Annotated in this window: 49 protein-coding genes and 5 pseudogenes (2 of these 54 cut by a window edge); 31 read left to right on the forward strand and 23 right to left on the reverse strand. The window is 57.9% G+C overall.

Going from position 1 to position 57,671, the window contains the following annotated elements; all coding sequences use genetic code 11:
- On the reverse strand, nt 1-292 hold the beginning of the coding sequence (locus tag PQR02_RS02485; RefSeq protein ID WP_408224925.1) for an alpha amylase C-terminal domain-containing protein. 1,679 nt of this gene lie to the left of the window's left edge; the window shows 292 of its 1,971 coding nt (coding positions 1-292); it begins with the start codon at nt 290-292; its stop codon lies beyond the left edge, outside the window.
- 226 nt (nt 293-518) lie between these two features.
- On the opposite strand from PQR02_RS02485, the gene PQR02_RS02490 reads away from it, so the two are divergent.
- A complete protein-coding gene (locus PQR02_RS02490; protein WP_408224928.1) occupies nt 519-2,135 on the forward strand; it encodes an extracellular catalytic domain type 2 short-chain-length polyhydroxyalkanoate depolymerase in 1,617 nt (538 codons plus the stop codon).
- Between the two features lie 28 nt (nt 2,136-2,163).
- On the opposite strand, the gene PQR02_RS02495 is transcribed toward PQR02_RS02490, so the two are convergent.
- From PQR02_RS02495 to PQR02_RS02510, 4 genes are all read right to left on the reverse strand, one after another.
- Nucleotides 2,164-3,345 carry a glycosyltransferase family 4 protein gene (locus PQR02_RS02495; protein ID WP_408224931.1) on the reverse strand — a complete coding sequence of 394 codons (1,182 nt, stop codon included), beginning with the start codon at nt 3,343-3,345 and terminating at the stop codon, nt 2,164-2,166.
- A gap of 187 nt (nt 3,346-3,532) precedes the next feature.
- The gene (locus tag PQR02_RS02500; RefSeq protein ID WP_408224934.1) at nt 3,533-4,783 is read right to left on the reverse strand and encodes a glycosyltransferase WbuB; all 1,251 of its coding nucleotides are present in this window, start codon (nt 4,781-4,783) and stop codon (nt 3,533-3,535) included.
- A gap of 10 nt (nt 4,784-4,793) precedes the next feature.
- Nucleotides 4,794-5,333 carry a putative colanic acid biosynthesis acetyltransferase gene (locus PQR02_RS02505; RefSeq protein WP_408224937.1) on the reverse strand — a complete coding sequence of 180 codons (540 nt, stop codon included), beginning with the start codon at nt 5,331-5,333 and terminating at the stop codon, nt 4,794-4,796.
- Nucleotides 5,330-6,445, reverse strand: coding sequence for a glycosyltransferase family 4 protein (locus tag PQR02_RS02510; RefSeq protein ID WP_408224940.1), 1,116 nt, complete (start codon nt 6,443-6,445; stop codon nt 5,330-5,332). Before PQR02_RS02510 ends, PQR02_RS02505 begins: the two co-directional genes overlap by 4 nt.
- 203 nt (nt 6,446-6,648) lie before the next feature.
- Here PQR02_RS02510 and PQR02_RS02515 point away from each other — a divergent pair, with 203 nt between their 5' ends.
- On the forward strand, nt 6,649-7,968 hold the full coding sequence (locus PQR02_RS02515) for an oligosaccharide flippase family protein (protein WP_408224943.1): 1,320 nt from the start codon (nt 6,649-6,651) through the stop codon (nt 7,966-7,968).
- A gap of 5 nt (nt 7,969-7,973) precedes the next feature.
- Here PQR02_RS02515 and PQR02_RS02520 read toward each other — a convergent pair whose 3' ends face one another.
- The gene (locus tag PQR02_RS02520; protein WP_408224946.1) at nt 7,974-8,996 is read right to left on the reverse strand and encodes a GNAT family N-acetyltransferase; all 1,023 of its coding nucleotides are present in this window, start codon (nt 8,994-8,996) and stop codon (nt 7,974-7,976) included.
- A gap of 906 nt (nt 8,997-9,902) precedes the next feature.
- Between PQR02_RS02520 and PQR02_RS02525 the strand changes: the two genes are divergently transcribed.
- Genes PQR02_RS02525 through PQR02_RS02540 form a run of 4 tightly spaced genes read left to right on the forward strand, consistent with a single transcriptional unit; the run spans nt 9,903 to nt 16,394 of the window.
- Complete coding sequence (locus tag PQR02_RS02525; RefSeq protein ID WP_408224950.1) at nt 9,903-12,230, forward strand: GNVR domain-containing protein; 2,328 nt, start codon at nt 9,903-9,905, stop codon at nt 12,228-12,230.
- Nucleotides 12,231-12,271: 41 nt separating this feature from the next.
- Complete coding sequence (locus PQR02_RS02530) at nt 12,272-13,822, forward strand: endo-1,3-alpha-glucanase family glycosylhydrolase (RefSeq protein ID WP_408224953.1); 1,551 nt, start codon at nt 12,272-12,274, stop codon at nt 13,820-13,822.
- A gap of 40 nt (nt 13,823-13,862) precedes the next feature.
- Nucleotides 13,863-15,263, forward strand: coding sequence for a hypothetical protein (locus tag PQR02_RS02535; protein ID WP_408224956.1), 1,401 nt, complete (start codon nt 13,863-13,865; stop codon nt 15,261-15,263).
- 12 nt (nt 15,264-15,275) lie between these two features.
- A complete protein-coding gene (locus PQR02_RS02540) occupies nt 15,276-16,394 on the forward strand; it encodes a GNAT family N-acetyltransferase (RefSeq protein ID WP_408224959.1) in 1,119 nt (372 codons plus the stop codon).
- A gap of 260 nt (nt 16,395-16,654) precedes the next feature.
- Here PQR02_RS02540 and PQR02_RS02545 read toward each other — a convergent pair whose 3' ends face one another.
- The 4 genes from PQR02_RS02545 to gmd all read right to left on the reverse strand — a co-directional run bounded on the left by PQR02_RS02545 (nt 16,655) and on the right by gmd (nt 20,881).
- Complete coding sequence (locus PQR02_RS02545) at nt 16,655-17,500, reverse strand: hypothetical protein (protein WP_408224962.1); 846 nt, start codon at nt 17,498-17,500, stop codon at nt 16,655-16,657.
- A gap of 309 nt (nt 17,501-17,809) precedes the next feature.
- Nucleotides 17,810-18,565 carry a class I SAM-dependent methyltransferase gene (locus tag PQR02_RS02550; protein WP_408224965.1) on the reverse strand — a complete coding sequence of 252 codons (756 nt, stop codon included), beginning with the start codon at nt 18,563-18,565 and terminating at the stop codon, nt 17,810-17,812.
- A 229-nt stretch (nt 18,566-18,794) separates the two neighbouring features.
- A complete protein-coding gene (locus PQR02_RS02555; RefSeq protein ID WP_408224968.1) occupies nt 18,795-19,757 on the reverse strand; it encodes a GDP-L-fucose synthase family protein in 963 nt (320 codons plus the stop codon).
- A gap of 5 nt (nt 19,758-19,762) precedes the next feature.
- Complete coding sequence (gmd, locus tag PQR02_RS02560; protein WP_408224971.1) at nt 19,763-20,881, reverse strand: GDP-mannose 4,6-dehydratase; 1,119 nt, start codon at nt 20,879-20,881, stop codon at nt 19,763-19,765.
- A 2,003-nt stretch (nt 20,882-22,884) separates the two neighbouring features.
- On the opposite strand from gmd, the gene PQR02_RS02565 reads away from it, so the two are divergent.
- From PQR02_RS02565 to PQR02_RS02610, 10 genes and pseudogenes are all read left to right on the forward strand, one after another.
- Complete coding sequence (locus PQR02_RS02565; RefSeq protein ID WP_408224974.1) at nt 22,885-23,334, forward strand: hypothetical protein; 450 nt, start codon at nt 22,885-22,887, stop codon at nt 23,332-23,334.
- 550 nt (nt 23,335-23,884) lie between these two features.
- Nucleotides 23,885-24,814 carry a hypothetical protein gene (locus PQR02_RS02570; protein WP_408224977.1) on the forward strand — a complete coding sequence of 310 codons (930 nt, stop codon included), beginning with the start codon at nt 23,885-23,887 and terminating at the stop codon, nt 24,812-24,814.
- A gap of 515 nt (nt 24,815-25,329) precedes the next feature.
- Nucleotides 25,330-26,376, forward strand: coding sequence for a hypothetical protein (locus tag PQR02_RS02575; protein ID WP_408224980.1), 1,047 nt, complete (start codon nt 25,330-25,332; stop codon nt 26,374-26,376).
- A 373-nt stretch (nt 26,377-26,749) separates the two neighbouring features.
- Nucleotides 26,750-27,069 (forward strand): annotated as a pseudogene (locus PQR02_RS02580) (ISKra4 family transposase); the annotation flags it as partial.
- A 181-nt stretch (nt 27,070-27,250) separates the two neighbouring features.
- Entirely contained in the window at nt 27,251-27,406 is a 156-nt protein-coding gene (locus PQR02_RS02585) for a hypothetical protein (RefSeq protein ID WP_408224983.1), read from the forward strand.
- Nucleotides 27,407-27,426: 20 nt separating this feature from the next.
- A complete protein-coding gene (locus PQR02_RS02590) occupies nt 27,427-27,963 on the forward strand; it encodes a hypothetical protein (RefSeq protein ID WP_408224986.1) in 537 nt (178 codons plus the stop codon).
- 8 nt (nt 27,964-27,971) lie between these two features.
- On the forward strand, nt 27,972-28,577 hold the full coding sequence (locus PQR02_RS02595) for a SagB/ThcOx family dehydrogenase (RefSeq protein WP_408224989.1): 606 nt from the start codon (nt 27,972-27,974) through the stop codon (nt 28,575-28,577).
- A complete protein-coding gene (locus PQR02_RS02600; protein WP_408224992.1) occupies nt 28,574-28,771 on the forward strand; it encodes a hypothetical protein in 198 nt (65 codons plus the stop codon). Before PQR02_RS02595 ends, PQR02_RS02600 begins: the two co-directional genes overlap by 4 nt.
- 251 nt (nt 28,772-29,022) lie before the next feature.
- Entirely contained in the window at nt 29,023-30,144 is a 1,122-nt protein-coding gene (locus PQR02_RS02605; protein WP_408224995.1) for a carbamoyltransferase C-terminal domain-containing protein, read from the forward strand.
- On the forward strand, nt 30,128-31,366 hold the full coding sequence (locus PQR02_RS02610; protein ID WP_408224998.1) for an MFS transporter: 1,239 nt from the start codon (nt 30,128-30,130) through the stop codon (nt 31,364-31,366). The genes PQR02_RS02605 and PQR02_RS02610 overlap by 17 nt, the downstream gene beginning before the upstream one ends.
- A 149-nt stretch (nt 31,367-31,515) precedes the next feature.
- On the opposite strand, the gene tnpC is transcribed toward PQR02_RS02610, so the two are convergent.
- From tnpC to PQR02_RS02630, 4 genes are all read right to left on the reverse strand, one after another.
- Nucleotides 31,516-33,087 (reverse strand): IS66 family transposase, encoded by a 1,572-nt coding sequence (gene tnpC / locus PQR02_RS02615; RefSeq protein ID WP_408225001.1) that lies wholly within the window; start codon nt 33,085-33,087, stop codon nt 31,516-31,518.
- Nucleotides 33,088-33,116: 29 nt separating this feature from the next.
- On the reverse strand, nt 33,117-33,488 hold the full coding sequence (gene tnpB / locus PQR02_RS02620; RefSeq protein WP_408225004.1) for an IS66 family insertion sequence element accessory protein TnpB: 372 nt from the start codon (nt 33,486-33,488) through the stop codon (nt 33,117-33,119).
- The gene (gene tnpA / locus PQR02_RS02625; protein ID WP_408225007.1) at nt 33,485-33,886 is read right to left on the reverse strand and encodes an IS66-like element accessory protein TnpA; all 402 of its coding nucleotides are present in this window, start codon (nt 33,884-33,886) and stop codon (nt 33,485-33,487) included. Before tnpA ends, tnpB begins: the two co-directional genes overlap by 4 nt.
- Before the next feature lie 113 nt (nt 33,887-33,999).
- Nucleotides 34,000-34,401, reverse strand: coding sequence for a hypothetical protein (locus tag PQR02_RS02630; RefSeq protein ID WP_408225010.1), 402 nt, complete (start codon nt 34,399-34,401; stop codon nt 34,000-34,002).
- Between the two features lie 365 nt (nt 34,402-34,766).
- Between PQR02_RS02630 and PQR02_RS02635 the strand changes: the two genes are divergently transcribed.
- A complete protein-coding gene (locus PQR02_RS02635; protein WP_408225013.1) occupies nt 34,767-35,042 on the forward strand; it encodes a DUF1488 family protein in 276 nt (91 codons plus the stop codon).
- 96 nt (nt 35,043-35,138) lie between these two features.
- Entirely contained in the window at nt 35,139-36,125 is a 987-nt protein-coding gene (locus tag PQR02_RS02640; RefSeq protein ID WP_408225016.1) for a zinc-dependent alcohol dehydrogenase family protein, read from the forward strand.
- Nucleotides 36,126-36,218: 93 nt separating this feature from the next.
- Here the strand turns inward: PQR02_RS02640 and PQR02_RS02645 are convergent, their stop codons facing one another.
- Genes PQR02_RS02645 through PQR02_RS02655 form a run of 3 tightly spaced genes read right to left on the reverse strand, consistent with a single transcriptional unit; the run spans nt 36,219 to nt 38,965 of the window.
- On the reverse strand, nt 36,219-36,353 hold the full coding sequence (locus tag PQR02_RS02645; protein ID WP_408225019.1) for a helix-turn-helix domain-containing protein: 135 nt from the start codon (nt 36,351-36,353) through the stop codon (nt 36,219-36,221).
- A complete protein-coding gene (gene chrA / locus PQR02_RS02650) occupies nt 36,346-37,563 on the reverse strand; it encodes a chromate efflux transporter (RefSeq protein ID WP_408225022.1) in 1,218 nt (405 codons plus the stop codon). Before chrA ends, PQR02_RS02645 begins: the two co-directional genes overlap by 8 nt.
- Before the next feature lie 16 nt (nt 37,564-37,579).
- The gene (locus PQR02_RS02655; RefSeq protein ID WP_408225219.1) at nt 37,580-38,965 is read right to left on the reverse strand and encodes a PQQ-dependent sugar dehydrogenase; all 1,386 of its coding nucleotides are present in this window, start codon (nt 38,963-38,965) and stop codon (nt 37,580-37,582) included.
- On the opposite strand from PQR02_RS02655, the gene PQR02_RS02660 reads away from it, so the two are divergent.
- Together PQR02_RS02660 and PQR02_RS02665 are read left to right on the forward strand one after the other, a co-directional pair.
- Nucleotides 38,853-39,137, forward strand: a complete 285-nt coding sequence (locus PQR02_RS02660) for a hypothetical protein (RefSeq protein ID WP_408225234.1) — start codon at nt 38,853-38,855, stop codon at nt 39,135-39,137. The genes PQR02_RS02655 and PQR02_RS02660 overlap by 113 nt on opposite strands.
- A 442-nt stretch (nt 39,138-39,579) precedes the next feature.
- Nucleotides 39,580-40,083, forward strand: coding sequence for an alkaline phosphatase family protein (locus PQR02_RS02665; RefSeq protein WP_408225025.1), 504 nt, complete (start codon nt 39,580-39,582; stop codon nt 40,081-40,083).
- A 41-nt stretch (nt 40,084-40,124) separates the two neighbouring features.
- On the opposite strand, the gene PQR02_RS02670 is transcribed toward PQR02_RS02665, so the two are convergent.
- The 5 genes from PQR02_RS02670 to PQR02_RS02690 form a co-directional block, all read right to left on the reverse strand.
- Nucleotides 40,125-40,556: a PAS domain-containing protein gene (locus PQR02_RS02670; protein WP_408225028.1), complete on the reverse strand. Its 432-nt coding sequence runs from the start codon at nt 40,554-40,556 to the stop codon at nt 40,125-40,127.
- A gap of 105 nt (nt 40,557-40,661) precedes the next feature.
- Nucleotides 40,662-41,912 (reverse strand): formyl-CoA transferase, encoded by a 1,251-nt coding sequence (frc, locus tag PQR02_RS02675; RefSeq protein WP_408225031.1) that lies wholly within the window; start codon nt 41,910-41,912, stop codon nt 40,662-40,664.
- A gap of 25 nt (nt 41,913-41,937) precedes the next feature.
- A complete protein-coding gene (gene oxc, locus PQR02_RS02680) occupies nt 41,938-43,680 on the reverse strand; it encodes an oxalyl-CoA decarboxylase (RefSeq protein ID WP_408225034.1) in 1,743 nt (580 codons plus the stop codon).
- 63 nt (nt 43,681-43,743) lie between these two features.
- Nucleotides 43,744-45,075: an oxalate/formate MFS antiporter gene (oxlT, locus tag PQR02_RS02685; RefSeq protein ID WP_408225037.1), complete on the reverse strand. Its 1,332-nt coding sequence runs from the start codon at nt 45,073-45,075 to the stop codon at nt 43,744-43,746.
- A gap of 455 nt (nt 45,076-45,530) precedes the next feature.
- Entirely contained in the window at nt 45,531-45,860 is a 330-nt protein-coding gene (locus tag PQR02_RS02690; RefSeq protein WP_408225040.1) for a ferritin family protein, read from the reverse strand.
- A gap of 107 nt (nt 45,861-45,967) precedes the next feature.
- Between PQR02_RS02690 and PQR02_RS02695 the strand changes: the two genes are divergently transcribed.
- The 10 genes and pseudogenes from PQR02_RS02695 (at nt 45,968) to PQR02_RS02740 (ending at nt 54,842) form a co-directional block, all read left to right on the forward strand.
- Nucleotides 45,968-46,657 carry a hydrolase gene (locus tag PQR02_RS02695; protein ID WP_408225043.1) on the forward strand — a complete coding sequence of 230 codons (690 nt, stop codon included), beginning with the start codon at nt 45,968-45,970 and terminating at the stop codon, nt 46,655-46,657.
- Nucleotides 46,658-46,913: 256 nt separating this feature from the next.
- Nucleotides 46,914-48,782, forward strand: coding sequence for an amidohydrolase (locus tag PQR02_RS02700; protein ID WP_408225046.1), 1,869 nt, complete (start codon nt 46,914-46,916; stop codon nt 48,780-48,782).
- Nucleotides 48,783-48,862: 80 nt separating this feature from the next.
- Nucleotides 48,863-49,502 (forward strand): annotated as a pseudogene (locus PQR02_RS02705) (HD domain-containing protein).
- 74 nt (nt 49,503-49,576) lie between these two features.
- Nucleotides 49,577-49,825 (forward strand): DUF1427 family protein, encoded by a 249-nt coding sequence (locus tag PQR02_RS02710; RefSeq protein WP_408225049.1) that lies wholly within the window; start codon nt 49,577-49,579, stop codon nt 49,823-49,825.
- 42 nt (nt 49,826-49,867) lie between these two features.
- Nucleotides 49,868-50,077: pseudogene (locus PQR02_RS02715) on the forward strand (DUF1275 family protein); the annotation flags it as partial.
- 16 nt (nt 50,078-50,093) lie between these two features.
- Nucleotides 50,094-50,393 carry a DUF1275 family protein gene (locus PQR02_RS02720; protein ID WP_408225052.1) on the forward strand — a complete coding sequence of 100 codons (300 nt, stop codon included), beginning with the start codon at nt 50,094-50,096 and terminating at the stop codon, nt 50,391-50,393.
- A 39-nt stretch (nt 50,394-50,432) separates the two neighbouring features.
- Nucleotides 50,433-51,383, forward strand: a complete 951-nt coding sequence (locus PQR02_RS02725) for a VOC family protein (protein ID WP_408225055.1) — start codon at nt 50,433-50,435, stop codon at nt 51,381-51,383.
- Entirely contained in the window at nt 51,373-52,893 is a 1,521-nt protein-coding gene (locus tag PQR02_RS02730) for an alginate export family protein (protein WP_408225222.1), read from the forward strand. The genes PQR02_RS02725 and PQR02_RS02730 overlap by 11 nt, the downstream gene beginning before the upstream one ends.
- A 53-nt stretch (nt 52,894-52,946) precedes the next feature.
- Nucleotides 52,947-53,779, forward strand: a pseudogene (locus PQR02_RS02735) (Crp/Fnr family transcriptional regulator); the annotation flags it as partial.
- A gap of 262 nt (nt 53,780-54,041) precedes the next feature.
- Nucleotides 54,042-54,842, forward strand: a complete 801-nt coding sequence (locus PQR02_RS02740) for a DUF2306 domain-containing protein (RefSeq protein WP_408225058.1) — start codon at nt 54,042-54,044, stop codon at nt 54,840-54,842.
- Between the two features lie 66 nt (nt 54,843-54,908).
- Here the strand turns inward: PQR02_RS02740 and PQR02_RS02745 are convergent.
- Nucleotides 54,909-55,076, reverse strand: a pseudogene (locus PQR02_RS02745) (TetR/AcrR family transcriptional regulator); the annotation flags it as partial.
- Between the two features lie 382 nt (nt 55,077-55,458).
- Between PQR02_RS02745 and PQR02_RS02750 the strand changes: the two are divergent.
- Nucleotides 55,459-57,671: the 5' portion of an ATP-binding protein gene (locus PQR02_RS02750; RefSeq protein ID WP_408225061.1), read on the forward strand. 769 nt of this gene lie beyond the right edge of the window; only the first 2,213 of its 2,982 coding nucleotides appear in the window; the start codon lies at nt 55,459-55,461; its stop codon lies beyond the right edge, outside the window.

Raw genomic sequence — 57,671 nt, forward strand, 5'->3', positions numbered from 1 at the left:
CGAAGGGATCGCGTTTCCATCCGCTGCCGCCCGCGCCGTCGACGTAGAAGAGGTAAGGGTCGCCTTCCTTGATCGAACGGAGAAAGCCGCCCCAGGTTCCATCGCCGAGCGATTCCATTGCTTCATCCGACGCCGGCCGCCAGTCTTGCGCCTGAGACGGTTCGAGCGCCGCACCCGCCACGACGAACACGGCCGTTGCGTTGGGCGCCCAGGTACGAAAGCCGGTGCCGTCCGTCGTCAGCGATGCGCCCATCGGACTCGTGCGGCCGACACGCCCTTTCACCACGCTCATAATTGCTCCGGGGAAGCGGGCTAATCGATGCAGTATAGGAAATCGGCTGGCGCACGCGCGGATGGATCAGCGTTCTTTTCGGTGAGAAGCGAGTGGACTGTCGACATAATTGCCGGCCGCTCTTGCCCTTGCCGATGCCCATGCCCTTTCAAGGTGCGCGATCGCTCGCCTTGCACTTATCGAACGCGTCATTTCTCGCCACCGTCCCGGCGGCTTGACTTGTGCGATGCAGTGCATCGGCTATGCTGACCTGCAAGGCTTCCATGAAACGGAAGCCCAGGGCTCGGAAGCGAGGAGGGCCGTGATGAAAAACAAAAAAGCACGGGCTGGGGTGGCTCGGCAGGCTATCGCCGCGGGCTGCGTTCTGGCGTCGTTGATCGTGTGTGCGCCGAACGCCGCGCAGGCCGCCCAGTCGCTCAAAGCGTATGACGTCAAGCTGGATGAGACAACTGTCTCCGGTGTCTCGTCCGGCGCCTACATGGCCGTGCAATTTGCCGTTGCGTATTCGTCAATTGTGAAAGGCGTGGGTGCCACGGCGGGCGGCCCGTACTTTTGTGCGGGAACATTCTTGAACCGCGACCTCACCACCAGAAGAGTGATAGCTCATTGCATGCAGGGCGATCCGGGTTATCCGGCTGTTCCGATTACGTCCGCTGATGCAGCCGGCTTCATCCGTCATGTGCAAACTCTCTCCACAAGGGGCGAGATCGATCCCGTCGAGAATCTCGCGCGTCAGAGAGTCTGGATTTTCCATGGCTACAACGACGGCCTTGTGAATAAACCCGTGACCGACGCACTCTATGCTTTTTACGCGCACTATGCTGGAACGCAGGTGTTCTACAAAGACAACCTGCGTTCGGGGCACGCTCAGATCATCGATTACTGTCCCAGCGGAACGGGTGGCTCGCCACCGCTGCAAAACTGCGATTGCAGCGTAACCGGGAATGAGTACATCAAGAATTGCGGTTACGATGCGGCCGGCGTGCTGTTGCAGCATCTTCTTGGTGACCTGCATGACAAGGTCGCGCCGCCGCACGGAGACCTTGCGACTTTCTCACAGGATGAGTTCGCGCTCGACAGTCTCGGGCGGAAGAATGCCGCCGCGATTTCTATGGGTGCGACCGGCTATGTGTATGTGCCGGCTAGCTGCGCGGCGATGCAGCCTTGCAGCGTTCACGTCGCGCTGCACGGATGCAGCCAGAACGCCGACACGATCGGCGACCGCTTTGCAGAATACGCGGGATATAACGAGTGGGCGGATGCAAACCACCTGATCGTGCTCTATCCGCAGACCGCGTCAAGTCCGTCGTTTGACGATCCCTTCGTCAACAATCCACAGGGTTGCTGGGACTGGTGGGGATATAACCAGCAGACCGATACACATGGCACGTACGCGACCAAAGCCGGCTTGCAGATCGCGGCGATCAAGCGAATGCTCGATCGGCTGGCGGGCGGATATAGCGGCTGGCAGACACGACCGACAGCGGGCGCGCTCGGGCTAACTGATTTCACTGATCGGCAGGTTGCCCTTAGATGGGGAAGCGTGGCGAATGCCGTCTCCACCGATGTCTACCGGGGCAGTTCAGCGGGCGGTCCGTTCATGAAGCTCAATAGCGCGGGCCCTGTCGCGGGCGGCGTATTTGTCGACATCACCACCGCCCCCGAAACTACCTACTTCTATGTGATCAAGAGTGTCGACAGCGCGGGCGGCAAGTTGCAGGAGTCAGCGCCCGTGAAAGTCACGACCGCGCCGGCGCCCCCGAAGTGTGATCCGTACTTCAGCATTCTCGCGGAACATGCGGTCACGAAGGCCGGCCTTCCCACGGATCAGACTTGCCCATAGAGTGACAGGGAAGAGTCCCTCAGGCCACTCACGGCGAAGGGGCTTTAACGGCTGACGATCCCGGAGACAGCAATATTTCCGTCAACTCCAGGGCACTCTTGGCGAATAGCTCGGGCGTCCACTGATCAATGATTTCCCTTGACCGAATTCCGAATTGTTGCCGCATTTGACGGTCACTCCCGAGCATCCTCATTCTCTCGCTTAACTCATCCTCCGATCCCTCTGAAACTACGAAGCCATTTTCAAAATCGATCACTATCTCGCCAGCACAGCCGCAGCCTTTCGTAACGATCAGTGGCAAGCCGGCGGCCATCGCCTCGTTCGCACACAGCCCCCACTGGTCGTATCGACTTGCGAGAACGAGAAAGTCCCCTAAAGCGTAAAAAGCCGGCATTACCTCATTGTGGACGTTTTCCACCATCACTACCTTTGAGAATAAGTCGGCCTGACGAATCGCTTCCTCAACGCGCGCCTTGTACGGTCCATTTCCCACGATGACTAGCGAGTACCCCTGCGCGGCCAATCCCGACCGTGCGAAGGCTCTAACCACCCCCGCTACATTCTTTCGCTCTACCAGGCGACTCACGCAAAGCACATAGCGATCCGGAAGGCCTAGCTCCGAGCGCAGTGCAGCATCGTTCTGACGACACGCGGCTGCAGCATCGGAAAAGAACCGAACGTCGATCACGTCAAACCCGCAACGCGAGCGCTGCAGCGGAATTCCAAGGCTAAGCGCATAGTCGCGGTGCCTTTGCCCCGCAACCAGCGCGCCGTCAAACCAGCGAACCAGAAGCCGCTTAAACGCCTCTTTCGTCCTTGATCTGTCACCATCGTCCGCCTTCGAGTCGGACATATACATAAGCGGAAACTTGCCGGTTATCAGTTTTCTCAGGCAGAGGTAGATCGAGTACTCCGTGTGGTAACCCAGCGTAATGACAATGTCGGGGCGCAACTCGTTGACCACGTTATGAATCCGCCAGACAACGCGCGTAGAGCCCGCGGAGCGCGTTCCGGCGAAAAGGGTGAGGGCTTTCGACGTGTCGGAAAATTGCAGCGGCCTCGCAGGTTGCGGATGGGAGTAAATGGACCGGCCAAATATTTCGACCAACGTTATCTGATGTCCGGCCCTCTCGACGAGCGAGACCAATGCGCGATAGCGCGGGATGTGATAGTCACTCAGGTTTCCGATCACAAAAACGATGTGAGCCATGTTGCAAACTCCACAGAACGCGATCGAGAGAGAATGTCTGAAACCGCTCACGTGACAAAGAAAGCGATTCGTACAACTTGTGCCTCTCAATGTCCGGCCAATCGAAGAATTGCTGACATTGAGGAGTCCGCTTTATTCGCATCATGGCGCCAATCCGCCAGGCATCAAAGTCTCGCCTCCACGACGACTAAAAAAATGTTGTTCGCGTCTGTCGATTGTGAGGCACTGTGTCGGTAAGAACTCGTTCGTATCGGGTTAGTACTGCATCCTTGGACATCTCGGAGATCGCATAGGCTCGCCCGGCCTCTCCAAGCTTTTTCCGTAAGCCTCGATCATTCGCTAACTTCATGATGCCAGCGCATAGGTCGTCAACGGAGCCGGGATCGACTACGATACCGCGCGGATGCACTGTCTGCCACAACTCCGTGTTCGGGCGGGCGGTGGCTACAACCGGACGTCCGCTCGCCAGTATTCCCAGGAGCTTGGAAGGCATCACGAGATCGGACGCATCCGATCTCTGGGGGAGGATATGAATGTCAGCGAGAGCCAGCATTTCATTGAATCGCTCGTTTGGTTGCAGGTCGATGAAGCGGACATTCAGGAGTTCACCGCAGGCCTCTTCAAGCGGACGTTTCGCAGGGCCGTTGCCACAAAACACAAACAATAGATCGCGCCGGTCGCCAAGCTTTCTAGCCACATCCGGAAGCAGTTCGAGACCTTGTTTGCTGCCCATGTTCCCCGAGTAGAGAACTACCGTTGCACTCGACTCTATATCCAACTCGCTACGGTACGTGCTTGGTGTAAAAATTGGAAAGATTTCACTGGTGTTGACCCAGTTAGGAAACAGGATAGAGCGCTCATCGGGCACACCTTTCGTCAACGCTCTCTCGACCATCTTTCCGGAGATTGCGGACACCTTGTCAAATCGGGACATGAGCCACTTTTCCACACGCAGACCACTTCTGCGCAGGATATTACCTTTCAACATGCCCAACTCGAACGCAGCATCGAGTTCGTAGTCCTGTATGTGCAGGTATGACGAAGCACCGGAAAGTTTCGCGGCAAGCAAGGCGATTGGCGCAGCAAACAGTGGCGGCTCCACAACCCAGACGACATCCGGTGACCATCGGACGTGCGCGAGCGCGGCAGGCAACGCCCCTACGGCGAAACTCGCAAGATGTAAGAGCCGCTTGATGCCGGATACACGGCGCGGGCACCAGAATGGAACACGCGTGACCCGTACCCCGTTGATCTCTTCGGTTTTGTAGCGGGAGGCCCGATATCCACTCGACACTACCCAGTGCGGATAGTACGGCGAGGCTGTGATCACGCGGACCTCGTGGCCGTGATCGGCGAGCCACTCGGCGAATTCCGCCGAATACTTCCCAATCCCGGTAACCTCAGGCGCATAGTTCAGACTGAACAACAGTATTTTCATTACAGGCACCTTAGCGAGGTTTGATCGGCCGCGCGGGACTACCGACGCAAATCATCATGGGCGGGATGTTCTGGATCACGGTGCTTCGGGCGCCGACCACGGCGCCCTCGCCGACGACGGTGCCCGGACCCACAAACACGTCAGTACCGATCCAAACCTGGTCCCCAATCTGGATGTTCCGTGCCCGAATAGAAAAGTTCGGGTCCCGGTAATCGTGGTCTCCCCCACACAGGTAGGAGCGCTGCGAAATAACACTGTGCGACCCGATAGTTAGGTATCCGAGGCTATACAAAACGACGTCGTCGCCAATCCATGAAAAATCACCTATGGTCAATTTCCATGGATAGGTGACAGTTGCGGTTGGACGGATGATTACGGCCCTTCCGATTCGCGCGCCAAATACTCGCAGCAACGCGCGCCGCCACCCGTACATCACTTGTGGCGACCACCGGAACAGCGAGGCCTGCACCAGCCACCAAAGTTGAACCTTGATGGGAGAAGCGCCTCTAAACCCGGCCGGCACACGAAATTCGCGGAGGTCTTGTATCACAGGCGTCCTCCGAAATCGTTACCACATCGTATCGCGCCAATTATTTTGTTCAAAGCCGACGAGTGGTCAGAATTCGCAATCTCCAAGTAAGTACTGCAATTCTCGGAGAGACGTTGATAGGCGCTGTCGTCTTCTTCCAGGTTCTGGATAAGATCCGCGATTGCGACGGGCCCGCAACCATGCGCTTCCAGTACGACGCCCCGCTGGTCACTGACCAGACCAGGGATGCAACCCAACGCCGTGGCGATCACCGGGACACCGAAGCTGAAGGCCTCGAGAATTGTCACGGGCTCGGCCTCGTTCGCGTACGTGGACGGAAATACGAGCAGATCAGTCTGCTCAAAGAATTGGTTCTTATCAACGCCGTATTGAGGACCGAAATACTGGACGTGGGGCGCCTTCTCGAGCGCATCGTCGAGCCATGGGCGAACCTCGGCAGAAACCGGGCCGGCGATCATGCATCGCACAGGGACGTTGCGTGCCTGCAACTCATTTGCCAGCTCGAAAAATGTCGAGATTCCTTTTTCAAACGTGATGTTCGAGAGGAAGGAAACGGTTTTTAAATGTGGCCGTGCCGCGTGTTTTTCGTCCCGGGGAAGAAAGGCCGCATTCGAGAGGCAAGAGACTCGCTCCGGACGAGCTTGATATTGTTCGGACAGAAGCATGGCCATTCGATCGCATAGGACGATGTGATCGGACCGCGGCCCAGCGGCACGAACGCAGAGGAGCGTGATGAAACTGCGCCTGTTCAGATAGGCGAAACTATGATGATGCAAGTAAATTTTGGCGCGAAAGATTCGTGATACGGCGATATAAATCAAGTCTCTGAGTTGTCCGAGACCACCCGACAGGGAGAGGTACGTTTTCTTTCGTCCTGACGCCGAGGCCATTGAGCGAACGAATCGAACGAAAAGTCCAAATTCTCCTTCGCTAGTTGTAAGGGAACTGTTCTTTTCGATCGAATTCTTGCCGCGTCGTGCAATGTCGAAGAGATGAATGTTGACCTCACCATGACACAGTGCCTGGAACATACACGCGTTCACATTCGACATGCCGTGCAAGGGTGGTGGCATTGCACCGACGAAAAAAAGTGGATCGGCCTTGAGTTCCATGTATGCCTCGTCAAGTAGAATGATTTTTTAACTGCTCTGACAGAGAGCACATCTTGCTGAATCTCGTTGTAGATTGTCGGATCATAAGCATTGCTATGGATAACAATTTGCGCAGTGACGCGCACTGCTGAATTGTGACATGCACTATGATCATCAAGACGCGTTGAAAAAATCCTGCTGTATCCAATTGGAGGCCGGTTCCCTTGCTATCGAATGAGATCTCTTTCAAGAGTCGATGCCGGTCACTGTGGCTTAGCGGGGCCATTGCGGTCTTGCTCCAGCAAGGCCTCATGCGCGCGCTCGTCGGCATCAAATTTTTGCTGATCGCCAGAATTCTGGGTCCGGCGGCAGTTGGAACCGTTGGCATTGCGCTACTGGTGTTGGCAATCGCTGAAGCGGTGAGCGACACCGGGGTCGGACAGGCCATCGTGCAAAAAGCTGCGCCTCCCAGCAACACGGAATTGGGTGCGACGTGGTCGTTGCTCATTTTAAGAGGCCTCTCCATTGGTATCCTCATGGTCGCACTCGCACCGTTGCTTTCGCGCCAGTTCCATGTTCCTGGTGCAATGCCATTGTTGCTTGGGACCGCAGCGGTCCCGGTCCTGCGAGGATTCGCATCGCCTTGCCTGTCGGTCTGGGCGCGTGATCGTCAGTTCTCGCGAATCGCTATCCTTGAGTGTTGCACCGCGGCGCTGGACTTCACGTTGGCGCTGACCGGGGCACTGCTTGGAATGGGGGTGTACGCCGTACTCGGTGCAATGATTTTCTCGGAACTTGTCCGAAGCATCACTCTGTTCATCATGAGTAATCCCGCGTGTCGGCCAAACCTTCGACTGGGCGCGATCAAGCATTACACGGTGTACAGCCGTTGGATCTGGGCTGATAGCGTCGCTAACGGCCTGTTGCTTAACCAGTTCGACCGCGTAGTGGTCGGGAAGTGGTTCGGGCCCGTGAGTCTGGGCGTCTATCAAATGACGTCGAAACTGTCGCAGATGCTGTTGTTCGATTTTCTCTACGCAGCTGCCCAATATCTTTTTCCTACGTTCTCGTCGCAGTTTCGTCGATCCCACGAGGAGGCGTACCACGCCTTCAGACGCTATATCGTGGTGATCGTCATTGGAATCACGGTGGTATTCGTATACGCGCAGATTAGTGCGAGCATGATCATTACAGTATTGTTGGGTCCGAGTTGGGAGAACTCCACGCCCTTCTTCCGACTTGCGATGATAGGTACTGCATTTAGGGGAGTGGGGACGGTCGTGACCGCCTATCTTCGAGCTACGAACAGGCCTGGCATCGTTACGCAGAGCCTGGTGGCGCAGATTTGTGTGCTGCTCGTCGCCGTACCCACCGGTGGCTATTGCTGGGGGCTCAATGGAGTGATCGCTGGGCTGGTTCCGGGTGCATTTGTTTCGACGGCATGGATGCTGTGGGCCAGTTTCAGGCCTTACAAGGCGGCTCGCGGCATCGAGCTTGGTCAGAGTCAGATGACTCACCCGGTTGGCGATGCCACGGATCCCTGAAGGGCTCATAGGGTGGCCCCATTCGAAGTCCGCGAGAGAATGCGTCGATGTAGGGTCTGAGCCAGGGAGTAGGTTGTGGTCATTCTTTCAGCCTCGATGCGCTGATCAAGGGATCCACCGAAAGAGGAAAGGAAGCGATAGATCGAAGGACTCGCTATTCCATCAAGGTCAAGCACCAGTTTCCGCTGGATGGCGATCTGGATCGCGTTCCATATCAGCAGGCTGATCGAGCCGCTATGTGCCTCTTGTGCCCGTGTCGTCAGTAGGTAGTACATGGTCCGGCTGTCCCAGACCAATCCCACGGCTGCGACCATGACGCCGTCCGTCGAGTATGCTCCGATTATGGTTCCCGCATTGCGATAAATAAACGCCTTTACTAGGTCACCCATAACTTGCGTACCGTAGGCATTTCTCTGTTTGCGATCCGCCAGATTTGCGTTATAGAAATTCAGGAAATCATCTGCGGACGGTACGGTCTTGACAGTTAGCTCCTGCTCCGCCTTGACTATCAGGTTTCGCGTGTACTTTCGGATACGGCGCCATGCCTCCTCGCGGGTCTGTTCACAAGAGATTCTGAACGTAAAGCCGAGTGAGACGTTATAACCATTCAGAGAAAATGCCACCGCGTCCCTGATTCGAGGATCGAATACCTGAAAGAACCTGTCAACGCGTGGAATCTGTTCGATAAGCTTGGTAGTGACAGATACCCGGTGCTGGAACTCCGCCATCGGTGACTGCCCGCTATCGACAATCAGCGGGCCAAGCGTTCTCGTGAGCGGGGGATTGACGCACGCCCGCCATACCCCCTTTCTGGAAACGTAGTAAGGCATCTCTCCGACAATTGTTCCGCTTTCCTCGACAGTTGCCAGGGTCCATCGACCGCCGGATGCGATATCCAGCCACCACGTCTCGTGGAAGATAGACCGCTCGCGATCAAGAATTAAATTGCTCGGGGTAAGCACCCGTCGTGGCGGAGGAGCTGGGCCATTGCGGGACACTGCTTTGGATGCCTCAGAGATCGGAAACATGCCTTCTCCGCTTTGTCGGGCGCATTTCGCCCGATTTAAATGGGTGCATTCGGCTTACTGGGATGCGCCGCGTCCTACTTGAATGAGTCAGGAGCGAGCGCAGCGGGTTATGCCGGTGCAAGACATTTGTCAATCTGGAAGCGGGAAGTTGCAGCCTCTAAGCGGCGTTCGCTCAAAACGGATGCAAGCAACCATGCCAACCGGCTTCGATGTCGATTCTCGTCCAAACCGCATTTTCCACTTTGAGCGCGAGCATACAGATGCTTCGAAAAGACGCAACGCATTACCAATGGCGAGATTTGCTTCGCAAAATATGAAGCTTCCTGCCGGGTCATGCCACTGAACAACGCTTTTCTAGCCATTGGATATCCTCCGTGTGTAGAGATCTTGATCCCTAGCCGACTTAAGTGTCGCGCCGATCCCACAACACCTATTTTTTTGACGGTTCGTACTCCAGATGGTGTTGGAGCGAATGCGATGACGCGCAGGCTGCGCCCTCGAGTTTAGGGCGGTTGTCTTGCAAGGAGAAGGAGAAAAATAGGCCTAAAGGTCCCCCAAAGGCGCTGATGGGACTTGATTCATGGAAGTCGGCTTGAGCATAGCCCACAAAAAAAATCGTAACAACCGAAAGGATAGCTGGTAGAAACCCGTAACTTTTCTTGTGAGGAATTAAATTAGTAGCCTTTTTGATTTTTGTCGCTGTGAAATATGTAAACGGGCAAGATGAAAACTCCCACGCAAACGTTTTGTGCCCTGTGATCCTTGTGGTGCAATCTCGTATGTTCGGTAGGACACAGACCATACGAGGATCTGGAAGCTAGGGTTGGGGCGGTGAAGTCAGAGTGGTCGAATTGTGTAGGTGCAGCGAAACGAGAACTTATTTCTGTTTTTGCCGGAGCTCTACAGATGCCTAAGGACTTCGAAATGAGTGATGCTTTCCGACGCGGTGAAAGAGTCGATATGGTAGCGGAGCCGTATGTGCGGTTCCTGAAAAGTAACTATAAGGTTATCGTTATTACAGTCTTCACTCTTGGGTCGCTCGCCTCCGCCTACGCATTTCTCGAACCTCCGGTATATGAGACGTCGATCCTGCTTCAGGTCCAGGACCCGACCGAATCGTCCAGCCGGAGTTCACTGGGAGATGTCTCGTCCCTGTTTGCCGTCAAGCCTCGCGCAGCAACAGAGATCGAAAAAATTACGTCTCGCGGCATTCTGGCGGCTGCGATTGCCCCCATGCATCTGGACATCTCGCTGACCCCGCGGCGCGGCATTTTAGGTCGCGTGCAAGAAAGGTTCAGGCAGGCTTGGCGCCGGATAGCAGGCGTTACGGTGAGCGAATCTCCCCGGAGCTCGGCTTCTGTTGCTGAGCTGCCGGGACAGCTGAGACGCAAACAATTGGAAGTCGTGTCCGAAGGAAACGGACGCTATCGGCTCCTGGTCCCTGACAGCGAAGAGAGTTTCGAAGGAACGGTTTCGACGTTAGAGAATTTCAGATCGCGGTACGGCACCATCTCCATCAAGATTGATTCTCTTCCTGGCGATGCGGGACAGGCTTTCGTCCTTCGGCGTCGCTCCCAGTCGGCGATAGTTGACGAGCTCCAGAATAGCTTGAACGTTAGCGAACGCGGGAAGGAATCGAATATACTCAGCGCGTCGCTGGAAGGGACCGATCCGATTTTTATTCAGAAAGTTCTGCGTGCGATCGGTACGACATATGTCTCGAGTGAGGCAGCGAGGAAGAGTAGGGACGCGCAAAAGTCGATCGAGACACTTAGCACGGAACTTCCGGCACTCAAGGCGCAGATAGAACAGTCCGAGGACCGGTATAGCCGGTTCAGAAACGAGACGGGATCGCTCAACCTTGGTGAGCAGGGAAGCGTAGTCATCAAACAGTTGGCCGACGTCCAGGCAAAGGTCACTGATCTTCAGATGCAGCGCGAGGAATTGTTACGTCGCTTCACGAGCAGTGACAGCAGCGTACTCGCGGCGAACCGGCAGATCACAACGTTGACCGCGCGTGCCGAGCAATTGGAGAAGGAAGCAAAGACATTGCCAGAGGTCGAGCAGCAAGCGCTTCGGCTCTCACGCGACATCACCGTCAACAATGAGCTATACGCGGGCTTACTCGCGAATATGCAGCAGTTGCGCTTCATTAAGGCGGGCAGAGTCGACGAGGTGCGGCTGATCGACGATGCGACTCTTCCGGAAAAGCCAGTAAAACCACGGCGATGGTTAATCGTGATGCTCGGAGTCCTGTCTGGTGCGTTTCTGGGAACGATTTTGGCGCTTGTCAGGAAACTGTGGTCAGGGAAGATCGATGGTCCCGACGATATATCGCGGGGCTCAGGTCTGCCTGTCTTCGCGAGCGGAGCGTTCAGTGAGTTATCGAGCAATGCTCTGTTTCGACGAAGCGCAGGCACTGTCCATAATGGGACGGCGACCAGGATTGCTCAAGGTAACGTTTCGTCGAGCGAAAGTTTGCGGCGATTTTGCGCGGCCTTCCAATATCAGATGCACCAGGCCGGCTCTCACATTGCTCTCTTCAGCGGGGTCAACGCGCGAACGGGAACGTCGTTGATCGCCGAGCACGTGGCCGGCCTACTCGCTCAAGGCGGCGCTCGCGTGTTGTTGGTAGACGGAGATGCTCGCCACGGCAGCTTATCTCGGCAACGAAACGCCGGGTCTGCGCCGGGACTGTCGGATTTGATCTCCGGTCGTAGCACGTTCGAAAAGGGTGTTCGTCTAGGCTCGGAAAGGGGCTTTGACTTTTTGCCGCATGGACTCCAATCGGATGGCTCCCTCGGCTGCCTTTCAAGGGACGCTCTGCAGCAATCGCTGTCGTCGCTTCGTGATCGTTACGAGTATGTGATCCTGGACTGCGCACCGGTGCTAAGCGCAGCGGAGACGCTCGTGCTTGCGCATCAAGCGGGATGCGTGTTCGTTGTCGCGCAATCAAACGCTTCAAGGCTCGCAGATTTAGAAGCTTGCATCGAAGCTTTTGAATCAGTCGGCGTTCGTACAACCGGAGCTCTGCTCAACACTGTTGGACGTAAGAAGAGCCGTTTGAACCCCAACAAGCTCGCGACTGTTCCCGCTGCCGGGGGCGAAACGCCGCAGGCTGCCGGGTACACGCGTGGTTCATCCAGCGCGTTTGGGAGCTCCTCGCTCACAAGGCAACGCGGTTCGATGCGGGACGGTATGACGCATCGTCCCACGGGACTTCACGACGCGTGAACGATCGAACGATATGCGGCGTAGTCCGAGCCGCTTTAGCCATGGGTTCCGGAATCAGCGTCCGCCGGGCCGTGGTGTCTCTCGAGCTTGCGTTGGTGCTTTCGATGGCACAGTCGGCAGCGCAATGTGCCACCGATCTTACGAGCGAACAATGGCGTGCTTTGCAAGCGGACGCACAGTCACTTGTTGACGCAGAATCACCGCCGACGGTTTGGCCATTCGCAATCACCGCCGCAGTCGGAGGTGGGTCGGGACTTCGTCCCCATGTGTTTGCTCATTACCTTACTCCGTTTCCTCTATCGCTCGATAACCTGCCTGCAGCATCTGATTACTACTGCACGCAATACCTGAGCCCAAATGGGGAGAAGAACAAGTTCTTGAGCGTTGGTGGCTATTTGCGCGATCGGCCGATACCTTTGACACCGTACGACTTCAAGACATATAAGGAACGCGCTCTGGCCGTGGAGATGCTGCGCGCCAGGACCATCGGCATAGATGGTTTTGGAGTTGATCTGATGCAACTCAACCAGGGCACGCAATGGGACGATGTGATGCGTCTTTACTCAGTTGCAGAGAAGGCCACGCCGAACTTTGCCATCCTGGCCGAACCGGATATGTCGGCTCTCGCCGGCGCTAGTGCGAAAGAAATGGTCGCGGCGATACGAGTTATCGCCGGGAAGAAATCTGCGTTTCGAGTTGCCGACGGCAGTTTGGCCATCGCGCCGTTTTACGCGGAGAATGTAAGTCCAAGTTTCTGGTCGGAGGTTGTTCAGGGGGCGGCCGCCGCAGGCGTACAGGTTACGCTGATCCCGATTTTATTAAACCCGTCCAAAGCTAGTGGCCTCCGCTCGATTGCCAATACGTTCTCATTCTGGGGCGTTCGCACCCCGTCGGAGTCGATAGGAAAAGGAGGATGGGAAAACCAGGCGCTTGCGACGATCGAGTCTCTCGGGGCGGACGTGATGATACCCGTCGCGCCACAGGATGCGCGCCCGAAAGATTCGATGTTTTGGGAAGCGCGCAATTCCGAACTGGTTCGGGATCAGTGGTCGCAAGTGCTAGCCAGTAACCCGGCCTACGTGCAGCTCGTCACGTGGAACGACTACTCCGAATCGACACATACCTCCCCTTCAGCCGGGACTGCGTTCGCGTTTTACGATCTCGCAGCGTACTACATCGAATGGGCCAGAAGTGGCGAGGCACCGCCAATTACCCGAGATACCATTATTTACTTTCACCGTAGGCAGCTCTTTTCCCCCGGCCGATCTTCTGCGCCGGAGACTCCTGTAGTGAAGATGGGGGAGGGGCCGGTGTTCAACGAAATCGAAATGATCGGCTTTCTAACGGCTTCTGCCACGATGCGAATAACTGTCGGCGGGGCCGAATATACGTCGAGCGGGAATGCAGGCTTAAATGTCTTCCGTGTGCCGGCCGTCGTCGGAACGCCGACGTTTTCGATTATCCGTGACGGGGCCTCTGTCGCTCAGGTAGCGTCGACCCATTCCATCGTCGCGGTAGGGAACGTGCAGGACCCGTTATATGTGGGCGGATCATCCGCGCGGACACCCATGGGGCTGGTATGCGTTCGATAGTCCAGTTCAGAGCGGTTGCCGAAACAAAATGGGGTCTCTTATGAAGAACGTGTCGAACGTGCTCTCATATTTGGCGCTAGGCATCATCCTGTGCACTGTGCAGCTCTATACGCTTGCTAATTGTCCAGCGATCACCCCGTTGGTATTTGTGTCCCAGATCCTATTGCTGGGTGTAGTTCTGTTGCATCTCGGCATGAATTTGTTCCACACGCAGCCTTCATTTCCAGACGCGTCCGTTGTCGTATTTGAAATTATTTTTCTGATCATTGCACCGGCTATTCAATTCGCGCACAACGCCAAAACTCTGGTCAATACTCAGCGGCTCGATGATACGTTTGCCGTGCAGTCAAACATGATATACGTTGTATTCATAGCATCCTATCTGGGAGGCCGCTTTCTCATTCCACCGCCTCATTCCCGGGGAGCAAGCCGCTTGCTGTCGACGCTGAAGATCAGATATGTTGCGCTTATCCCCACTCTAGTGGTCTGTGCAATCGCGGCGCTGAGTGCTTTTCAGTTCGCCCAACGTCTGCAAGCTGGGGACTTTGATGGACTTGACATCACACCGCTTGAGCTGATTCGACGCAAGTTATTCTTCTTCCTGATCTTCCCGGTTTTTGTACTGATTGTTTCATATCGTCCGCGTAGAATCGGGCCAATTTGGCTTGCGCTCGCGATATCTGCTTTCATTTTTCTGTTCCTTTGTCAAAATCCCGCTATCGAGAAGCGAAACACTCTCGGACCGATTTATCTGACCTTACTCGCGTTATTGTTTCGGCCGTGGCTGCGAAGCTCGCCGCGCGTATTTTGGTCGATTTTCGTCCTGAGCGGACTGTTTTTTCCAGTTTCTGAAATATTCACACACCATAGAGTCGACGAGTGGCCGATGCCACCGGCCGCGTACGAGAACATCTTCGCGGAACATTTTACTTCCACCGCCTATGACGCGTGGGCCAACACGGAGGCGGTTGTCGAGATGGTGAGCAGGGATGGAATCGCCTACGGCAAGCAGCTCGCAGGGTCGCTGTTGTTCTTTGTGCCCCACACAGCCTGGCCAGACAAGCCACTGGCGACCGGGATTGTAATAGGAGAGTTTCTATCGCGGAACTACACCATGTGGTTCTTTAACTTGTCCGCGCCATTGCCTGCAGAGGGATATCTCGACTTCTCCTGGGGGGGTGTCATTCTCTACGGTACATTACTTGGCTATTTTTCCCGTCGTATCGATGCACTGATTGAGTCTGCACCGCTGAGCCGAGCGCTGGGCCTCTATCTGTCGTTTTACCTGACATTTCTCTTGCGCGGATCTTTAATGATTGCCGTTGCTTATATCGTTCCTGTTTTTTTATCATTTCAATTCGTCTCTTTCGCGCTCACTTCGCATGGACGCAAGTTCCGGGAGGCCAAGCGCGCACCAGGACGCAGGTCTACAATCGGATAGGATTCCATTGAAATGAAGCAGCCACGGTTTGTCGACGGTTTAGGGATGCATTTTCATATTGTTCGGGAAACCAGCGAATTTCTCGCGTTGGAGGAGGAGTGGGACAGACTTTGGCGCACGTGCTCAGGGCAAAGCTACGAATCGTTTTATTTTTGCCGACAGTGCCTGGTCAATAACTCGTCCGCAGAGGATGTTCGATTGTGGTGCCTTACCGGCCGACGTAACGGACGATTGGCCTTGGTATGGCCTCTGGTTATCACCCGGCAAGGCATTTGGAAGGTGGTCCGGCCGCTTGCCGCAGGCGCCGCTGACTACACAGTGCTGCTTGTTGAAGCGGCGACAGCGACAGACATGGAAGAGGACATTGCTGCTGCATGGAAGATTGTGAGGTCCCGTAGCCGGGCAGACATTCTTAGCCTGCCTTACATTAGGGAAGACCGGGTACTTTACTCGCATCTGCCGCCGCTGAAGTTGCTTTCATTGGCTACAACGGATCACGCTCCGCTTGCCCGGCTGAGGAACGAGACGAGCTGGGAGACTTTTTCTCTCGGACTGCGCTCCAAAGCAAATAAGCGGCCAAAAGACCTTATTCGTCGGATTGGGCGCGAAGGTTCAGTCGCAATGAGGATTTATGGGCGCGAACATCCACGGCAATGCGAGGAGCTCGTCGATTGGATGTTGGCTCAGAAAGCGGAGTGGGCGAGGCGCACGGGTAAAAGCGGACACTGGATTGCCTCCACGGATTATCGTAACTTACTGGTGTCGCTGCTCACGCTTGCCCCACCGCACAACCCCCACTTGGTATTTGTGTTGACGTTGAATGAAAAGCCAATCGCTGCGTGTATTGCGGGGGTGGGTCAAGGCGTCGCCTACGGAATAATCACTGCGTACGATGATGCCTACGCCAAATTTTCTCCAGGGGTGGCGATCTTGGAGTATCAGATTCGATGGGCGATCGATCTTCGCATCGACCTGGACCTTGGGGTCGGTACTGAGACGTATAAACTTTTTTGGAGCAAAGACAATTTGGTCAGAACACTCAGCTTGACAATTCCGCTCAGCACTTTGGGGAGCGCGGCGCTTTTGGCCAAGCGGATCATTTCGTTGAAGGATAGAGGGAAAGGCAAGTAGTCGCTCCCGAAAACTTCCTTTTGCGGACCGCCGCCATTACGGCGATGCGAAATCGGCAATGCGGCGGCGAGCACAGGGAGATCGAATAGAGGCGCAAGAAGATGTGGCTTGCTTAGGTTACTCCCGAGGGTGTTAATCCCTTCCGGTTCACCGAGGTGAACCTTTGAGCGCGAGGCGTCGTCTTTCAGGCTTCGTCCCCCGCCGTATGCCGCATAGCGCGGGGTCCGATGGCGACATATGTCGCACCGCCATTTCCGACTTTAGCTCCGCTCGGGATGACGCTGAGTAACCTCGCGCAGATAGCAACCCCACGCTTGCAATTCTGCAAACGCCTGCACGCTACCGTACGCTATGATCGCATTCACCGCGCCGCTGGCGAGCCGGACCTGGATATCGGCGTGCTCGGGATGGTGCTCACCGAGTTCGCGAAGAAGCCGCCCCCACGTCTCGAGTTCCGCGAATGCTTGCGCGTTACCGTAGCGACTGATGGCGTTCACCGCGCCGCGGGCGAGCTGGAGCTGGATATCGGCGTGCTTCCGATGACGCTCTGCGATCTCGCGTAGATACCGGCCCCATACTTCCATATCTTCGAACGACTGCGCACTCCCGTAGTCACCGATGGCATTGACCGCACCGAGGGCGAGCTGGAGCTGGATTTGAGTGTGCCCGGGATGACGTTCGGCGAGCCCACGCAGATGCCGGCCCCACCTTTCCACGTCCGCGAACGCCCGCGCCTTGCCATAGCTAATGATGGCACTCGCCGCACCGCGGGCGAGATGGAGCTGGATGTCGGTGTGCTCGGGACGAGACTCGGCCAGTTCGAGCAGACACTGGCCCCATGTCTCCAGTTCTGCGAAGTCCTGCGCGCCGCCGTAGTCACCAATGGCGATCACCGCACCCCGACAAAACATTTCATCGAAGCGCTGATTTCCTTGGTCCTGGCTCTTCAATTCAAAAATAAGCCGGTCGACCTCGTACGCACGTCGTTGCGTACGCGCTTGCTGGACAAACAAGCCTAAAGCCGTGCCGTGGCGATTGGCGCCGCAAGGCCCCGCGACTTCACCCAAGCTTTGGATCAAGCTTGATTGCAAGGCTTCTCGTGACATGTCCGTCCTCCAACGTTATGAGGTTGCCTATCGCGAGGCAGAGTGTGGGAAGCGGGGACGCCCACGCGGCCTGGGCGGCTTTCTTCGGCGCCGGCATCAACAGGCAGAACATGCGGAATTGCCTGCGTCCACGGCACCAATTTTTCCGTTAAATCCTGGCTGGCAAACAACATCGTTCTCCACATGCCGGCGCATCGAGTTTTATGGCCCATTTGGCAACGAGATCAACGTCCAGGTGGGAGGGACATGAGACACTTAAGCCGCCAGGTCGACTAGACCGTTGTTGGACAGCCTCTCGAACGGAAATGCCTAATCCAGGTAAGCGGTTGAACCCTCGATATTTACTTGCCGTCGGCAAGCGGCTGACTCGCCGGGAATCGCGTTCTTGACGCTTTGCCAAACAACGACCGCGTCACTAGCGGTGGGACCGAAGTTGAGCTCATTCGGTGCGTATTCGTATGTGTCCGCACTCCAACGCCGAAAACCCGGTATAGCGTCTACTGCATCAGCAACAACCGGGTTGCAATAGACAATGAAAACGTGCTCGATAGCGTCGACTTCAAGTCCATTCAGCAAGCCTGACAGCACATCGCTCATGAGTGACTGTCCAAATGGGTTGTAGAGAAAAATGACGAGCTTGCCGGTTGGGAAGATTAATTCGCGTACGTCCGAAACGAGCGCTCGCATCTTTGTCCGATCGGGAAATCGCGTCGCTAGAATTCTGGCGTTGGCGTTGGCGTTGGCGTTGGCGTTGGCGTTAGCGCTCGCAACGAGGCCGCGGCTGATGTCGCAGCCGAGAACGGCGGAGAAGGGAAATTCGGTTGCTACAATCAGCGCTCGCCCCTTACCACACCCTAAATCCAGGAACGTATAGCCTTCGATTACGGGTAAGCTCTCCAATGCCCGCCGCACGATACTTGGTTGACAAACCATGTAAGCGTTGTTCTCGTCGCACGGTTGGTCATTAGTCAGCCTGTCTGAATCAACAAAGCCGCTCGTGTCAGTTCCAAGGATTCTGTCTATCGGATGCTGGCGATAGCATCCCGAATAGACACCCTTGATCAAAGGCAGATGTATGACGTATCTTCGGATCCTCGGAAGCATTAATGTCCGCTGTATCCCGTCGGGGATAGACACAATCAGGGAAGCGACGGTGGGCTTTATCGCACGCCTCAGTCTGGTTCGGACGGACACATTCATCGAAACCTCCGCAGGTTGACGGTTAGCAAGTCGACCGCGCTTGCATTGCGACCAAATACAGTAAGGTGAGCATCTATGCCGGCGCCTTGATATGTCAACGCCACCCAGGCAATGCGTGCTCTCTTTCCTTGTCAAAGCGCGCAACGAACTCGCGATACGTCGTTTCAATGCCCTCCCGCAGGCCGATGCGAGCGCGCCAGCCCATTCCGGCAAGACGCGACACATCCAGCAGCTTGCGCGGCGTGCCGTCCGGTTTCGACGTGTCGAACACAATCTGCCCGTCGAAGCCGACCACCTGTGCGACCTGGTGCGCGATCTCGCAAATCGAAAGGTCAGTACCAACGCCAACGTTCAGCAGTCCGCCGGTGACTTCCCGTTCGAGCACGAAAACGGTCGCGTCGGCGAGGTCGTCGACATGCAGGAATTCCCGTCGAGGTGAACCAGTTCCCCACACCGTCAGTACGTTGTCGCCGTGCAACTTTGCTTCGTGAGCTTTACGGATCAGCGCGGGCAGCACGTGGCTGGTACGCAGATCATAGTTGTCGTTGGGACCATACAGGTTGGTCGGCATCAACGCGACGAACTTCGTACCGTACTGGCGGTTGTACGCTTCGCACATCTTGAGCCCCGCGATCTTGGCGATGGCGTAAGGCTCATTTGTCGGTTCAAGCGGTGAACTCAACAAATATGTTTCCTCGATCGGCTGTGGACACGTCTTCGGATAGATGCAAGACGAGCCGAAGAACACGAGCCGAGTCACGCCGGCTTCGTACGCTGCGTGAATCACGTTGGTTTCGATCGCGAGGTTCTGATAGATGAAGTCAGCCGGCTGCGTGGCATTGGCGAGAATGCCGCCGACGCGCGCCGCCGCCAGTAGCACCGCGTCGATACGTTCGTCGGAGAAAAAGCGCCGCACGGCCGCTTGGTCTAGCAGATCCAGCTCGGCGTGGGTTCTTGTCAAGACGTGGATGTAGCCGTCCGCCTGCAGGCGGCGCACCAAGGCAGAGCCGACCATTCCACGATGGCCGGCCACAAAGATGCGTGCGGTCTTGTCCATAGCCATTACTCGTGACGTTCGAGGACCTTGAAGCCGGCAAGCGTCACCAGCGCGTCGCGGCGTGCGATCTGATAGTCGGCACGCACCATTTCCTTGACTAGCGTGTGGAAAGATGTCGACGGTTTCCAGCCGAGCTTCATATGGGCCTTGGACGGATCGCCGAGCAGTGTCTGCACTTCGGTAGGTCGGAAATAGCGAGGATCGACGCGCACGATCACGTCGCCCGGCGACAGGCGTATCTCCTTACCTTCGACCCGGTCGACCACCCCCACTTCTTCGATGCCTTTGCCTTCAAAACGCACTGTCACGCCTAGTTCGGCCGCCGCTGCCTGAATGAATTCGCGCACGCTGTATTGCTCGCCGGTGGCGATCACGAAGTCTTCTGGCTCATCTTGTTGTAGCATCATCCATTGCATCTCGACGTAGTCGCGTGCGTGGCCCCAGTCACGCAACGCCGAGAGATTGCCTAGATGCATGTCCTCCTGCAGTCCCACCGCGATTCGCGCAATGGCGCGCGTGATCTTGCGGGTGACGAAGGTCTCGCCGCGCACGGGCGATTCGTGGTTGAACAGAATCCCGTTGCACGCGTACATGCCGTAAGCTTCACGGTAGTTAACGGTGATCCAGTACGCGTATAGTTTTGCGACTGCGTATGGGCTGCGCGGGTAGAAGGGCGTGGTCTCCTTCTGCGGCATTTCCTGCACCAGTCCGTATAGCTCTGAGGTAGACGCCTGATAGAAGCGCGTTGTTTTTTCCATGCCAAGAATGCGCATCGCCTCGAGAATGCGCAGCGTGCCTAGACCATCCGCGTTCGCGGTGTACTCCGGCTCCTCGAATGACACGGCGACGTGGCTCTGCGCGGCGAGATTGTATATTTCGTCTGGTCGCACGCGCTGAATGATTCGCACGATACTCGATGAATCAGTGAGATCCCCGTAATGTAGGAAGAAATGCCGGTCAGCCGCGTGATGATCACCGCAAAGATGATCGATCCGGTCGGTATTGAACAGCGACGTGCGCCGCTTGATGCCGTGCACATCGTAGCCCTTTGATAGCAGCAGGTCAGCCAGATAAGAGCCATCCTGGCCTGTTACACCGGTAATTAATGCGACTTTTCGGGTCATTACGTTCTCCTTATTTTGACGCCGGATTGTGTTGCTGTGTGCCTCGGTTGATCATTCGCACCAAAAGCAGAAAGAAGTCGGCGACAGGGAAAAACGACGGTACCATCGCGTTCGCAATGCTCTGTAACGCATTCGTCTTAAGGTAGGCGGCAAACCCGCCGAAAATCATTGATCAAGCGGATTGTCGGTGAGCCGCACCGCATGACGATTGACACTGACAGTTGTGCAGGCAATACGGGACTGTGGGGATTGACCGCAACCAAGGCGTAAGTTGCCGGCGGCACTAGTGCGACTGGCAGCGGGCTGGTGTGTGTAGACGACTGCAGGAGTTGCTTTGGCGAGACTGCGAGCGCCCGTCCAGATGGAACTTTCACGCGCGGTCGTCGACTCATCGTCTGTACGAAGGGTGCGGGGGGGCGGCAAACTGCCCCGAACCCCGCGGATCGTGTGCGACCCGCCCGCCGAATTCATCATCTCGGCGCTCACAGTTGCCATATCGTTCCAACGGACGTTACAGGCACAGGCATAGCGGCAGAAAGGCAGGGTGACCCAATAGCTGAGTATTTCCAGCGGGTCTTGGAACGACGTTGGGAGTACACACGCATCATGTCGTCGGTTTATTCTTTCCGCATCCATCCAGTTCTCCTCAATTTTTCTAGGCGATCAGGGCTGATCTCGCCAGGCTTCCCCAGTCGCTTAAATTCTCATGCCGATCGCCATTGCGACCGTCAGTGCCGCTAATACGCCGTCGGGGCCCCGTCCGATCTAGGGTGATGGATCGGCGTCTCGCTAGATTCCGTGGCGCGCATCGTGGCAGCGCCCCTTTTCAAACCGTGTCAATCGATTAGTGAAACGAAAGCTAGGGCTCTTCCGAAGATACGCGGCAGCGCATAACCTTGCTTTGAGCTTTCGGGTGTCGCCCGCCCTTCACCGGTTCTGATCGAGCGAGCGTATCGACGGTTTGATTAACTGCGGGTCATGCAACACTTTGCCGGCTGAAAAGGCATGGACCATGGCGTACAAGTCTGGTCGATCCAATTTGTCCATAATTCTCGCTCCAGCTTTCGTGATGCGATTAACGAACAAGGTCGTACGCCCCTAATCCGGAACCAAGTCGGATTTACCTATGTCGTTTGCATTGGAGACAGACTAAGCCTGGATAACTGAAAAAGCAAAGCAAAAAAATAGTTCTGTAATCGTATGAAAAACACAATGTCCGAAAAAACCAGAACTTTAATGCTCAAAAGTCGGCTGAAATCGCCACTTCAGGTTGTGCGGGTGGTTCTGCAAATATTACCTTCTCCGCATCGAATAGCAATCTCGCGGAAAGCGAATATGTTGGATTGCGCTTATTCGAGCGATTATCTTGGGAATTGAAGTGCGCCAATCAAACATATCGCGTTCGGTTTCGTCCACTGGTTTTCAGAACCCTATGCGCGCTGGTGCACACAAAGATAAGAAATCTGGCTCGCGCAAGGCGCGTCAGGAGAAGTGCTTATGAACGGCTGTATCTATACGACTGTACTCGCAACGCTGGTACTGTGACGCTATTCGCGAATGGCCTGATTGTTGACATGAGCGCGTGGCGGCAAATGGCCGAACTAGCGGGCGGAAAGCAACTATCAACTGAGGCAGGAGCGCGAGCCTCGCATGCGGGGCTTTCGCGACACGAAAATATTTTTGTTCCGGTCCCTCGGCAGGTTGACGATGTCCTCATCGTGATCACTGTCCATCGCATGCCTTCGATCAAGTGGACGGAACGGCCACTTGTCGTCGTCGAGCGAGTGCTAAATCCGCAACCGCCTGAGGACACGTCGTCGGATCGTGGCGACAAACACGGGGGCTCTCATACGAGGGCCCGCAGACTTTGTCATGGAGCTTCTAGATTCATATTATCTAGCGTCGCCATACGTCAATTATTTCGACGCCGTCCATGCCTTTTTTTGCTCGACCGGAAGCGTTTATTCTCCATATGATGTCGCCTAAGCGAACACATCTCTCAGTTGAACCGCGGCTACCTCGCGATTGAAATGCGCGCGTATTCCGGCCTTGTCTCCCTGGCGCAAATGGTGTTGTTCATCCTGATGTACTGCGACGAAAAAGACCTCCGGCCGCTTGTTTCCGCGCTCGATGCGGCGAAACTCGTTCTACCGCCTCTCGCGGCCGCTTGCTGTAGCTCTGCGTGTCGGACAAGGCGTTTTAACTGGAATGTCGCGTGGACCCTGCTGTGGCAACGTAATTTAAGTTGCGCACACATGCATCACGAGTCCGGCAACACCGTGCCCTTCGGCCCCTCGTGCGGCACGCTTTTCTGGCGGACATTGTTGATGTACTGGCCGGATTGCCGGTCGTCTATCTTGTACACCCAGCAGGCGCACTGCCGGGAACGCTGGTTTGCCAAGAAGTTCGGTCTACTGCTGATCAGCGCAATACCTAACGTTTGCTGCGCGTAGAGGCCGGCGAGGAAGCGATGTTTTCTGTGTCGGAAGAGAGCGTCATGCCGGATGACTGGCGACGAGACCTAGGATGGGCGCAGGCCGTCGGCACTGAGCGCCAGGCGCGCGCGGCGTGCCGCTGGCTAGGGGCCAGTGAGGCGGATCTGCTGCCCTCCGAGCACTGCCACGTGGTCTTCGCCTCTTCAGCGGCGATCGGCGCGATTCTGATACAAGGAGGCGGCGATCTACGGCGAGCGGGTCGATGTTTCGCAGCTGAGACCCTGCGTACCGCCACTGCGGACTCCAGACATCCTGGCGCACATCAAGGAACGCGACGATACTGGTTTCGTTCGCTACATGGAGTAGCGGGCCGAGGAGATTGTCCGCAAAGGGCATCACCGCACTCGACACATTGAACCAGCGCGGTGGCCGCCGGTCGAGCCACTTCGGGCAATGGCGTGTACGGCAGAAGTGGTGGGCGATCTCCGTGCGCCCGGCCCCGCGCAGGCGATGATCGACAGGGTATGCTGTATGGCAAGTACCAGCAACCTGAGGCGGGAGCACGTAGATGACCGCACTTGCCAAAAGCATCGGCAACACCGGACGAGGCAATTTCAGTCTGTTGTTAGCGACCGTGGCTGTATGCTGCCTGTGCCATGGCCTGCTCGCGTTGGCGGCAGACGATGCTGCGAGGTTGCGCGGCAAATACGAGAGCCTGTCGCAACAGCTTGAACATAATCCGTTCCACCGCCCGCTGTATCTTGAATCGGCAGAGACGCCGACCGCGCTCAAGGGTGACATTTACGCCGTTGTCGACTACCCATTCGAAACGGTCAGCGGCGCGCTCAATGACCCCGTGGATGGCCCTGCCAACTGGTGCGATTTGCTGATACTGCACCTTAACATCAAGTATTGCCACGCGTCGACCAGCAGCAGCGGCAGCATCGTGAGCGTAAACATAGGTAGAAAAGTCGAACAGAAACTCTCGGACAGCTACCGCGTGCAATTCCATTACCACGCGTCAGCCACGAACCCAGAATACTTCCAGGTGGTGCTCAATGCCGACAGCGGCCCACTGAGCACAAAGGATTACCGTATCGTGCTCGAAGCGGTGGACATCGGTGGCGGCCGGACCTTTCTGCACCTGACCTATTCCTATAGTTATGGCATGGCGGGGAGGGTCGCGATGAAAACGTATCTGGCGACTATCGGCAGCGATAAGGTCGGGTTTACCACTGCCGGTGCTGCGTCCTCCGAACAGACTGAATACATTGGCGGAGTTCGCGGTCTGGTGGAACGCAATACGATGCGCTACTACCTAGCAATAGATGCCTATCTTGGCGCGCTATCCAACTCGCCGGACAAGCGTCTGGAGCAACGCCTGACGACCTGGTTCGACGCGACTGAACAGTATCCGCGACAACTACATGAGCTGGATCGGCAGGAATATCTGCAGATGAAACACAAGGAATATGAACGACAGCAGACGGAACAGTGAGCAGGCAACCGCCGGATGCGCTATAGGATCTCGGCGATTACCGTCATTCGGATATCCACATTGGTCAGGCGGCTACGGTCGTTCCCTTGACACTCACAGGCGGGGGTCTTCAATGATTGGTCTCACAAAAGCCGAATTCGTACGTTCAGCCCACAAGAGACCCTCGATCTCACGTTGTGAACGTCTTTGCCACGCCGTCATGAGACGTCTGCCAGTGGAGTTTCTACTAACTTCTATGGCCAGGGGACGCCGGTCAGACGCCTTGCAGCGGCCCGAGGAATGGCCCATCACCGACCCCGAAGGACCAGTGTGGCAACGCGAATTCGAGCCTCAAAACGTCCGAATTCTTCGATCTTTTGGCAGATACACGTACACCGAGGATGAAACTATCGCTGGAGGGTCCATTGTGAACAGACCGCCTAATTAATCCGATCACGGTCATATTTCGCGACTTGAGTGCTACCCGCAACCGGCGCAGCGTGTCGCGGTACTTCTATTTTTAACTGGGGCACACAATGGACATCTCGATCGGAACATGGTTCGTCGCTGACGAGAAAGAAGACGAAACCACATTCCCGCAAGTTGGAGAGCGCTCCTCGACGCTCGCTTTTCAGGACGTCTACTGGCGCTGCGTTGCGTGTTTTTACGTCACAAGTGTTGCAAATAATCCGCTCGCAAGGCATGTCTTCTATACAAACACCCCTATTAGAAGTGTCGATGGGTTTGACATGCAAGCTCTGTTTGACCGACTTGGCGTGGAAGTCATTCGACTCCCTATCACCTACAGGATCCCCCGAGGGGAGGCAAAATCTTGGGGAAATCAGTTTTACATTCTGGACGTTATTAAACACATTGCCGGAAACGCCTCTACGGAAAAGTTCATCATTCTTGACAGCGATTGCGTTTGGAATTCAAGCGTGGAAAGGCTGAGCGACGCTCTCGATGAATTTGGATGCGTTACCTATACGCTTGACAACAACGCGTACGAAATAAATTCTGCCATCAATGGTGTTACGCGGCAGCAGATGAGGGCGGCCCTTAATGACTGGCAGAACATACCAAGCAAGCCGGGCGACGATCAGTGTGTTGAATATAGCGGTGGCGAACTGTTTGCTGCTACGCACTCCGAATGCAAGATTCTTGCTTCCATGATAGACGACCTATGGCAGTGGCAATTTGGACAGCCAAAAATAAGAGGCTTTCTTGAGGAGGCTCATTTTCTCAGCATCTTATATGCGGCTCGCGGGTACAAAAACTTCACTGCAAATCCGTTTATAAAGCGGATGTGGACAACATTCAAGGTCAACAACATCGAGAAGAAGGATCTGGATATTGACATCTGGCATTTGCCTGCCGAAAAGAAAAGTGGGTTTCGTGCAGCGTTTCGACGACTTGTGGATGGCAAATTGCCAGCCGACCCGGCCCGTTTGAGTATCTATTTTGCCCGCACCATGGGAATTCCTCGACGTAGCGCCGGAAAGTTCGTCGCAGACGCCTCGCGGAAGATAAACGAAAAGGCGCTTGCTTCTCTCGGTGCCAGGATCGGCTTGAGAACCGAGTAGCTCGGGTTGTCCGGTGAGGAGCGTGTCCTGCTGACCCGTCACATGAACGCAAGAGTGACGGTATAGCCGCCGGATGGCGGTATGCCGTAGATGTTTCTCGGTGGGGCGCCGGATTTAAGGCGGTGCGAGCAATCGTGGAATCGACCGTCCATAACTGACCGGGATCCGATCATCAAGCGGTGCATTGCTAATAGCTGTCTCCTGGCGCCGAAACTGGAGTCACGCCTGCTCGCGATGTGCAATTGAGTCCCACTGCCTCCCCGCCTTATCAGCAACACAGTCAAACCGGAAGACGGTGATAGCGTGGTGACCTTTCTCGATTGCCACCAGCCACAATAGATCCCGCGATGGATTCGCCCGACTCGACATGACCAAACTACCCATGGAAATAGTCGTACGGGAATTCCGCACCTATATCGCGGCCAACCAGACGTTCATTCCGAACTACGGCGACCGCTACCGGCACGATGAGACAATTTCCACGGCGTTTGTCGAGTCGACCGAGAACTACGTGGTCAGCAAGCGCTTTGTGGAAAAACGAAAAAACAGCAGATGCGTTGGACCCAGCGCGGCGCGCATCTGCTGCTGCAAAACCGCGTGCAGGTCCTGAACGCCGATCTGCGGGAAACCTTCGCTCGCTGGTTTCCGGGAATGAGAGCGGAAGAACCAGCAGCGCTAAAGGAGGCCGCATAGAGGCCTCAGCCCCCAGAATGGCGCTCTCTCCTGGCACAAGCTCCCCGAACCAACTCAGGATACTACTTAGGTATTTTCCCTGTTTATCTCAAATTAAGTAAGACCTAACCTAAAAACGCGCCGCGAGAGATTTCTGGGCGCACGACGTTATTCACTTAATCCGAGAATAAGGAATTTCATCATGCAGAAAATCAACATCGAACCGACCCTGTCATTTCAGTCCAATGATGCATATAACAGCCTTGCCACGCCTGCAATGCAAAAAATTGTGATCGAACCGACTCTGTCGTTTCAGTCCAACGATGCGTACAACACACTCGGCGCACCGCTGAAGTAAAGGGCGAGTAGGATAGGCGGTTGGCTTCCGTCGACCGCCTCGCGATGAACAGTATTCAAGGGAGGGCGAGCGATATGGCATTGAAACAGGATCCCACTATCTTTGTCAGGATAATCAACGGAAAGCTGATTCTATGGGATTATAGCTCCCACTCTCAATACGAAATTGGACATCAGCATATCCGGAGAATCCTAGAAATCTCGAACGGCTCGGAGATATCGAGTTCAGCCGTCGATTCCGATATCGTCAACAGTGGAATTTTCAACGAAGACGACCGGGATTTCAAAAAGTGGGGCTGGGACTGCTTATCACACATATTCCATCTTGGCACTCAGATCGTCCTTGACGAAGGCGCAGATCTGCCGATTGACGACAGCTACGAGGGGTATGTCGCGTATTGTGCGTCAATCGTTGATAAGGTGCCAGAGACCAGATATGCCCGCGATGGTGATCCTGTCGCCCTCCCTGCTCCGGACAAAGATTTCGAGGCCAATCCAAGACTTGCGGATGTACTCATGACCCGCAAGACTTCGCGATCGTTTACCCCTAGTCCGTAGCGCTCCAGATGGTGGCTAATTCCCTCTATTGGACTTTCGGTGCGGTCCACGGCGATACCCGTCAGGACATGCAAGAAGCTGGTCTATTACCGGTAGGGTATCGACGTACATCTCCATCCGGAGGATCGCTTCAGCCAAGTGCGGCTTATCTAGTGGCACTGAACGTCGAGGGACTCACAGCAGGCATTTACCATTACCGAGCGTTTTCGCACCAACTAACGTTGGTTACTCACGACGTCAACGGCGAGACCATAGGCCGCCTCCTGTGTGCGAAAATGTTTGCGAGGGACCTAGCCTTTGGAGTATTCGTAACATCTTGCTTCGACAAGATGTGGGGGAAATACCCGCACTCGAGAGCGTACAGGGTCGCGCTGCTCGATGTCGGATGCCTGGCACAGACCTTTCAGTTAGTGACCACAGGACTCGGAATGGACTCGTGGCTAACTGGATACTTCCTCGATAGGGAAATCAACAAGTTGCTGGCTGTCGACGAAATGCGCGAATCGGTACTCTTTTTCCTCGGTGCGGGTATCGGAAATGGTACGCCATTCGCGCCCGAAGCACTGCGCGCGCTTGATCGTATACGTGAGCGTCAGCGAGGAAGCGCCGAATGATCATCCTTGCCTTGAAGCCGGGCCACGATGGTCACATTTCCTGCGTTGAAAACCGCGTTCTGAGATACTCCTATGAGGCTGAAAAAGATTCCCGGCCCCGGTACGCGCCAGTTGGTGCCGAACTACTAATCGACTCCTTCTCGGCCACTGACGGGATCCCAGACGTGATTGCACTGAGCGGCTGGGCTGCTTGAATCGACCCGCGTGGATCGAAAATCGGTGCCGGATACCTCGGCGTAGAGCCTCCGCAGCAGAAAGAAATCAACTTCTTTGGACGACGTGCCAAGCTCGTCACTTCATCACATGAGCGGTCTCATGTGATGTGTGCGTATGGACTGTCGCCATTCCCGCAAGGTCAGCCGTGTTATGCGCTCGTGTGGGAAGGACACATTGGCGCGTTCTATCGAATTGACAGCAATGTCCAGATTACGAAGTGTGCGACGTAATGTCCGATCCCGGTATCCGCTACGCGTTCGCCTACGGCGTGGCAGATCCGACATTCATGCTGCGTAGTGGCCAGGTCAGACTCGGGGACGCAGGAAAACTGATGGCGCTGGCCGCCTTCGGACAGCGCCGCGCAAAGACAGGTATCGAGGACGACTTTTTACAGGCAATCCTAAACCCGGCATCCGCCCTCGATTGTCTGGATAAATCGCTCTTTGAGTCCTCACCATACTTCAACATAGCGGTTGAAAGCCCAGAGTTCAAACAGGTCGCGAAGCATCTGTCGGACGCGATCTTCGACACATTTCTCGAACGGATACGGCCGTTCGTACTGGACAATGCTCCTCTTCTAATTAGTGGTGGCTGTGGTCTGAACTGCGACTGGAACAGCAACTGGCTAAACAGTGGACTGTTCAGCGATGTTTTCGTGCCCCCCTGTCCAAATGACGTTGGATCGGCCATAGGCACGGCCATCGATGCCCAGCATCACTTGTCCGGTGACGCGAAGATTCTGTGGAGCGTATATTCCGGCCAAATGTTCGACGACGACGTGGACGTTGTCGAAGGATTCGCTCCTAAGCAAATGGTGTTCTCCGAGATCGCAGAGCTGCTGTATCAAGGTGCAATCCTTGGGTGGGCGCAAGACCGGGCAGAGATAGGTCCACGAGCTCTTGGCAATCGGTCCATTTTGGCCGCGCCGTTTTCGAAGCACACACTTGACCGATTGAATATCATCAAACGCCGGGAGAACTTCAGGCCAATCGCCCCCATCTGTCTGGAGGAAAGCGCTGCTCGCTTTTTTAAATTGGACCGACCAAGCCCACACATGCTGTATTTTTCGCGGGTCAAGAATTCGCGGCTTCAGGCGATCACTCACGTAGATGGATCCGCCCGTCCACAGACGGTGAATTCGTCACAGAATCTAAAAATCTATTCACTATTGAAGGCTTTTGAGCTCGCATCTGGATATGGAGTCCTTTGCAACACATCACTTAACTTTAATGGTGCTGGATTCATTAACAAGACAAGTGACTTGGCAAAGTATGCCAAGGAGGGCGGGCTAGATGGTTTTGTCGTTAACGACAAACTGTATTTAGCGAATCAGCATGTGGGATCAGCATAAAATGCGAACAATCCAATCATTATTTAAGGTTCGAGGCTATGCCTCATTCTTTGCTTCTCGCCTCTTCAACTCCATAGCAATTTGGGTCGACTTCACGCTGATCTTTTCGCTACTCTCCTTTAGCTATAACGCCGCGCCTCGAACCCTTGGGATTGCAGCCGCACTCTATGGCTTACCAGGCCTCCTGCTTGGTCCGTTCATCGGTGTTTTGGCCGATCGAAATTCCCCAGCGCTCGTCATGCTCGCGAGCTCGACCGGAAGGTTTATTTCCTCGCTTCTGCTTGCCATTGCGCCCAACGAGGGCTTCTTTATTGCTATGGTGCTTCTAAAGGGCATCAGCAACCTGGGTAGCGTGCCCGCCGAGCAGATTCTCGTCCGACGGTTGCTAACAGACGAACAGATTGTATCGACAACGACACTAACCTCATTAATCGATCAATGTACAAAAATTGCTTCGCCACTTCTCGGCGCAGCCTTGGCAGTTGTCTCTCATTCTAGAGGGGGATTTTTCTTCACGGCGGTGCTAGCTTTTGCTTCGGCGGGTTGTGCTGTTCGAATTGGCGCGGTCATTGGATGGAAGTCTGCGGATCATCAGGCCAAAAATCGGCTTCCGAATTTTTCAGTGCTTTGGCAAACTATCTTGAGCAAACCGCGTTTCGCTGTCGCCCTGACTCTTATGCTTGCTCTTTCGCTTACGCTTGGATTGTATGACTCAATACTTGTTCTATTGCTTCGGGAGCACGGCCTCCCGGCCAGTGCTTTTGGAACGATTGTCAGCTGCACCGCCGCTGGCGCAATCTCATGTGCACTTGTCCTGAAACGGGTTCTAGTCCGTACGAGTGAGTTCCGCGTTATGCTGGCGTCCCTGTGTGGATTCAGCGTAACAGTCATAGCGGCAGGAGTTCTAGGGATCGCGTATGAGCGACTCAGTTTGCCTGTCCTTTGTGTGTTGTGGCTAATAAATGGATTCTGCTATGCCGGTGGGGTTATGGCCTATTCAATCTCGCTGCAAACGGAATCGCCACGAGAAATGCTCGGCGTCCTTTCATCGACGGGACGTAGCCTGCAACTTTGTGCACTGGTCGGCGGCCCGATAGTTGGGTCGTGGATCGCCCAGCACTTCGGCACCCCTTGGACCTTCATCGGTGCGGGTGCAGTGGGGCTATGCATCGCGTGTGCCGGTGCTGGTGTACTTCCCTCAAGGATTCCGCAACCCGGGTAACATCGGTAGGACCACCGTCGGTCTGGCTTTGTTCGGAAGGGTATGCCCGCAATCTAGTTGCGGACGCAACTATACAATCTTGACTGAAACGGGCCTGCCAAAGCTGTTCCGTAAGCGTGTTGCTGATACCGTCTTGACGCGGATTTGAGTTAAGTACGCGCGGGAAGCTGAGCAGCCACGGCCCACGGCGCGAGGTCGCCGATACGATTGATTGGATGATCGGCGACGCGAGCGAGTACGAAGCGCAGATATGCCTCGGGTTCCACGTTGTTGAGCTTCGCGGTGCCGATCAGGCTGTAGATCGCTGCGGCACGTTCGCCGCCCGAGTCCGCCCCCGCAAACAGATAGTTCCGACGGCCTATCGCCACGCCGCGCAATGCGCGTTCGACCGGCTGGTTGTCGATCTCAAGGCAGCCGTCCTCGCAATAGCGTGTGAGCGCATCCCATCGGTTCAAGGCATAGAGTATCGCGCGACTTGTATCGGACTTGCGCGAGAGCGTCTCCAATGCGGTGGTGAGCCACGCATGGAGTTGATCGAGCAGTTGCCGCGCGTGTTGTTGCCGGTACGCGCGGCGTTCGTCGGGTGGTTTGCCACGGATGTTCTCTTCGACCTTGTACAGAGCTCCAATGCGTGAGAGCGCTTCGGTATTCAGCGCATTTGGACGCGCCGCGTGGAGTTCATAGAACTGTCTTCGCGCGTGGGCCCAGCATGCCGCTTCGGCGACACGTCCTGTTTCGTAGATGGCCTGGTAGCCGCCGTACGCATCGGCCTGCAACGTGCCGCTAAACGATTCAAGATGCTCCTGCGGATGGATGCCCTTGCGATCCGGCGTATAGATGAACCACACGGCCGGCGGCGTCATGTCGCCCGATGCCCGATCGTCACGCACATACACCCACAGACGGCCGGTCGTTGTCTTGCCGGCACCAGGCGCGAGCACTGGCACGGGGGTATCGTCAGCGTGCAGTTTGGTTGCTGCCATAACGTGCAAGCGCAACGCGTTGACCAGTGGTTGCAGTAGCGCAGCACTGTGGCCGACCCACTTCGCAAGCAGCGAGCGATCAAGCTCCACGCCTTCGCGCGCATACATGACCGATTGCCGGTAGAGCGGCAAGTGATCCGCGAACTTCGAGACCGGTACGTGAGCCAGAAGGCCGGGGCCAGCCATACCGCGTTCGATGGGGCGACTCGGGGCAGCGGCCTGCGCAATATGCTCGCAGCACGAACAGGCAAACCTGGGGCGCACATGGCGGATCACGCGGAAGCTCGCCGGTACGTATTCGAGTTGTTCGGAGACGTCCTCGCCCAGTTGCTTCATCTGGGCACCGCATTCGGTACAGGTCTGGTATGACTCAGGCAGATGTGTCTGGATCTCTCTGGGCAGATGCTCCGGCAACGGCTTACGCTGCACCTGTTCCGGCGCGGTGCGCGGCGTCTTGGGGATTTCGACTGGCGTGGCACCTTCGTCTGCTTCGAGCTCTTCCAGACGCAGTTCGAGTTGCTCGATCTGATGGTCCAGCTTCTCCGATTTGCGTCCGAACTGCATGCGGCGCAGCTTCGCAATGAGCAGCTTCAAGTGCTCGATTTCGGCCTTGCCTGTCGCGATTGCAGCCTTCTGCGAATCGACCACGTTCTGCATACGTTCGAGCTGCGCGTCGCGTTCGCGCGGCATGGCCTTCAGGGCCTCGATGTCGTCTGGAAGGGTGCTCGCAGAAGTCATGCCGACAGTTTACGCGTCGGCGCCGACGTTTACAACGCGGAAGTGGGCCGCGCGGTGCGTGTCGGTTGGCGCCAGTCGATGCCCTCGAGCAGCATCGACAACTGGGCGGGGCTCAGGCATACCGTGCCACTTGTGGCCTGAGGCCAGACGAAGCGGCCCTTCTCAAGGCGCTTCATGAGCAGGCATAACCCATCGCCGCTCCACCAAAGCACCTTGAGCAGATCGCCGCGTTTCCCCCGGAAGACGAACACGTGACCACTGAACGGGTCGCGTTCGAGTACGGTCTGCACCTTCGCGGCAAGACTGTTGAAACCCGCACGCATGTCGGTTACGCCTGCGGCCAGCCAGACGCGGGAGCCGCCTGGCAAGCCCACCGCCGACGGAAGCATGAGTACATTCACCGTGACAGCCCTCGCACTATCTCAATCAGGGTTGCCGTGGAAATATCACCACTCAGGCGCAAGCGCACCGGACCACACTCGATCTCGTACACACGATCCGAACTGGATGGCAGGGAACCCGGCGCATTCGCCGCCTGAGGCGCCAGCGTCACAGGCATCCAGTTAAGGGCGGCAGCCTCATGCGCAGCGAAGGCAGTGGCCGCAACATCCGGCAGACCGTAGTCGCCTGCCAGGTAGTGGCGGCGCCATTTGAACAGCAGATTGGCATTGATGCCATGCTCACGCGCGATGAGCGCGGCAGACCCCTCTGGAGCGAGCGTCGCTTCCACGATCTGCCGCTTGAATTCCACCGAGAAGTTGGGGCGTTTGATTCGCCTGGCTTGCGTTGCCGTATCCATGATGGTGTCCACCATTTATTTGGTGGGCACGAAAGTAGCCAAACTCAACGTCTATTGCTACACGGACTGGCGACACGCTTACAAATAGTCGTCGCCTGGTGCCGTGACAGCTTTCACTCGTCGCATTTCACGTCCTGCTTCGGCACAACGATAATCACCGGATAGGTCCCCTGGTCGAGTTCCACGCGGGCCACCACGGCCATCGTCGTGCTATCGATGTCGTCGTACACGCTGACTTTTTCATTCCGAAGGCTTGTGATGCCGGTACAGCCAGACGCGCGCCCGTCGTCGGAGATCTGGCATCGGATCGGGTTGTCCGCAAGGTAGCGATATTTGTCCCTGTCGGGGGCCGCAAGATATTCGCGAACGCTCTGTGCCGATCCACCGACGCCGGTGACATACCCAATGGCGCACTGCTGTCTGGATGCATCACTGCCTGCGGATGTTTCGGCTTTCGCGGTCGTGCCTGCCGCTGCGATGAGCGCCGCGAGTGTCGATGCAAGTAGGTATTTCATGGCGCAAATTACGGTCGTCGGATTGAAGTGCTGGATTGTAATGGCAACTTTGCCGAAGCGGCGGAAAGCGACAATCGTCCGCTACTTTGCCTGAAGCTAGCGACAATGCGCCAGATGCGCTTCCCTGATAATGGGATCGCGCGGGCTAATGAGTTCAGACTCGAGGGTGGGAGCGCACACCTGAACACCGCTGACCACGCTCAACCAGCACGCCAGATCTGAATTTGACGTGCCGCGCACAACTCCTATGCTGGTGACAGGCGGGCGTCGCGCAGAGCGGACCGCCTCGAAGGCGGTCCACAACCCGTAGGTGCGCAGACACGCCGCTCCAGCCCGCATCCTGCGCAAGGAATCAGGGGGTGGTCATGAAGATTCATTTTCCAGAGGAACTTCCAGAATATTGCGCGCGCGACCTCGTCGTCGTGTTTCCGGCCGAAGTAGACGGCGCGCGCGTGCAGTGCGCGATCACTGCGGAGGCGCTCGAAGACCATTTCGGCGCTGCTTCGCTGCGCGAAGACGACCTGATTGCTGCATTTAACTCGAACCGGCATCCAATCGAACACGCAGCCAGGCAACTGCTTAACGAGGTGGGTGCCAAACCGGTGCTCATGCACAGCGGTTACTTCCGCTTTAGTGAGTGAGTTTTCGCCGGGCGGCTTGGTGCAGCGACGCTTTCGATGCGCTGCGTCGGCGCGAAGCGAGGTGCGGGCCGGCCGTGCAGGTTGGAGGAGAATCCCATGCGTGCGATGGTGTTCGACGGCAGCGCGTCGTTGCTGCGTGAGCAGGAGGTGCCAGATCCCACGCCCGGTGCCGGGCAGCTTCTGATCGATATTCGCGCGTGCGGCGTGTGCCGCACCGATCTGCATCTGGTCGATCATGAGCTCAAGCATCCCAAACGGCCCGTGATCCCGGGCCACGAAATTGTCGGCACGGTAGCCGGCCTCGGCGCGGGGGTGGCGGGGTTCGCCGTCGGCGACCGGGTGGGGGTGCCGTGGGTGGGCCGCACGTGCGGGCATTGCCGCTACTGTCTGTCGGCGCGGGAAAATCTCTGCGACGACCCCGGCTTCACGGGCTATACGATCGACGGCGGCTACGCCGAGCGGACGGTCGCCGACAGCCGGTACTGCTTTCACCTACCCGCTGAATACACGGACATCGAAGCAGCACCGCTGCTATGCGCGGGGCTCATCGGCTATCGCACGTTGAGCATGGCGGGCGACGCACAGCGAATCGGTATCTACGGGTTCGGCGCGGCGGCCCATATCGTTGCGCAGGTCGCGCGTCATCAGCAGCGCACGGTGTACGCGTTCACACGGCCGGGTGATCGCGCAGCCCAGCAACTCGCGCTGCGGCTGGGCGCGGCGTGGGCGGGTAGCAGCGAACAGGCGCCGCCTGACGAGCTGGATGCGGCTTTGCTTTTTGCGCCCATCGGCGCGCTCATTCCGCAAGCATTGCAGGCGGTCGCGAAAGGTGGTGTGGTGGTGTGCGGCGGGATTCACATGAGCGATATTCCGTCGTTCGCGTATTCAGTTTTGTGGGGCGAGCGGCGCGTGGTGTCGGTCGCGAATCTGACGCGCGATGATGGGCTCGCCTTCATGGGCCTTGCGGCCGAAACGCATCTCGCGATCGAAACGACGACTTATCCGCTGGCGGATGCCAATCGGGCGCTCGGCGACCTGCGCGATGGCAGGTTGACGGGTGCGGCAGTCCTTGCCGTTCGCTAGCGGCTGGCGCGCTTCAGGACCGGGACGGCATTCGATCGCGGTGCTGCCGGCGGTGAACCGGATGGCGTTTCAACCCCGGACCCGAACCCCGACTCAAACTCGCACAAGGCCGTCGTGATCGAGGATCCTGATGTCCTTGCCCCGCCTATCGACCAGTCCGTCACGCTGAAATCGGGAGAGGATCCTGCTGAGCGTTTCGAGTTGGATTCCAGGGCCGTTTTCAAACAAACCACCACGCGAGCGCGGCCGTCAAAAGGACGACCGCCCACGACGGCACGCGCCACCACCCGAGCAGCACCAGCGCCACGACGAGCAGCGCGAAGTCGCGCCCGGTATGCATCGCGCTGGTCCATACGGGGTCATAGAGCGCGGCGAGCAGGATGCCGACCACGGCGGCGTTGATGCCGGCCATTGCGCGTCGCATCGCCGCGAAGGCGCGTAACTCGCCCCACAGGGGGAGTGCCGCGCCGACCAGCAGAAACGATGGCAGGAAGATCGCGACGGTGGCGATCAAAGCGCCCACCACGCCCGACGGATGACCCGTGCTGGTGGCGCCGAGAAATGCCGCGAACGAAAAAAGCGGACCCGGAACCGCCTGCGCCGCGCCGTAGCCTGCCATGAACGCGTTCGAGGAAACCCACCCGCGCGGCACAACGACCGCTTCAAGCAGCGGCAACACGACGTGGCCGCCGCCGAACACCAGCGATCCGACCCGGTAGAACGCCGCAAACAGATCGAGTGGATAACTGTGCAGATAGGCTGCGACCGCGGGCAATCCAAACAGTAGCAGCGCGAAAGCCGCGAAGCAGGCGAGTGCGCCGGTTTTCGTCCCCGGCATGCCGAGCGGCGCGCTCGGCACCTCGGTCGATGACTTCAGAAAGGCGGCGCCGGCGATTCCCGCTGCCACGATCGACGCCACCTGCCCATAGGCCGCGCCGAGCACGATGACTGTGACTGCGGAAACTGCAGCGATAGTCGCGCGTGCGCGGTCGGGACAGAGCATGCGGCCCATCGACCAGACTGCCTGCACGACCACGGCGACCGCCGCGATCTTCAACCCTCGCAAGAGCAGAAGCGAGGTCGCGTCCGACAGACGCGTGAAGCCGTAGGCAAATGCCACGAGCAATAACACCGACGGCAGCGTAAAGCCGAGCCAGGCCGCTACCGCACCCGCCATGCCGCCACGCAGACGCCCGATGGCGATGCCGACCTGACTGCTGCCGGGCCCGGGCAGAAACTGGCACAGCGCGACCAAGTCGCTGAACGTGTGTTCATCGAGCCACTGGCGGCGCCCGACGAATTCGTCGCGAAAGTAGCCGAGATGGGCTGCCGGGCCGCCGAACGAAGTCAGGCCTAGCCTCAGAAAAATGCAGAAGAGCGTCCACGGTGAGCTATGTGCCGCTACGGCAAGGGGAGTTTCTGTATCCGTGTGGCGCATGGAAATGGTCGTACCGCTAATATGCCGGGATGGGCTCCGAAAAATAGCACACACTGGCGTGAATTTGCGCTGCGGTGTGGCCGCGCTCGTTCGAACAGCCGGCCGCATGGGCGGCGTTGGTGTCGTCGCGCGGGGCAACTCGCCAGACAGCATTCCCAACATCGTCCGCCACCAGCAGCGCGCCGTGCGCATCCAGCGCGACGCCGACCGGCCGCCCCACGGCGTGGCCATCCGTTGTCAGAAAGCCGCTCAAAAAATCCTCCGGTGCGCCAGCAGGTTTTCCATCGACGAATGGCACGAATACCACCTTGTAGCCGCTTCGCGGCTTGCGGTTCCACGATCCATGTTGGCCAACGAATGCCCCGCCCCGATAGTGCGCAGGGAACAGCGTCCGGTCGTAAAAGACAAGACCCAGTGAAGCCGTGTGATTGCCGAGCGCATAGTCCGGTGCGATGGCCCTTGCAACAAGGTCGGGGCGTTGCGGTTTGACTCGCGTGTCGACGTGCTGGCCGTAATAGCTATAGGGAAAGCCATAGAACGCGCCATCTTTCACCGCCGTCATGTAATCGGGTACGAGGTTGTTGCCGAGATCGTCCCGCTCGTTGACTGTCGTCCACAACGCGCCGCTGTCCGGCTGCCACGAAAGGCCGTTAGGATTGCGCAATCCTGTCGCATAGGGTCGCAAGCGACCGGTGTCCACGTCGTATTCGATAATCCGTGCACGGTTTTCCTCGGCGTCGACGCCATTTTCAGCCGCGTTGCTATTCGATCCCACAGTGATGTAGAGATGTTTGCCCGAACGATCCGCAAGGATATTCTTTGTCCAGTGGTGGTTGATCGGGCCGGCTGGCAAGTCTGCAACCTTGACTCCAGGGCTGGTGATCTCCGCAGCGCCCGGAGTGTAGTCAAAACGAAGCAAAGCATCCGTATCCGCAACGTAGAGTTCATTGCCGATGAGCGCCATTCCGAACGGCGAATGCAGCCCGCGGAGAAACACCACCTGCATCTGGGCGACCCCGGTTCCATTGGTGTCACGTAACAACATGATTTGATCGGGACTCTTCACGCCGGCGCCAGCGCGCTTCATGACCTGATGTCTGACCCAGCCGAGAATGCCGCTTCCCTCGTCATGCTCTTTGGGCGCATCGCTTTCCGCCACCAGTACGTCACCGTTAGGCAAGGTATAGAGCCAGCGAGGATGTGCCAGGCCGCTGGCGAACTCGGTGACGCCAAACCCATCGGGAGCGGTGGGCATGAACCCGGCAGAGCGCGCCTGAACGGGCGCGATATTGACCATCGTGATCATTGTCGATTCTGGGGCCGGCACGGCGGGTGCGGCGCCGAAGCCGGTATCGCTCGAGGCTGACGGTCCGATCGCGCAGGCGGCCAGCGGCAAAACCATTGAAACGACCAGACGATTGATCGAACGCATGTTCGTGATCCTGTTTTTAGGCTGTGGCTATTCGGTGTCAGCAAAAAACCTGCCTACGAAAAGGATTGCCGAGGCGGACAGCTTCTCCTATCGGTTGGGGCCACAATTTCTCGGCTTCGACTCGCTGGTTCTGCATCACTGAGCTGTACATCGAACTGGCGCTAAGTGACATCAGGTTTCCTTAAGGTGATGTCGCTGGCATCAAGACGCAAGTGCGGTGCACTTGCTCGACCGTCCGTTTGAGCGCCGCAGCCCGCGCGGCCCCCACTCGATGTAATTCGAGGCAAAGGGGAAGAATGCGGAATCAGGTGTCCTGAAATATCATGCGGCGGCGCGGACGTTCCACTCGCTGACAGTCCTGTTGATCGCGATGCAGTTTGTGATCGGCTGGACGATTCCGGATGTCCAGCGGGATTCGCCGCGCGTTGGGCTGGTCGCCATGGTAGCGAACAGAGTGATCTGGCAATTCCTCATAGAGCCACACGGGACGTACCAGCGTCCTGTCCCAACGCGCGGCCGCCAGGTTTCAGCCAGCATCGGCGACTCAATTTGTTATTCGTTGCGCACCGGGAGTGCTTTTGGCGATGACAAATAAAGACAATTGGAATGCGCGCAATAGCAACGCAAATCTCCACGAGGAGGGGGGGCGCGGCCCTGCCACGCCGCGTCGCGAATTCCTATGCATGGCGGCAGGGTCGGTCGGAGCCTCGGTAGCCGCCCCGCTGATACCCGCACTGATGCGCGATGTGCTGACGACCCCGGCAGCCACCACGACAGGCACTATCGAAGATGTCCGGCACATCGTCATTTGCACTCGGGAGAACCGCTCGTTCGACCACTACGTCGGCACCCTTCGAGGTGTGCGCGGCTTCAACGACCGAATGGCAATCCGGTTGCCCAATTGTGATCCGGTCTGCACGCAAGAACCGTCGATGAGCTATCTGACCGACATCGCGATTTGGAACAAGGGTCTTCGCAACGCATGGAATACGGTGCGTTCACCCGGCCTCGGCATGAGTTACTTTTCTCGTAACGATTGGCGTTTCTACACGTGTGCGCCAGTTGTCATTAGCCGCGTCCGTGCTTAATCCTCGGGCGCAAGGCGGACACTTCTCCGCCAATCCGCAGCTCACGCGCCCGCGGACGCTTCAAGTTCCGCGAGACGTTTGCGTAGCAAACGATCCTCCTGGAAGCGCTTGGTTTCATCGCGGATCACTGCAACGATGCCGGTAAGTTCGTTTTGCGCCGAATGCAGCAGAGCGACCGTAAAGGCGATCGACAGAGACTGTCCATCCTTGCGCACAGCGGGAACACGGAGCACATCGTTGCCATATCGGGTTTCGCCCGTGGCCATCGTTTTGTGATAACCGTCCCAATGGCGACCGCGCAAACGTTCGGGAATGATCAGATCCAGCGATTTTCCGAGTGCCTCGCTTTGTGTAAAGCCGAACATGTGTTCGGCCGCGGGGTTCCAGAAAGTAATGCTGCCGCGTAAATCGGAAATGATGATCGCGTCGCCTATTACGTTGGCAAGTTGCTGAAAGTCGATAGCGCTTTGCATGGCGTTGCCCCCGATATAGAAACACAAATGTTCGAATTGAGTACGGCGCCGCCCACGGCGCCGTACTCGCAGGCCCGAGCATACCAGCGGGCTTGGGTGTCGCCGTTAAATCGCTTTGACTTCGCGCAGGTTGAAGATGTCCTGCTTGCTGTAGCCAAGGCTTGTCAGCACCTCGTCCGTGTGTTCCCCGAGCAGCGGCGACGCGGTGACTTCCGGCTTCATATCCGAGAATTTGATCGGGCTGCCCACGGTGAGATACGAGCCACGCTTCTTGTGCGGCACTTCGACGATCGTGCCGCTCGCGCGCAACGACGGATCGTTGGCGAGTTCTTTCATCGTCAGCACTGGCGCACACGGAATGTCGAACTTGCGCAGAATGTCGACCGCTTCGAATTTGGTCTTGTCGGCGAGCCAGGCTTCGATGGTTCCGAAGATCTCGAAGATGTGTGGTTGACGTGCTTCAGCGGTCTTGTAAGCCGGGTCATCGATCCACTCGGGTTTGCCAAGTGCCTTGCAGATCGGCTCCCACGCATGGCCCTGGATCGTGAAGTAAATATATGCGTTCGGATCCGTTTCCCAGCCCTTGCACTTGAGCACCCAGCCCGGCTGACCGCCGCCGCCCGCATTGCCGCCGCGTGGCACGACATCGCTGAATTCACCGTGCGGATACTGCGGATATTCCTCGAGATAGCCCACACGCTCCAGTCGCTGCTGGTCGCGCAGCTTCACGCGGCACAGGTTCAGCACGCTGTCCTGCATCGACACGGCGACCTTCTGGCCCTTGCCGGTTTTGTCGCGTCCCAGCAGCGCGGTCAGAATGCCGATTGCCAGATGCATGCCGGTGTTGCTGTCGCCGAGCGCGGCGGCGCTAATGGTAGGCGGACCGTCCCAGAAGCCGGTGGTGGACGCCGCGCCGCCCGCGCATTGCGCGACGTTTTCATAGACCTTCAGGTCATCGTAGTGATGGCCGTCGCTGAAACCCTTCACCGAAGCGACGATCATCTTCGGATTGAGTTCGTTCAGGCGTTCCCACGAAAAGCCCATGCGGTCCAACGCGCCCGGGCCGAAATTTTCGACCAGAACGTCAGATTCACGGATCAGCTTTTCGAGTACTTCCTTGCCCTCGGGCTTTTTCGTGTCCAACGTGAGCGATTTCTTATTGCTGTTGAGCATCGTGAAGTAGAGTGCGTCGGCATCGGGGATGTCACGCAGCTGATTACGCGTGACATCGCCCGAGCCCGGCCTTTCAACCTTGATCACATCGGCGCCGAACCAGGCGAGCAACTGTGTGCACGCAGGACCGGCTTGAACGTGGGTGAAGTCGATGATCTTGATGCCTTCGAGAGGTTTGGTCATTCTGATAGCTCCTTGGTTCGTCCGATTACTTTTTCATTGCCGCGCTTTGCGGGTTCAGGTTGGTCAGGCGACCGCTCTCGGTGCCGGCTGCCTCATCGATGACGGCATTGATCAGGCTCGGTTTGCCGGATGCGATCGCTTCGAGCAGCGCCTTCGTCAGTTCTTCCGGCGTACTCACGTGATAACCGACGCCGCCGAACGCCTCGATCATCTTGTCGTAACGTGCACCCTTCACGAACACGGTCGGCGCGACGTCCTTTCCGCCTGTCGGGTTCACGTCGGTGCCGCGATACACGCCGTTGTTGTTGAATACGATCGTGCAGACAGGCAAGTCGTAACGGCAGATGGTTTCGAGTTCCATTCCGCTGAATCCGAACGCGCTGTCACCTTCGATTGCGACAACCGGCTTATCCGTCGTGACGGCCGCGCCGATCGAAAAGCCCATCCCGATGCCCATGATTCCCCACGTGCCCGAGTCGAAGCGTTTGCGCGGCTCATACATGTCGATGATGCTGCGGGCGTAGTCGAGCGTATTTGCACCTTCGTTGACGACGTTGATGTCCGGGCGCGTCTTCAACACATCGCGGATTGCGCGTAACGCGCTGTGAAAGTTCATCGGCGACGGATTCTTGTCCAGCGTCGCGGCCATCTTGGCGAGATTCTTGTTCTTGCGCTCGGCAATCGCGCCGATCCACTCAGCGGACGGCCTGGGGAAGCTCACATCGATGCCGGCGCGAAGTGCCGCCACGCAAGAACCGATATCACCGATCACCGGCGCGGCAATCGCGACGTTGCTGTCGATTTCGGTCGGCGAGATATCGACCTGGATAAACTTCTTCGGCTCCGCGCCCCACGTTTTGCCTTTGCCGTGCGAGAGCAGCCAGTTCAGACGCGCACCGATCAGCACGACCACGTCGGCTTCCTGAAGCACGAACGAGCGTGCCGCCGACGCCGATTGATCGTGTGTATCCGGCAACAGACCTTTGGCCATCGACATCGGCAGATACGGAATGCCGCTTTGCTCGACGAAGCCACGGATCTCCGCATCAGCCTGAGCATACGCCGCGCCCTTGCCGAGCAGGATCAGCGGACGCTTGGCGCTCTTCAGCACGTCGATTGCACGCTTGACGGATTCCGGCGCCGGCAACTGACGCGGGGCGGCGTCGACCACTCGCACCAGCGACTGCTGCGCTTTCACGGCATCCATCGTCTGCGCGAGCAGTTTGGCCGGTAAATCCAGATACACGCCACCCGGCCGGCCCGACACAGCCGCGCGAATCGCACGCGCCACACCGATGCCGATGTCTTGCGCATGGAGCACGCGATACGCGGCCTTCGCGTAAGGCTTGGCCGCGGTCAACTGATCCATTTCTTCGTAATCGCCCTGCTGCAGATCGACGATTTCGCGTTCGCTCGAGCCGCTGATCAGGATCATCGGGAAACAATTGGTGGTCGCATTGGCGAGCGCGGTCAGGCCGTTCAAAAAGCCCGGTGCCGACACTGTCAGGCAGATGCCAGGCTTCTGCGTGATGTAGCCGGAAATGGCCGCAGCATTGCCCGCGTGCTGTTCATGACGAAAGCCGATGAAGCGCATTCCTTCGGCTTGTGCGAGTCGCGCCAGGTCAGTGATGGGGATGCCGACCAGTCCGAAAATGGTGTTGATGTCGTTCAGTTTCAGCGCGTCGATGACGAGATGGAAACCGTCGGTCGTTTCGGTCGCCTGTTGAGTCGACGTGTCTTCCGTGGTGGGCTGGTCGGCTTCTGCCATGACATCTCTCCTTGTAGTGGAGTGTTGTGTGGTTGGTCGTGATTGGGGCGCTCGCGCTGTCGCTTATTCGGATGAGCCGCCCGGCCATTGCTGCAGTCGTGCTTCGACAATCGCTACGCCGGCTGGCGCGCCCGAGTTTTCGATCCAACGCTTTCTCATGGGTGCAAGGACGAACTTCGCGCAGATGGCGGCAGCGATCGATATCACCGCCGCCGAAATGAACACGGTGCTCCAGCCGCCGTCGGCCGACAGAATCGATGCGACCGGCACCAGCATCGCAGCCGTGCCCTTCGCGGTGTAAAGCGTCCCGGCATTCGCCGCGGCGTGTTTGCTGCCGAACGTGTCCGCGCAGGTCGCGGGGAAGATCGAGAAAATCTCGCCCCAGCAGAGGAATACGGCGGCTGCGAAGAACATGAATGCATATGGGTTGTGGCCAAACTGCATCAGCCCCAGCAGCGCGACGCCTTCGCCGAGGAAGATCATGAACATCGTGTTTTCGCGGCCAATGCGGTCGGATAGAAAGCCGCACAACGGACGGGTGAGTCCATTGCACAGGTTGTCGATCGACAGCGTCATCGTGAGAAGGGGCAGGGTGATGCCGATCAGATTCACAGGCAGCTTGGCAAAGCCGTATTCTTTCGCGATCGGCCCGAGCTGCGCGGTCGCAATGATGCCGCCGGCCGCCACGAACACGAACATCAGATATAGCACCCAGAAGAGCGGCGATCGGATCATCTCGCCAGACTTGTAGTCGATCTTGCTTGCGACGATGCGTTTAGCCGGGATCGCGGAGGCGGGGGGCTTCGGCCGGACCAGCATGGTGGCGAGCAGCAGGATGCAAACACCCTGAAAAATGCCGAAGAACATGAACGCGTGCTCGTAGCCCGAACGCTGGATCATATTGGCAATCGGTATCACCGTAACGGCTGCGCCGGCGCCGAAACCCGCTGCAGTCAAACCGGCTGCGAGACCGCGTTTGTCAGGAAACCATTTAAGCGCCATGCCGACGCAGGTGCCATACACACAGCCCGCGCCGATACCGGCAATGACTGCTGCCACGTACAGGTGGGAGAGACTGGTCGCATGCGCGTTGATGACCCAGCCTATCGCTGCGCACAGCGCGCCGCCGATCACGACCGGGCGCGGCCCGAACTTGTCGACGAGCCAGCCTTCGACGGGCACGAGCCAGGTTTCGGTGACGATGAAAATTGTGAAAGCGGTCTGGATCGCCGCTTGACCCCAATGGTGGGCGTTGTCCATCGGCACGACGAACAGCGTCCACGCATACTGAAGGTTCGCGACGAGCCCCATGCACACGATGCCGATCGCGAGTTGCACCCACCGGTGATGCCAGAATGGTGCGCGGCCGCGGTCCGATACATTGGAAAGTTCCATGACTCCGTCTCCTGTATATTCCGTCGCGCTCAAACGGCGCGTTGGACCTACGTGATCGAATCGCTTCGCCGCCGGTTTTGCCTGCGGCAATGAAGCGCCAATGGTCGGCCAGAGGGAACTGCTCTAGTGAAAACTGTTCCTCGTTGTTCGCACTACAGCTGAGTGCAAGTTGCTACACCTGCTGCATGTGAGAGGAGATGCTGCGCGAGATCAGCAATAAGTTAAAGTTAAAACATTTTATGGTTTGCATTCGGGAAACCTAATATCAAGGGTTTACCTATGATTGCGGGATTGACGGGAAAGGGGGTGGATTTCCTGCCCAGTACGAAAAACTGCACGCTGACCTACGGCCGGAAGCCCTACTTGGGGCTTGGGAAGTGCATCGGCCCGGGCTTTCGGGGCGGCTCGGCGGACTTCCTGTGAGGCCCCAAAAGACGGGAACTGCGGCGAGCAGATTAGTGCTCGCTGCCGTTGTTGTACGACGTGGGGATTACATGCATTAAGAAAGCATTATTATTCTTTGAGGATGCTTCAGGCATTGTTAATCTATGAGGTTCGAGCAGGAACCACAGGCGCTGTTCTGCTTCGTCGATCCAGTTGTCGAGCAGACCCGCCGTGGCGACATCGTCGTATCCGCCGCACAGCGAGTTCATGGCGAAGGTTTGAGGCGTTAGATAGGCGGAAAAATATGAAATTTTCTGAAGCGGAAATACAGATGGACCGCGCCGCGTTTGATCGTGACACCCTTCACGCAATTTTTTAAGCCTTATTAAGGGCTTTGCCAAGGATTCGGTGAAACGCCGTCGATAGACTGGGCCGCAGTTTTTCTCGCACCCCAGGCGAGTGCGGCATGTTTTCCCGTGTTCACTAAATTCTTAGGACGTACAAAGCCATGGCAAATCCGAAACTCGAAGTCCTGACACCTGCAAATTCGCAGATCATCTTCATCGACCAGCAGCCGCAAATGGCTTTTGGGGTCCAGTCCATCGACCGTCAGGCACTTAAAAACAACGTAGTAGGACTCGCGAAAGCAGCGCGGGCGTTCAACATTCCCACCACTATCACGACAGTGGAAACCGAAAGTTTCTCTGGATATACGTACCCGGAATTGCTGGACGTGTTTCCGGGCCACAGCCTGCTCGAACGCTCGTCTATGAATTCGTGGGACGACCAAAAGGTTCGTGACTCGCTTGCTGCAAATGGCCGAAAAAAAGTGGTGGTGGCAGGTCTGTGGACAGAGGTTTGCAACAACACGTTTGCGCTAAGCGCGATGAACGAAGGCGACTACGAAATCTACATGGTCGCCGATGCGTCGGGCGGCACGTCGAAGGAGGCGCATGAGTATTCGATGCAGCGAATGATTCAGGCCGGCGTGGTTCCGATGACCTGGCAACAGGTGCTGCTCGAATGGCAGCGCGATTGGGCGCACAAAGAGACTTACGACGCGGTAATGGCGATTGTCAAAGAGCATTCGGGTGCCTATGGAATGGGTGCGGACTATGCCTACACAATGGTGCACAAGGCTCCCCAGCGCGTGACGGGCTCTCACGAGGTTCTGGCGCCGGTGCGTGCAAAGAAGTAAGCATCTGCGCTACATCGTCCGGCGGGCGGCTCGAACACTGCGCGGATCGCATCAACTTGGGGTCTATAGAGCTGCCATCGCCACGAACGTGCCGCCAGATGTAGCGGAATTCGAGGGCAGTGCATCGGAGTCCTGAATCCAGCGCGCCGGCCGCAATCCATATTGAATGATTCATGGGAAGACCATAGCGACAAGCGCTCGCTTCCCATCCATTGCTTCGCGCGCGAAAACCGCAGCACTCTCAATGAGGATCGCCATGAATTCCAATAATTCCGAGCCGACGCCGGCCGATGTCGTGTTCTTCAACGGCAAGATCGCCACGCAGGACGACAAGCGCTCGTTTGCCGACTCGCTCGCGGTGGCGAACGGCCGCATCATCGCTTCGGGTGCGCGTGACACTGTGATGCGCCACGTAAACCACAACACGCGGCAAGTTGACCTCAACGGGCGCACGGTCATCCCCGGTCTCAACGATTCCCACCTGCATATCATTCGAGGTGGGCTGAACTTCAACATGGAGTTGCGTTGGGACGGTGTGCCGTCGCTGGCGGACGCGCTGGACATGTTGCGCAAGCAGGTGGCACGCACGCCGGCGCCTCAATGGGTGCGCGTGGTGGGCGGCTGGAACGAGTTCCAGTTCGCCGAACGGCGTGGACCCACGCTCGAAGAAATCAATGCGATCGCGCCGGACACGCCCGTGTTCATTCTGCACCTCTACGACAGCGCGCTATTGAATGCCGCTGCGCTGCGGGCAGTCGGCTATACGAAAGATACGCCGAATCCCCCCGGCGGCGAGATCCAGCGCGACAGGCGCGGCAATCCGACCGGCATGCTCATTGCGCGGCCGAACGCCGGTCTGTTGTACGCGACGCTTGCCAAAGGTCCGAAGCTCGCACCGGAGGATCAGCGCAATTCCACGCGGCACTTCATGCGTGAGCTCAACCGGCTCGGCGTGACTAGCGCGATCGATGCGGGCGGTGGCTACCAGGCCTATCCGGATGACTACGCCGTCATCATGGATATGGCGAAGCACAACGAACTGACGGTGCGTATCGCGTACAACCTGTTCACGCAGAACGCGAAAAAGGAAATCGAAGATTTCGCGAAATGGGTAAAGATGACCAGACCCGGCGAAGGCGACGATTTCCTTCGCGTCAATGGCGCGGGTGAAATGCTGGTTTTTTCCGCTGCCGATTTCGAGGACTTTCTCGAGCCTCGACCGGATTTGCCGGACTCGCTGGAGATCGAGCTGGAAGCTGTCGTCAAGCTGCTGGTCGCCAACCGCTGGCCATTCCGTCTCCACGCCACCTACGACGAATCGATCGGACGCTTCCTGAATGTGTTCGAACGCGTGAACGCCGAGATTCCGTTTAACGGGCTGCGCTGGTTCTTCGATCACTGCGAGACCATCACGCAACAGAATATCGACCGCGTGCGCGCGCTCGGCGGTGGCATCGCGATCCAGCATCGGATGGCCTATCAGGGCGAGTACTTCATCCAGCAATATGGTGAAGAGGCTGTGCGGCACACGCCGCCCATGCGCCGCATGCTGGATGCCGGACTGCCCGTCGGCGCGGGAACGGACGCCACACGCGTCGCGAGTTTCAATCCGTTCGTTTCGCTGTACTGGATGGTGTCGGGCAAGACGGTCGGCGGCACCGCGATGTATTCGGACGTCAACAAGCTGGACCGAATGGAAGCGCTACGCCGTTACACAGTGGGCAGCGCGTGGTTCTCGAACGAAGAGGACCGCAAAGGCGCGCTGGTTGCCGGCCAGTTCGCAGACTTCGCGGTCCTCAGCGACGACTACTTTACCGTCGAGGAAAGCCGCATCAAGTTTCTGACCTCGGTGATGACGGTAGTGGGTGGCAAGGTCGTCTATGCCGACGACGAATTCGCGCCGCTCGCGCCTGCGGATCTGCCGGTTAGCCCGTCGTGGTCGCCAGTGGCGGAATTCGGCGGCTACAGCCGTTACAAGCCGACTGCGGTGGCATGCGTGGAGGGCTGTGTGAATCTGTGCGGCGTGCATGCGCATGCGCATGGCTGGGCATGGCGTAAAAACGTGCCTGTCAGCGATTCGAACGGGTTCTGGGGTGCATTGGGTTGTAGCTGTTTTGCGTTCTGACATCCGCGGGTTAGCAGCGCCAGCAGAGCGGATTCGCGATGGCGTGTGGAGATTCGGCTGTCCGACAGGGAGGAGGTGACATGACAAAAATCCTTGGGGGAGTCGATATTCCCGACAGTGCGATGGCCCGGAAGGCGACCGATCAAATCAGGGCCACAGAGTCGCTTGATGTTCCATCATGCGCTGAGAGTATTTCTGTTTGCTGCGCTGACGGGCTACCGCGACCAGCTGACATTCGACGCGGAGCTGCTGTATGTCGGCGCGATGTTTCACAACGTAGGCCTGAACGTGAAGCGCCAGCATTCTCCGCGGCGGTTTGAAGTGGATGGCGCCAACGCGGCACGTGAATTTCCGCGGCAGCATGGCGCGCCGGAGTGTGCGATCGAAGAGCTGTGGGAGGCCATTGCATTGCATACGACGCCGGGCGTTCCTGAGCATATGTCTCCACTCGTCGCTCTAGTCAGTGCCGGGGTGTAGATGGATGTTCGAGGCGTCCGCTACGACGAATTCACTGCGCAACAGCGCGACGAAATCGTGCGGGCCTATCCGCGCGAATCCAGCTTCAAGAAAAAGATCATTGAGGCATATGCGCGTGGCATGGAGCATCGTCCCGAGACGACGTTCGGTACGGTCAACGCCGATGTTCTGGATCGGTGGGACCCGAACTATCGGCGGCTGAATTTTTGTGGACTGGTGCTCGGATCGGACTGGCCCAATTGACACGGCGTGACATGAAGTACTGCCGCTCTCCGATCGCATCGGGAACGAGCGGCTGTATCGAAAGGACAATCAGAATGGGTTACGTAATTTCATTGGGAGTCGGTTTCGCGGTCGGACTGCTCTATTGGCTACTCAAGGTGCAATCGCCCGCGCCGCCGTTGATCGCGCTGGCTGGCCTGCTCGGCATGGTGTTGGGCGAGCACGCCATACCGGTCGTCAAGGCCCAGCTGTTTGCGCAGACGCCGACGGTCCAGGTCGCGGAGCAGACGAAGGGCGCCGCAGTGGCGAGACCTGCGCCGGGCGCGACGAAAGAGGGCGGTTGATGTCGCTGGCGCGAGTCGTTCGCTTGCGGGGGAATCGTTTTTGTGAAAAAACACGAAAACACGATTCTCGCGCTGATTGCGGGTTACGTCGACACAGTCGCGTTCGTCGCGTTGTTCGGGCTGTTTACCGCGCACGTAACCGGCAACTTCGTGCCGATCGGCGCGGAGGTGGCCGGCGGGGGGCAGGACATGCTGCTGAAGCTGCTGGCGTTTCCGGCTTTTGTCGTTGGCATTGCATTGAGTAGCGTGATTTAAAGATTCCTCGAACGTGACGCAGATTGTGCTCGATGTGATTGAACCCTCCACAGGGGTATGGCGGCGAGAGCATGGGAAAAAGGTGCGGGAGCGCCTCGAGTCGACGTCGGCGGCGATGTGCAGCTTCGCCGTGGGCGGGATTTGCGGCGCAATGGCGTATGTCAGTTTCTCGTTCGCGGCGATTGCGCTCCCGGTAGCCGTTCTGCTGTTTCTCGCATGGAAAATAGGGCGGCCGAAGAGAGCCGGTAGACAGCGTGGAAGACATCGATTCATCAACGTTTCACAAACATATACGGCCTCGATCAAAGGCTGATCTATCCAGACACTGCTACTAAAACTATCAGGTAACGAAATGCTCAAGTCGCATTATCCATTCCGCCAGATTGGCCTGCTGTGCGCCGCGATACTGATCGGATTAACGTCTGTTTCATCTGCATTCGCCGATGCCGGGCCGCCGGATGTGTCCAACGGTAAAGCTGCGCTCAACAAGAAGCACCCTGACGTATCAGTGGGCGCGCAGTACGACACTACCCACGTGTACGTCGCATCTGCCGATCTCGATGCATTCGTGAACAGTTTCCTTGCGACGTTTGGCGGCAAGGCTTCCCCGCGCGCTGTGTTCACAGTGACACCCACGCCGAGCAAGACGGCATCGCAGTATGTGCAGACGCCAGTCGGCATGCTCTCCGTGTTCGGGTTCGAAACGCCGATTCCGTATCCGTTCGGTAATGAGCGAACCGGCTACCTGGTCACCGATATCGATCAGGCGGTGAAGGCGGCGCGCGCGTCGGGCGCAGACGTACTTGTCGAGCCGTTCGATGATCCGATCGGCAAGGATGCGATCATTCAATGGCCGGGAGGCTTGGCGATGCAACTGTATTGGCACACCAAAGCCCCCGACTATGCACCGTTGCATAGCGTGCCGGATAACCGCGTGTACGTGTCGCGTGACGCGGCGGATAACTTCGTTCGCAGGTGGCTGCACTTTTCGCACGGCAAGGTGGTGTCGGACAACCCGCACGCGGACGCCGGTGTGATCGGCCGGCCGGGCGAGACGATTCGCGAGATCCGGATCGAGTCGCGCTTCGGGCGCATGGTGGTGTTCGTCACCGACGGCAGACTGCCGTTCCCGTTTGGGCGCGAAACAACCGGCTATGCCGTCGATGATCTCGCGCAGACGCTCGATCGCGCGCAAGCGGCCGGCGCGAAAGTACTGTATCCGGCGTATGACAAAGGGTCGGGCAAGACTGCCGTCATCGAATTCCCCGGTGGCTACATTGCTGAAGTTCACGATGGCCAATGAAGGGCCAGCAGTGAACCCGCTAAGAGCGCGCGGGTGCCCGAGGCGTCGTTCTGCGCAGCGAGCCGTTCGTGCCTTGCTGATCAGCACGGGTCTCGCGGCCGCGCTGCCTGTTGCGGCTGCGGATACGGCGGCTGGCGGCGCTGACGATACTTCCGCGGGCAGCACTGGCGCGACGTCGAGCGCCGTGAGTGCGTCGTGTGCACGGCCGGTTGTCATGTTCAACCGATGGCAGGAAAACTGGTCGGCTTTGGCCAATCCGTGCGTGCCGAAACGGCCTTTCGATTCGTTGAAATACATTCCGCTGTTCGGCAATCCGGACGCGTATATCTCGCTGGGCATGGTATTGCGCGAGCGGCTGGAAGTAAACGACGCGCCGCTGTTCGGACTCGGTGCCGCGCGCGACGACACCTATCTGTTGCAACGTCTGGAAGTCCACGCGGATGTCCGCCTCGGCCCTCATGTGCAGATCTTCACGCAATTCGAGGACGCGCGCCCGTACGGCAAGGACATGGTCACGCCTGTCGACAAGAACCCGCTCGATCTGCGGCAGGCGTTCATCGCCATCGTCGAGCCGCTTGGACCCGGTACCGTCAAGTTCCGGGTGGGACGGCAGGAAATGGCGTTCGACTTGCAACGATTCATCTCGGTTCGTGACGGGCCAAACGTGCGTCAGGCGTTCGACGCGATCTGGGCCGACTATGAAACCGGTCCGTGGCGCTGGATCGCCTATGCGACGCAGCCGGTGCAGTATCGCGACAATTCCGCTTTCGATGACGTTTCCAATCGCGATCTGACTTTCAGTGGCGTGCGCGTGCAACGCCAAGACGTGGGGCCGGGCGATCTGTCCGCGTACTACTCCCGCTACAACCGCAGCAACGCGCACTTTCTCGACGCGACCGGCGACGAACACCGCGACGTTTTCGATGCGCGCTATTCCGGCAACGTCGACCATCTCGACTGGGACGTCGAAGCGATGTATCAGTCCGGACATATCGGCAGCAATACGATCGGTGCGTGGGCGGTCGGGTCGCTCGCCGGCTACACGCTGGCGACGGTGCCGTGGACGCCGCGGGTCGGCATCCAGGCGGATGCCGCGTCGGGCGACAGCCATCCAGGAGACGGCCGGCTCGGCACCTTCAATCCGCTTTTTCCGAACGGCTATTATTTCGCGCTGGCCGGTTACACCGGCTACTCCAACCTGATTCACGTCAAGCCGTCGCTCACCGTCAAGCCGAACAGCAAGCTGACGCTGCTGGCCGGCGTAGGCCTTCAATGGCGCGAGACCACCGCGGACGCGGTTTACCAGCAAGCATCCGCGGTCGTGCCAGGCACCGCGGGACGTGGCGGACGCTGGACCGGTTTCTATACGCAGCTTCGGGCCGACTGGGCGGTCGGCCCGAATCTCGCCGCGGCGCTCGAAGCGGTGCATTTCCAGGTCGGACAGTCGCTGCGCGAGTTGGGCGCCCGCAATGCCGACTACGTCGGCGCCGAAATGAAATTCAGCTGGTAGACGCAGTATCTGCAATTGGCCATCGCGTCCAGGTGTTAGACGAGGTCGATTTTATGAGTAGCCGCGCTCTATGCGCCGACGCGGCGACGCCGTCGGAACTCGACATTCCGTCTCGCCAGCATCCGATGTTCCCGCGTCTTTCGTCCGCGGAGATTCAAAGCCTGCGGCGCTTTGCCAGGCCGATGTCGTTCAAGGCGGGCGAACTGATCTTCGAAACAGGCCATGTCGCGCCGGGCCTTTTTGTGCTGCTGCATGGACGCGTACGAATCTGCTCGCGCGATAGTTTCGGGCGGTCGACACTCGTCACGGAGCATGAAGACGGACACTTCATGGCAGAGATGGCGAAGTTGTCCGGCAAGCCTGCGTTGATCGACGGCGTCGCGTCGACTGACATCGAGACGCTCGTGATCGAGCCGGACAGGCTGCGTGCATTGATCGGCGCCGATACTCAACTCGGCGAGCACATCATGCGCGCGCTGATCCTTCGGCGGCTTGGACTGATCGAGCAAGGGCTCGGTCCGATCGTCGTGGGCAACGATGACGATGCGCGTTGGGTCGGCCTGCAGGGCTTTCTGCGCCGCAACGCCTATCCGGCGATGGTGATCGACGCGCGCAGCGATCCCGAGGCGATCACGCTGCTGGGCGGCATGACGTCGGGTCCGGACGACTTCCCGCTCGTCTTCTGCCCGAACGGTGATGTGTGTTGCGCGCGCCCGACGAGGCGCGGCTTGCGTCGCGCCTGGGGCTCGTGCGGATATTCGAGCCATCGCATGTCTATGACGTGGCGATTGTCGGCGCGGGGCCGGCCGGGCTGGCCGCGTCAGTCTACGCGGCGACCGAGGATTTGGTGGTCGCCGTGTTCGACCAGCGGGCACCAGGCGGCAGGCCGGCGTGATTTCCGGGATCGAAAGCCCGCTGCCTGGAATTTTACCCCGTTTAATAACATGAGGTATCCTTATTGAATCGAAGCATCCCGGCCACACCAGCCATTTGCACCGGAATGCCACGACGAGCTTCACACAAAGTGTGGATGAACCAAATTGGCCCGACATTGACAACGACCAGATGCAGTGCGCTAAGATGCGTTTCACCTGTGAAAACGCAGGTACGAAAACACTGTTTCGCAGAACACCTAACCAATTATCGGAATGGAATCACCTATCCCACTAGCCGACTACACGAAGCGCGCGTTGTATGCCGTAACGTGGATCAGCATGACATGCTTCGCCCTTTACATCGCGATCTTCTATGGCGGAGCAATCCCAGCGCACGCGCTTGAGGACTGGAACCTTCTCCTGCCGGACGTCTATGTGAAAGGCGCACTCGTGCAAACGGCTGCGATTGCCGCGCACTTTATCGCGGGTGCGGTGCTGCTTGCTATTGGACCGGCGCAAATCATCACCGGACATCACGGCATCACCCCGAAGCTTCATCGCGTGACGGGCCGTATCTATGCCGCCGCCGCTGCGTTTGCTGGCTTCGGCGGTCTGACCTACATCGCACTACAGGGCACCGTCGGTGGCACGGTGATGGATATCGGATTCTCGCTCTATGGCCTGTCCGTGATCGTTGCGGCGCTCGAGACGTACCGGAACGCACGGATGAAACGGTTTGACCGCCATCGCGCGTGGGCGATACGCCTCGTCGCGCTAGCCGTTGGGTCGTGGCTTTTCCGCCTGGACTACGGACTGTGGCTGAAGGCGACACATGGACTCGGCCATTCACAGTCGTATCGCGGGCCATTCGACCAAATCATGGCCTTCTTTTTCTATGTCCCCAATCTCCTCATCGCCGAGTTGATCATCCGCCGGCCAGAGCAATCCACGTGGTCGCGCGCAGCATTGGGCGTCGTAACCGGAACTGCGACGGTTCTCGTCGCCACTTCGACCTACCTGTTCGGGGCGTCGTCTTGGTGGCCACATATCGCGGCCCGGCTCGGCATCGGCTAAGCAGACGAAAAAAGCCCGCCCGAAGGCGGGCAAAGGTGAGGTTTTTCCCAACGGGTATCCCCGCTGATAGACCTCGTCGTACACGCGATCAATTAATGCTTCCTTGTATGGAAAATACCGGTAGAGAAGCGGCTGCGTCACGCGCAGTTGGCGCGCGAGTTCGCGGGTGCTGCCGGAAAAACCGTGCGTTGGGAAGCGGCCTATGGCTTTCAGCACGATCTGGCGTTCCCGCACTTCCGGCGCAAGGCGGCGCGTGACGCCTTTCTCGTTCTCATGCGCCTCACTGGTCGACGTAGTTTCGACCGTCCGTACTTCTCTCGGCATGGCTGTTCGGTGCCCCGATATGTTCGAACCCGTCATACAAAGCGTGCACTGTCTGGCTAGGCCGCGATCGGCCTGCGAGCGGCCCGACGCGGCGTCCCGGCAATCCCCGGAAGTAGCTGCGAACGGGAGTATGTGACCCGCGAGCCCCCATGCGCAGTACAAAATTTTTGAACTGTACGTTCAGTTTTTTCCGCGCATGCGCGTTCTGCGTTGCTCTAGACTTCCGGGACGTATCGCTGAGCGGTCAGTCCTCAGTCCTTCCTCTACCCGCAGTGTCTTGGATGTTCAGGCAATGTTTCGAATTGGCCCGCTTCAAGTGGACGTCGCCAGCCGGGAAATGTTTCTCGACGGCCAACCTGTGCGGCTCGGAAGCCGCGCGTTCGACATGCTGGCCGTCCTGATCGCAGCGAATGGCGCGCTGGTGTCGAAGAACGAATTACTTGAACAGGTATGGCCTGACACGATCGTTGAAGAGAACAATCTTCAGGTGCATATGTCCGCACTGCGCAAGGTGTTGGGCGACAATCGCGGACTGATCCAGACGGTGTCCGGACGAGGTTACCGGCTGGTCCGCAGGGCGGCGGCGACACCTGCTTCCAGTCAGGGAGACGGCGGCGATGAACTGAAGGGCGCCGACGGCAGCATTCATGGCCAGACCGTCCCCAACAATTTGCCTGGCAATTCGTCGGCGCTGATCGGGCGGAACAAGGCGATCCATGACATCGCACTCGCGCTGACTTCGGCCCGCCACGTCACGCTGGTCGGCTCGGGCGGAATCGGCAAGACCCGCTTGGCCATCGAAGTCTCGCGCGGTTTGCTGGAGCGCTTCCCGGACGGTGTCTATCTGGTATCGCTCGCCTCCACCTCCGACGCAGGCAGCGTCCTCGCGATGTTCGCGATCAGCATCGGCATGAATCCGACCACCGAACCGCTTACGCTTGCGCGGATCAGCAAGGAACTCGGTGAGCGGCGCGTGTTGTTCATTCTCGACAATTGTGAACATGTGCTCGGCCCTGCCGCCGAACTCGCCGAGACGCTGCGGACCGTGGGTCCGGCCGTGCGCGTTCTTGCGACCAGCCGGGAGCCACTGCGTGTCGTGAACGAATGCCTGTATTGGGTCGCTTCGCTGGAGGTGCCCGCCCAGGACGCACCGACTCAGGATGTCCTGCAATGCAGCGCCGTGAAGCTGTTCCTGTCGCGCGCGCGTGCAATCGACCCGCACTTTTCGTCCGATGACAGAAGCATCCATCTGACCGCCACGGTATGCCGCCTGCTCGACGGTATCCCGTTGGCGATCGAACTGGCGGCGGCGCGTGCGGCAATACTGGGTGTCGAGTTGCTCGCAGACCATCTCGACGGCCGGTTCAACATGCTGACTGGCGGCAAGCGCAGCGCATTGCCGCGGCATCAGACGCTGAAGGCGACTCTCGACTGGAGTCATGCACTGCTCGATGACGCTGAGCGCGCGACGCTGCGCAGGCTCGGCATCTTCGTCAACGACTTCACGATGGAAGCAGCTATCGCGATTGCCGGCGACGGCCGATTACGCGAATTCGACGTGATCGCGGCGGTAGCGGGTCTGGTCGGGAAATCACTGCTGGTGTCACGCGTGGAGCGTGGCAAAGCACGCTATCGCCTGCTTGAAACGACGCGCGCATACGCGCTGCAGAAGCTTGAGGACAACGGCGAGCAGCGTCCTGTCACGCTCAATCACGCGCGTTACTTCTTGAGTTTGCTCGAGCGCGATTCGTTGGACGGCGCGAACCCGGTGAGCGCTTTCTATGATAGATGGCATCAACGGATGCGCGAACTGCTCGACGATCTGCGAGCGGCGCTAGCATGGGCGCTATCGCCCAAAGGCGACCAGACGTTGGGCGAAACCCTGGCTGTAAAGGTCGTATTTCTGCTTTATGAGCTATCGCTGGTCGACGAGTGCAGCGTCTGGGCGCGGCGGGCGCTCGATACCGTGACCGCGACCCATCAAGGTTCGCGCTCGAACAGCTACTTGCGCCTGCGTATGCAACTGCTGGCGGCACTCGGCGCGGCACGGGTCCATATGGACGGACCGAACCGTGAAGCTCTCGCCATCTGGGCCGAGGTTCTCGCCTCGGCGATCGCTCTCGGCGACCAGCGGTTCGAAGCGCGTGCGCTGTGGGGTATGTGGAACGCGAGTCAGTCGTGCGGTGCGGTGCGCAATGCGCTGGCGTTCGCGAGGCGCTTTGCGTCGCGCGCCTTCGAAACCGGCGACGCGAACTGCACGATCCTCGCCAGCCGGTTGCTGGGTATCGCGTCGCATTATGCGGGTGATCTACAGCAGGCCCGTTCGTCGCTTGAACAACTGCTGCAGAGCGACGGCCTGCAGTATCGTCTGCCGTTGGGGCACTCCATCGATCAGCGCATCGCTGCTCGCGCGACGCTCGCACGCGTGCTGTGGCTGCAGGGTTTTCGCGACCAGGCGCTCAGGCTCGCGGAGGATTGCGCGGTCGAAGCATGCAATCGGGAACA

This window comes from Paraburkholderia sediminicola (assembly GCF_046026895.1).
GTDB lineage: Bacteria > Pseudomonadota > Gammaproteobacteria > Burkholderiales > Burkholderiaceae > Paraburkholderia > Paraburkholderia sediminicola_C.

Excerpts from the sequence above, each read along its gene's own strand:
- tnpC (WP_408225001.1), bottom strand. The coding sequence starts at position 33,087 with ATGACTTCTGCGAGCACCCTTCCAGACGACATCGAGGCCCTGAAGGCC.
- frc (WP_408225031.1), bottom strand. The coding sequence starts at position 41,912 with ATGACCAAACCTCTCGAAGGCATCAAGATCATCGACTTCACCCACGTT.
- oxc (WP_408225034.1), bottom strand. The coding sequence starts at position 43,680 with ATGGCAGAAGCCGACCAGCCCACCACGGAAGACACGTCGACTCAACAG.
- PQR02_RS02490 (WP_408224928.1), top strand. The coding sequence starts at position 519 with ATGCAGTGCATCGGCTATGCTGACCTGCAAGGCTTCCATGAAACGGAA.
- oxlT (WP_408225037.1), bottom strand. The coding sequence starts at position 45,075 with ATGGAACTTTCCAATGTATCGGACCGCGGCCGCGCACCATTCTGGCAT.
- PQR02_RS02525 (WP_408224950.1), top strand. The coding sequence starts at position 9,903 with ATGCCTAAGGACTTCGAAATGAGTGATGCTTTCCGACGCGGTGAAAGA.
- PQR02_RS02670 (WP_408225028.1), bottom strand. The coding sequence starts at position 40,556 with ATGCAAAGCGCTATCGACTTTCAGCAACTTGCCAACGTAATAGGCGAC.
- PQR02_RS02700 (WP_408225046.1), top strand. The coding sequence starts at position 46,914 with ATGAATTCCAATAATTCCGAGCCGACGCCGGCCGATGTCGTGTTCTTC.
- PQR02_RS02695 (WP_408225043.1), top strand. The coding sequence starts at position 45,968 with ATGGCAAATCCGAAACTCGAAGTCCTGACACCTGCAAATTCGCAGATC.
- chrA (WP_408225022.1), bottom strand. The coding sequence starts at position 37,563 with ATGCGCCACACGGATACAGAAACTCCCCTTGCCGTAGCGGCACATAGC.
- PQR02_RS02555 (WP_408224968.1), bottom strand. The coding sequence starts at position 19,757 with ATGGACAAGACCGCACGCATCTTTGTGGCCGGCCATCGTGGAATGGTC.
- PQR02_RS02740 (WP_408225058.1), top strand. The coding sequence starts at position 54,042 with ATGGAATCACCTATCCCACTAGCCGACTACACGAAGCGCGCGTTGTAT.
- PQR02_RS02665 (WP_408225025.1), top strand. The coding sequence starts at position 39,580 with ATGACAAATAAAGACAATTGGAATGCGCGCAATAGCAACGCAAATCTC.
- PQR02_RS02635 (WP_408225013.1), top strand. The coding sequence starts at position 34,767 with ATGAAGATTCATTTTCCAGAGGAACTTCCAGAATATTGCGCGCGCGAC.
- tnpA (WP_408225007.1), bottom strand. The coding sequence starts at position 33,886 with ATGGATACGGCAACGCAAGCCAGGCGAATCAAACGCCCCAACTTCTCG.
- PQR02_RS02495 (WP_408224931.1), bottom strand. The coding sequence starts at position 3,345 with ATGGCTCACATCGTTTTTGTGATCGGAAACCTGAGTGACTATCACATC.
- PQR02_RS02655 (WP_408225219.1), bottom strand. The coding sequence starts at position 38,965 with ATGGTTTTGCCGCTGGCCGCCTGCGCGATCGGACCGTCAGCCTCGAGC.
- PQR02_RS02600 (WP_408224992.1), top strand. The coding sequence starts at position 28,574 with ATGATCATCCTTGCCTTGAAGCCGGGCCACGATGGTCACATTTCCTGC.
- PQR02_RS02510 (WP_408224940.1), bottom strand. The coding sequence starts at position 6,445 with ATGGAACTCAAGGCCGATCCACTTTTTTTCGTCGGTGCAATGCCACCA.
- PQR02_RS02535 (WP_408224956.1), top strand. The coding sequence starts at position 13,863 with ATGAAGAACGTGTCGAACGTGCTCTCATATTTGGCGCTAGGCATCATC.
- PQR02_RS02585 (WP_408224983.1), top strand. The coding sequence starts at position 27,251 with ATGCAGAAAATCAACATCGAACCGACCCTGTCATTTCAGTCCAATGAT.
- PQR02_RS02520 (WP_408224946.1), bottom strand. The coding sequence starts at position 8,996 with ATGTTTCCGATCTCTGAGGCATCCAAAGCAGTGTCCCGCAATGGCCCA.
- PQR02_RS02530 (WP_408224953.1), top strand. The coding sequence starts at position 12,272 with ATGGGTTCCGGAATCAGCGTCCGCCGGGCCGTGGTGTCTCTCGAGCTT.
- PQR02_RS02540 (WP_408224959.1), top strand. The coding sequence starts at position 15,276 with ATGAAGCAGCCACGGTTTGTCGACGGTTTAGGGATGCATTTTCATATT.
- gmd (WP_408224971.1), bottom strand. The coding sequence starts at position 20,881 with ATGACCCGAAAAGTCGCATTAATTACCGGTGTAACAGGCCAGGATGGC.
- PQR02_RS02630 (WP_408225010.1), bottom strand. The coding sequence starts at position 34,401 with ATGAAATACCTACTTGCATCGACACTCGCGGCGCTCATCGCAGCGGCA.
- PQR02_RS02570 (WP_408224977.1), top strand. The coding sequence starts at position 23,885 with ATGACCGCACTTGCCAAAAGCATCGGCAACACCGGACGAGGCAATTTC.
- PQR02_RS02605 (WP_408224995.1), top strand. The coding sequence starts at position 29,023 with ATGTCCGATCCCGGTATCCGCTACGCGTTCGCCTACGGCGTGGCAGAT.
- PQR02_RS02575 (WP_408224980.1), top strand. The coding sequence starts at position 25,330 with ATGGACATCTCGATCGGAACATGGTTCGTCGCTGACGAGAAAGAAGAC.
- PQR02_RS02610 (WP_408224998.1), top strand. The coding sequence starts at position 30,128 with ATGTGGGATCAGCATAAAATGCGAACAATCCAATCATTATTTAAGGTT.
- PQR02_RS02710 (WP_408225049.1), top strand. The coding sequence starts at position 49,577 with ATGGGTTACGTAATTTCATTGGGAGTCGGTTTCGCGGTCGGACTGCTC.
- PQR02_RS02595 (WP_408224989.1), top strand. The coding sequence starts at position 27,972 with ATGGTGGCTAATTCCCTCTATTGGACTTTCGGTGCGGTCCACGGCGAT.
- PQR02_RS02500 (WP_408224934.1), bottom strand. The coding sequence starts at position 4,783 with ATGAAAATACTGTTGTTCAGTCTGAACTATGCGCCTGAGGTTACCGGG.
- PQR02_RS02640 (WP_408225016.1), top strand. The coding sequence starts at position 35,139 with ATGCGTGCGATGGTGTTCGACGGCAGCGCGTCGTTGCTGCGTGAGCAG.
- PQR02_RS02545 (WP_408224962.1), bottom strand. The coding sequence starts at position 17,500 with ATGTCACGAGAAGCCTTGCAATCAAGCTTGATCCAAAGCTTGGGTGAA.
- PQR02_RS02730 (WP_408225222.1), top strand. The coding sequence starts at position 51,373 with ATGGCCAATGAAGGGCCAGCAGTGAACCCGCTAAGAGCGCGCGGGTGC.
- PQR02_RS02725 (WP_408225055.1), top strand. The coding sequence starts at position 50,433 with ATGCTCAAGTCGCATTATCCATTCCGCCAGATTGGCCTGCTGTGCGCC.